This window comes from Pseudodesulfovibrio sp. 5S69, from assembly GCF_037094465.1.
Classification (GTDB): domain Bacteria; phylum Desulfobacterota; class Desulfovibrionia; order Desulfovibrionales; family Desulfovibrionaceae; genus Pseudodesulfovibrio; species Pseudodesulfovibrio methanolicus.
In genome coordinates, this window is the sequence record NZ_CP146609.1 from 2,957,145 (window position 1) to 3,013,082 (window position 55,938).

General features: G+C 64.9%; 55 protein-coding genes, 3 tRNA genes and 1 riboswitch (2 of these 59 running past the window's edge). Of the genes, 13 read left to right on the top strand and 45 right to left on the bottom strand.

All coding sequences use genetic code 11. The features are described 5' to 3' along the window. Window positions 1–280, bottom strand: the 5' end (the start) of a protein-coding gene (locus V8V93_RS14155) for a 2-phosphosulfolactate phosphatase (RefSeq protein WP_338667239.1). Its footprint begins 425 nt before the window's first position; 280 of the gene's 705 nt are visible here — the first part of the coding sequence; the start codon lies at window positions 278–280; its stop codon lies beyond the left edge, outside the window. A 322-nt stretch (window positions 281–602) separates the two neighbouring features. Further along, window positions 603–1,736 carry a glycosyltransferase family 4 protein gene (locus V8V93_RS14160; RefSeq protein WP_338667240.1) on the bottom strand — a complete coding sequence of 378 codons (1,134 nt, stop codon included), beginning with the start codon at window positions 1,734–1,736 and terminating at the stop codon, window positions 603–605. A gap of 98 nt (window positions 1,737–1,834) precedes the next feature. Between V8V93_RS14160 and V8V93_RS14165 the strand changes: the two genes are divergently transcribed. After that, window positions 1,835–2,428, top strand: a complete 594-nt coding sequence (locus V8V93_RS14165) for a phosphatase PAP2 family protein (protein WP_338667241.1) — start codon at window positions 1,835–1,837, stop codon at window positions 2,426–2,428. 40 nt (window positions 2,429–2,468) lie between these two features. Here V8V93_RS14165 and V8V93_RS14170 read toward each other — a convergent pair whose 3' ends face one another. Genes V8V93_RS14170 through V8V93_RS14180 form a run of 3 tightly spaced genes read right to left on the bottom strand, consistent with a single transcriptional unit; the run spans window position 2,469 to window position 4,154 of the window. Further along, window positions 2,469–3,182: a TVP38/TMEM64 family protein gene (locus V8V93_RS14170; protein WP_338667242.1), complete on the bottom strand. Its 714-nt coding sequence runs from the start codon at window positions 3,180–3,182 to the stop codon at window positions 2,469–2,471. Continuing rightward, complete coding sequence (locus tag V8V93_RS14175; RefSeq protein ID WP_338667243.1) at window positions 3,169–3,429, bottom strand: lipid A biosynthesis domain-containing protein; 261 nt, start codon at window positions 3,427–3,429, stop codon at window positions 3,169–3,171. Before V8V93_RS14175 ends, V8V93_RS14170 begins: the two co-directional genes overlap by 14 nt. A gap of 2 nt (window positions 3,430–3,431) precedes the next feature. Further along, window positions 3,432–4,154, bottom strand: coding sequence for a glycosyltransferase family 2 protein (locus tag V8V93_RS14180; RefSeq protein ID WP_338667244.1), 723 nt, complete (start codon window positions 4,152–4,154; stop codon window positions 3,432–3,434). A gap of 161 nt (window positions 4,155–4,315) precedes the next feature. Here V8V93_RS14180 and V8V93_RS14185 point away from each other — a divergent pair. Together V8V93_RS14185 and V8V93_RS14190 are read left to right on the top strand one after the other, a co-directional pair. Further along, a tRNA-Met gene (locus V8V93_RS14185) sits at window positions 4,316–4,392 on the top strand. A 139-nt stretch (window positions 4,393–4,531) separates the two neighbouring features. Beyond that, window positions 4,532–4,608: transfer RNA gene (locus V8V93_RS14190), tRNA-Met, on the top strand. 101 nt (window positions 4,609–4,709) lie between these two features. On the opposite strand, the gene V8V93_RS14195 is transcribed toward V8V93_RS14190, so the two are convergent. From V8V93_RS14195 to V8V93_RS14215, 5 genes are all read right to left on the bottom strand, one after another. Next, window positions 4,710–5,666 (bottom strand): aldo/keto reductase, encoded by a 957-nt coding sequence (locus V8V93_RS14195; protein ID WP_338667245.1) that lies wholly within the window; start codon window positions 5,664–5,666, stop codon window positions 4,710–4,712. A gap of 176 nt (window positions 5,667–5,842) precedes the next feature. Further along, the gene (locus tag V8V93_RS14200; protein ID WP_338667246.1) at window positions 5,843–7,033 is read right to left on the bottom strand and encodes an MFS transporter; all 1,191 of its coding nucleotides are present in this window, start codon (window positions 7,031–7,033) and stop codon (window positions 5,843–5,845) included. A 2-nt stretch (window positions 7,034–7,035) separates the two neighbouring features. After that, window positions 7,036–7,326, bottom strand: coding sequence for a cupin domain-containing protein (locus tag V8V93_RS14205; RefSeq protein WP_338667247.1), 291 nt, complete (start codon window positions 7,324–7,326; stop codon window positions 7,036–7,038). A 45-nt stretch (window positions 7,327–7,371) separates the two neighbouring features. Beyond that, window positions 7,372–7,875 (bottom strand): MarR family winged helix-turn-helix transcriptional regulator, encoded by a 504-nt coding sequence (locus V8V93_RS14210; protein ID WP_338667248.1) that lies wholly within the window; start codon window positions 7,873–7,875, stop codon window positions 7,372–7,374. Window positions 7,876–8,031: 156 nt separating this feature from the next. Then, on the bottom strand, window positions 8,032–9,021 hold the full coding sequence (locus V8V93_RS14215) for an ABC transporter substrate-binding protein (RefSeq protein ID WP_338667249.1): 990 nt from the start codon (window positions 9,019–9,021) through the stop codon (window positions 8,032–8,034). 391 nt (window positions 9,022–9,412) lie between these two features. On the opposite strand from V8V93_RS14215, the gene V8V93_RS14220 reads away from it, so the two are divergent. From V8V93_RS14220 to V8V93_RS14230, 3 genes are all read left to right on the top strand, one after another. Then, window positions 9,413–10,816 (top strand): DASS family sodium-coupled anion symporter, encoded by a 1,404-nt coding sequence (locus tag V8V93_RS14220; RefSeq protein WP_338667250.1) that lies wholly within the window; start codon window positions 9,413–9,415, stop codon window positions 10,814–10,816. Window positions 10,817–11,202: 386 nt separating this feature from the next. After that, the gene (locus tag V8V93_RS14225; RefSeq protein WP_338667251.1) at window positions 11,203–11,994 is read left to right on the top strand and encodes a DUF4079 family protein; all 792 of its coding nucleotides are present in this window, start codon (window positions 11,203–11,205) and stop codon (window positions 11,992–11,994) included. 71 nt (window positions 11,995–12,065) lie between these two features. Next, window positions 12,066–13,136 (top strand): hypothetical protein, encoded by a 1,071-nt coding sequence (locus tag V8V93_RS14230; protein ID WP_338667252.1) that lies wholly within the window; start codon window positions 12,066–12,068, stop codon window positions 13,134–13,136. Window positions 13,137–13,282: 146 nt separating this feature from the next. Here V8V93_RS14230 and V8V93_RS14235 read toward each other — a convergent pair whose 3' ends face one another. From V8V93_RS14235 to thiS, 7 genes are all read right to left on the bottom strand, one after another. Next, window positions 13,283–14,308 (bottom strand): 2,3-butanediol dehydrogenase, encoded by a 1,026-nt coding sequence (locus tag V8V93_RS14235; RefSeq protein ID WP_338667253.1) that lies wholly within the window; start codon window positions 14,306–14,308, stop codon window positions 13,283–13,285. Window positions 14,309–14,723: 415 nt separating this feature from the next. After that, on the bottom strand, window positions 14,724–16,028 hold the full coding sequence (gene thiC / locus V8V93_RS14240) for a phosphomethylpyrimidine synthase ThiC (RefSeq protein WP_338667254.1): 1,305 nt from the start codon (window positions 16,026–16,028) through the stop codon (window positions 14,724–14,726). A gap of 4 nt (window positions 16,029–16,032) precedes the next feature. Continuing rightward, a complete protein-coding gene (gene thiE / locus V8V93_RS14245) occupies window positions 16,033–16,683 on the bottom strand; it encodes a thiamine phosphate synthase (RefSeq protein ID WP_422394419.1) in 651 nt (216 codons plus the stop codon). Beyond that, the gene (thiF, locus tag V8V93_RS14250) at window positions 16,683–17,312 is read right to left on the bottom strand and encodes a sulfur carrier protein ThiS adenylyltransferase ThiF (protein WP_338667256.1); all 630 of its coding nucleotides are present in this window, start codon (window positions 17,310–17,312) and stop codon (window positions 16,683–16,685) included. Before thiF ends, thiE begins: the two co-directional genes overlap by 1 nt. Beyond that, complete coding sequence (gene thiH / locus V8V93_RS14255) at window positions 17,309–18,445, bottom strand: 2-iminoacetate synthase ThiH (protein WP_338667257.1); 1,137 nt, start codon at window positions 18,443–18,445, stop codon at window positions 17,309–17,311. Before thiH ends, thiF begins: the two co-directional genes overlap by 4 nt. Next, complete coding sequence (locus tag V8V93_RS14260; RefSeq protein ID WP_338667258.1) at window positions 18,442–19,221, bottom strand: thiazole synthase; 780 nt, start codon at window positions 19,219–19,221, stop codon at window positions 18,442–18,444. Before V8V93_RS14260 ends, thiH begins: the two co-directional genes overlap by 4 nt. An 8-nt stretch (window positions 19,222–19,229) precedes the next feature. Beyond that, window positions 19,230–19,430 carry a sulfur carrier protein ThiS gene (thiS, locus tag V8V93_RS14265; RefSeq protein ID WP_338667259.1) on the bottom strand — a complete coding sequence of 67 codons (201 nt, stop codon included), beginning with the start codon at window positions 19,428–19,430 and terminating at the stop codon, window positions 19,230–19,232. Between the two features lie 77 nt (window positions 19,431–19,507). Next, window positions 19,508–19,611: riboswitch (TPP riboswitch) on the bottom strand. 111 nt (window positions 19,612–19,722) lie between these two features. Between thiS and V8V93_RS14270 the strand changes: the two genes are divergently transcribed. Next, entirely contained in the window at window positions 19,723–20,163 is a 441-nt protein-coding gene (locus tag V8V93_RS14270) for a hypothetical protein (RefSeq protein ID WP_338667260.1), read from the top strand. Window positions 20,164–20,228: 65 nt separating this feature from the next. Here V8V93_RS14270 and V8V93_RS14275 read toward each other — a convergent pair whose 3' ends face one another. The 22 genes from V8V93_RS14275 to V8V93_RS14380 all read right to left on the bottom strand — a co-directional run bounded on the left by V8V93_RS14275 (window position 20,229) and on the right by V8V93_RS14380 (window position 46,235). Beyond that, window positions 20,229–21,653 (bottom strand): SH3 domain-containing protein, encoded by a 1,425-nt coding sequence (locus V8V93_RS14275; RefSeq protein WP_338667261.1) that lies wholly within the window; start codon window positions 21,651–21,653, stop codon window positions 20,229–20,231. A 12-nt stretch (window positions 21,654–21,665) separates the two neighbouring features. Then, window positions 21,666–22,175, bottom strand: coding sequence for an OmpH family outer membrane protein (locus V8V93_RS14280; RefSeq protein WP_338667263.1), 510 nt, complete (start codon window positions 22,173–22,175; stop codon window positions 21,666–21,668). A 70-nt stretch (window positions 22,176–22,245) separates the two neighbouring features. Then, window positions 22,246–24,612 (bottom strand): replication restart helicase PriA, encoded by a 2,367-nt coding sequence (gene priA, locus V8V93_RS14285; RefSeq protein ID WP_338667264.1) that lies wholly within the window; start codon window positions 24,610–24,612, stop codon window positions 22,246–22,248. 7 nt (window positions 24,613–24,619) lie between these two features. Continuing rightward, the gene (locus tag V8V93_RS14290; protein WP_338667265.1) at window positions 24,620–25,345 is read right to left on the bottom strand and encodes a hypothetical protein; all 726 of its coding nucleotides are present in this window, start codon (window positions 25,343–25,345) and stop codon (window positions 24,620–24,622) included. A gap of 61 nt (window positions 25,346–25,406) precedes the next feature. Beyond that, window positions 25,407–26,279, bottom strand: coding sequence for a UTP--glucose-1-phosphate uridylyltransferase GalU (galU, locus tag V8V93_RS14295; RefSeq protein WP_338667267.1), 873 nt, complete (start codon window positions 26,277–26,279; stop codon window positions 25,407–25,409). Between the two features lie 25 nt (window positions 26,280–26,304). Then, a complete protein-coding gene (gene glmM, locus V8V93_RS14300; RefSeq protein ID WP_338667268.1) occupies window positions 26,305–27,657 on the bottom strand; it encodes a phosphoglucosamine mutase in 1,353 nt (450 codons plus the stop codon). Between the two features lie 31 nt (window positions 27,658–27,688). Further along, window positions 27,689–28,594: a CdaR family protein gene (locus V8V93_RS14305; RefSeq protein WP_338667269.1), complete on the bottom strand. Its 906-nt coding sequence runs from the start codon at window positions 28,592–28,594 to the stop codon at window positions 27,689–27,691. A gap of 1 nt (window position 28,595) precedes the next feature. Continuing rightward, the gene (gene cdaA, locus V8V93_RS14310) at window positions 28,596–29,345 is read right to left on the bottom strand and encodes a diadenylate cyclase CdaA (protein WP_338667270.1); all 750 of its coding nucleotides are present in this window, start codon (window positions 29,343–29,345) and stop codon (window positions 28,596–28,598) included. Window positions 29,346–29,354: 9 nt separating this feature from the next. Beyond that, entirely contained in the window at window positions 29,355–30,194 is an 840-nt protein-coding gene (gene folP / locus V8V93_RS14315) for a dihydropteroate synthase (protein ID WP_338667271.1), read from the bottom strand. A 13-nt stretch (window positions 30,195–30,207) separates the two neighbouring features. Next, complete coding sequence (ftsH, locus tag V8V93_RS14320) at window positions 30,208–32,253, bottom strand: ATP-dependent zinc metalloprotease FtsH (protein ID WP_338667272.1); 2,046 nt, start codon at window positions 32,251–32,253, stop codon at window positions 30,208–30,210. Between the two features lie 142 nt (window positions 32,254–32,395). Continuing rightward, window positions 32,396–33,781, bottom strand: coding sequence for an argininosuccinate lyase (gene argH / locus V8V93_RS14325; protein WP_338667273.1), 1,386 nt, complete (start codon window positions 33,779–33,781; stop codon window positions 32,396–32,398). Window positions 33,782–33,784: 3 nt separating this feature from the next. Further along, window positions 33,785–35,017: an argininosuccinate synthase gene (locus tag V8V93_RS14330; protein WP_338667274.1), complete on the bottom strand. Its 1,233-nt coding sequence runs from the start codon at window positions 35,015–35,017 to the stop codon at window positions 33,785–33,787. 25 nt (window positions 35,018–35,042) lie between these two features. Further along, window positions 35,043–35,942, bottom strand: a complete 900-nt coding sequence (gene argF / locus V8V93_RS14335; protein ID WP_338667275.1) for an ornithine carbamoyltransferase — start codon at window positions 35,940–35,942, stop codon at window positions 35,043–35,045. A gap of 129 nt (window positions 35,943–36,071) precedes the next feature. Continuing rightward, window positions 36,072–37,637: a helix-turn-helix domain-containing protein gene (locus V8V93_RS14340; protein ID WP_338667276.1), complete on the bottom strand. Its 1,566-nt coding sequence runs from the start codon at window positions 37,635–37,637 to the stop codon at window positions 36,072–36,074. A 2-nt stretch (window positions 37,638–37,639) separates the two neighbouring features. Continuing rightward, window positions 37,640–38,131, bottom strand: a complete 492-nt coding sequence (ybeY, locus tag V8V93_RS14345) for an rRNA maturation RNase YbeY (protein ID WP_338667277.1) — start codon at window positions 38,129–38,131, stop codon at window positions 37,640–37,642. Next, a complete protein-coding gene (locus V8V93_RS14350; RefSeq protein ID WP_338667278.1) occupies window positions 38,128–39,147 on the bottom strand; it encodes a PhoH family protein in 1,020 nt (339 codons plus the stop codon). Before V8V93_RS14350 ends, ybeY begins: the two co-directional genes overlap by 4 nt. Next, complete coding sequence (locus V8V93_RS14355; RefSeq protein WP_338667279.1) at window positions 39,114–39,878, bottom strand: ABC transporter permease; 765 nt, start codon at window positions 39,876–39,878, stop codon at window positions 39,114–39,116. The genes V8V93_RS14350 and V8V93_RS14355 overlap by 34 nt, the downstream gene beginning before the upstream one ends. Beyond that, window positions 39,872–40,606 carry an ABC transporter ATP-binding protein gene (locus V8V93_RS14360; protein ID WP_338667280.1) on the bottom strand — a complete coding sequence of 245 codons (735 nt, stop codon included), beginning with the start codon at window positions 40,604–40,606 and terminating at the stop codon, window positions 39,872–39,874. The genes V8V93_RS14355 and V8V93_RS14360 overlap by 7 nt, the downstream gene beginning before the upstream one ends. 3 nt (window positions 40,607–40,609) lie before the next feature. After that, complete coding sequence (locus V8V93_RS14365; protein ID WP_338667281.1) at window positions 40,610–41,536, bottom strand: ABC transporter substrate-binding protein; 927 nt, start codon at window positions 41,534–41,536, stop codon at window positions 40,610–40,612. A 119-nt stretch (window positions 41,537–41,655) separates the two neighbouring features. Further along, window positions 41,656–42,741 carry an SO_0444 family Cu/Zn efflux transporter gene (locus V8V93_RS14370; protein ID WP_338667282.1) on the bottom strand — a complete coding sequence of 362 codons (1,086 nt, stop codon included), beginning with the start codon at window positions 42,739–42,741 and terminating at the stop codon, window positions 41,656–41,658. A gap of 77 nt (window positions 42,742–42,818) precedes the next feature. Further along, a complete protein-coding gene (locus V8V93_RS14375) occupies window positions 42,819–43,175 on the bottom strand; it encodes an ArsR/SmtB family transcription factor (RefSeq protein ID WP_422394372.1) in 357 nt (118 codons plus the stop codon). Window positions 43,176–43,289: 114 nt separating this feature from the next. Beyond that, entirely contained in the window at window positions 43,290–46,235 is a 2,946-nt protein-coding gene (locus V8V93_RS14380) for an NAD-glutamate dehydrogenase domain-containing protein (RefSeq protein WP_338667284.1), read from the bottom strand. A gap of 227 nt (window positions 46,236–46,462) precedes the next feature. Between V8V93_RS14380 and V8V93_RS14385 the strand changes: the two genes are divergently transcribed. Further along, entirely contained in the window at window positions 46,463–47,407 is a 945-nt protein-coding gene (locus tag V8V93_RS14385; RefSeq protein WP_338667285.1) for a chemotaxis protein, read from the top strand. Beyond that, complete coding sequence (locus V8V93_RS14390) at window positions 47,404–47,805, top strand: Hpt domain-containing protein (protein ID WP_338667286.1); 402 nt, start codon at window positions 47,404–47,406, stop codon at window positions 47,803–47,805. The genes V8V93_RS14385 and V8V93_RS14390 overlap by 4 nt, the downstream gene beginning before the upstream one ends. A 65-nt stretch (window positions 47,806–47,870) precedes the next feature. On the opposite strand, the gene V8V93_RS14395 is transcribed toward V8V93_RS14390, so the two are convergent. From V8V93_RS14395 to V8V93_RS14405, 3 genes are all read right to left on the bottom strand, one after another. After that, window positions 47,871–48,380 carry a hypothetical protein gene (locus tag V8V93_RS14395; protein ID WP_338667287.1) on the bottom strand — a complete coding sequence of 170 codons (510 nt, stop codon included), beginning with the start codon at window positions 48,378–48,380 and terminating at the stop codon, window positions 47,871–47,873. Between the two features lie 11 nt (window positions 48,381–48,391). Further along, the gene (locus tag V8V93_RS14400) at window positions 48,392–50,236 is read right to left on the bottom strand and encodes a UbiD family decarboxylase (RefSeq protein WP_338667288.1); all 1,845 of its coding nucleotides are present in this window, start codon (window positions 50,234–50,236) and stop codon (window positions 48,392–48,394) included. Window positions 50,237–50,345: 109 nt separating this feature from the next. Continuing rightward, the gene (locus tag V8V93_RS14405; protein WP_338667289.1) at window positions 50,346–50,624 is read right to left on the bottom strand and encodes a hypothetical protein; all 279 of its coding nucleotides are present in this window, start codon (window positions 50,622–50,624) and stop codon (window positions 50,346–50,348) included. 229 nt (window positions 50,625–50,853) lie between these two features. On the opposite strand from V8V93_RS14405, the gene V8V93_RS14410 reads away from it, so the two are divergent. Next, window positions 50,854–51,258, top strand: coding sequence for a bacteriohemerythrin (locus V8V93_RS14410; protein ID WP_338667290.1), 405 nt, complete (start codon window positions 50,854–50,856; stop codon window positions 51,256–51,258). A 51-nt stretch (window positions 51,259–51,309) separates the two neighbouring features. Here the strand turns inward: V8V93_RS14410 and V8V93_RS14415 are convergent. After that, window positions 51,310–51,386 (bottom strand) — tRNA-Arg (locus V8V93_RS14415). Window positions 51,387–51,550: 164 nt separating this feature from the next. On the opposite strand from V8V93_RS14415, the gene V8V93_RS14420 reads away from it, so the two are divergent. Both V8V93_RS14420 and V8V93_RS14425 read left to right on the top strand, forming a co-directional pair. Then, window positions 51,551–52,114: a UbiX family flavin prenyltransferase gene (locus V8V93_RS14420; RefSeq protein WP_338667291.1), complete on the top strand. Its 564-nt coding sequence runs from the start codon at window positions 51,551–51,553 to the stop codon at window positions 52,112–52,114. Between the two features lie 10 nt (window positions 52,115–52,124). Continuing rightward, window positions 52,125–52,802: a metal-dependent hydrolase gene (locus V8V93_RS14425; protein ID WP_338667292.1), complete on the top strand. Its 678-nt coding sequence runs from the start codon at window positions 52,125–52,127 to the stop codon at window positions 52,800–52,802. Window positions 52,803–52,806: 4 nt separating this feature from the next. Here the strand turns inward: V8V93_RS14425 and V8V93_RS14430 are convergent, their stop codons facing one another. After that, complete coding sequence (locus tag V8V93_RS14430; RefSeq protein WP_338667293.1) at window positions 52,807–53,064, bottom strand: hypothetical protein; 258 nt, start codon at window positions 53,062–53,064, stop codon at window positions 52,807–52,809. Between the two features lie 92 nt (window positions 53,065–53,156). Then, a complete protein-coding gene (gene uvrC / locus V8V93_RS14435; protein ID WP_338670196.1) occupies window positions 53,157–54,971 on the bottom strand; it encodes an excinuclease ABC subunit UvrC in 1,815 nt (604 codons plus the stop codon). A gap of 280 nt (window positions 54,972–55,251) precedes the next feature. Here uvrC and V8V93_RS14440 point away from each other — a divergent pair, with 280 nt between their 5' ends. Continuing rightward, on the top strand, window positions 55,252–55,938 hold the 5' portion of the coding sequence (locus tag V8V93_RS14440; protein WP_338667294.1) for an outer membrane homotrimeric porin. Its footprint extends 681 nt past the window's final position; 687 of the gene's 1,368 nt are visible here — the first part of the coding sequence; its start codon is at window positions 55,252–55,254; its stop codon lies beyond the right edge, outside the window.

Sequence of the window (55,938 nt, forward strand, 5' to 3'; positions counted from 1 at the left end):
TCAGCGTCTCGCCCCGGATGTCCGCCTTCTCGATGAGGGCCGGGGAGTTGAGATAGTCGAATTCCCTGGGCGGGACGTCCACCAGTTCGCCGATAACCTTGCCGCCGCGCTCGGCGGCCATGGCCCGCGCCCGGTCCAGGCTGTCGGTGACGATGTACTCGGCCACACCCCCGGCCGCCAGAAAGCAGCCCAGGGTGGTGGACCGGAACACATCCACGATGACGACCAGCCCCTTGGCACGCTGCGCGCCGGACAAACATTCCACCACATTCACGATCATCGGAAATTCCTGTCTGGTTGGCACCGGGCGGCCTGTTCCCAAACCGCCTCAACCTCTTGATTCTCATGCGGAACGCGGTCGCCCGAAAACGGTTTATCATCCCTCTTAAACCCGCAACACTGGAACAGTAAAGGTTTTTCCGGCCTGTAATTGACGGCCATTTCATTGCCATCCGGCGGCATGATGAAAAATCGAACCCCGGTTGCGGACGATCGGTGATTCTTCGGCCCGCCCCCGTGCGCACGGTTCCGGAATCCGGCGAAAAGACGCAAAACGGCCGGGGGACATCCATCCCCCGGCCGCTTCGCGTCTGCCGGAACGGCTATTTTTCGGCCAGCGCCCGCTCGACCATTTCAATGTAGGGTTCCAGCCCCGAGCGCACGTCCTTGGGCCACTCAAACGGCCCGGGCCGGGGCTCGTCGGCCACCCGGCGGACCAGGGCGGCCATGCCCTTCTCGTCGGCGGGGTCGGGGAAGACCCAGCGTTGCGGCAGGAAGCGGGCGCTCCCGTTCAATCCGCTCGACACGGACCGGCAGCCGCAGGCCAGGGCCTCGAGCACGGCGTTGGAGCAGGCGTCGTAGAAGGAGGCCAGGATGAACACGTCGGCCGCGCGGTAAAAGGCGGGCATGTCGTCCACCCGGCCCAGGAAGCGGACCCGCTCGGCCACGCCGAGTTCGCCGGCCAGGCGCTCGTACCGGGCCGGATTGCGCCCGCCGGCTACGTGCAGGACGAAATTTTCGGGCAACAGGGCCATCATGCCTACCAGGTGGCGGATGCCCTTGAGGGCGAAGTTGGTGGCCGCCGTGGCCACCACCACCTGGTCCTCGCCGATCAGGTACGCGGCCCGCAGCCGCAGCCGCTCCTGACCGCCGATGGGCGAGAACCGCTCCAGGTCCGGTCGGTTGTAAACCACGTCGATGGCGTCCTTGTTCAGGGACGGGTGCGCCTCCACCAGCCAGTCGCGGACCAGGTGGGAGACGCAGACGATGCGCGGGGTGCGCCGCATGCGGATGCGGTCGATGAGGTGAATGGCCCAGTTTCCGGGAGACAGCCGTCTGCGGAGCATCTTGAAGGAACGGGCGGGTCCCTCGGGCCAGGCCCGCTTGGACAACTCCCAGAACTTGGAGATGGGTCCGCCGCCAATGCGCAGAATGTCCTGATTCAGGGTCTTGCCCATGCCGAAGACGAGGTCGTAACCGCCCTTTCGGCACGCCTTGTCCGCGGCGTAGGCGAACCACAGGACCTTGACCATGCGGAAGGCGCCGAACCGGCCGAGCACCACGGGCTCGACCCCGTCGGGCGGGTCGGTTTCGCACCGGGCGCAGATGAAGTCGACCTTGTGGCCGCGCTCGGCCAGGGCCTCGCTCAGCCGCCAGGCAAAGGATTCCGCGCCGCCGTACCGGCTCAGCCTGGGCATGGTCACCGCCAGCCGCGCCTGTCTTTCCGCTTTTTCCATGAATCGGACTCTTGAACCTTTTTTACGGTTTGGCAACCCCGGAGTTGCCCGCCGGGCCAAAGACGGCTATGCATTCCAAAAAAATCGAAAGGAACGCCATGTTTTTCGCCACTCCCGCCCTGGATCTGCAACTCTTCCTGCTCATCAATCAGCACTGGCACAACGGTCTGCTGGACACGATCATGCCCCTGTTCTCGTCCATGGCCGTGCTCATGGTCATCCTGGCCGCGGCCGTGGCCGTGGCCGTGCTCAAGGGCGGCAAAAAACAACTCATCCTCTTCCTCGTCCTGCTGGCTGGCATGGGCGTCTCCGATTTCACCACCAAGCTGGCCAAGGATGAGATCCACCGGGTCCGCCCGCTGAACGCCGTGGCCGGCACCCGCTTCGTAGAGAGCGGCGAATGGCGCTCCCGGCCGGACAGCTTTGTCCGGACCAAGGAAAACGGCTCGTCCTACCCCTCGGCCCACTGCGCCAACACCATGACCCTGGCCCTGCTGGCCCTGCTCCTGTGGCCGGGCCTCAAGGCGTGGCCGCTGCTGGTGCCGCTCCTCTCGGGCTATTCCCGCGTTTACCTGGGCAAGCACTATCCCACGGACGTCCTGGCCGGATGGCTGTGGGGCGTGGTCGTGGCCGGAGCGGTCTGGCTCCTGTGGCGGGAGCTTGCGCGCCGCTACCCTTCTCTACGCCCCTAGGCGGATTCCCTTTGAACGGACGAATTCCCCCTGGAACAGGCTAGTCGTCCAGGTCCTCCGGGACCCCGGCCTGTCTGCGATAGCGCCGGTAAACCCGGATGCCCAACCAGCCCGAGAACGCGAAGAGCGCGACGCTCATGCCCACGGACAGAACCACGCCCGTAGTCGACTCGCGGTTCATGCCCGCGCCGAACAGGGCGAAGATGAAATTCTGGGGAATGTAGCCCAGTGTCGAGCCAAGCACGAAAGGCAGCAGCGGGATGGAGCTGACCCCGGCGGCCAGGTTGACGATCAGGTTGGAGCCCAGGGGGAACAGCCGGATGGCCAGGGCCGTGTTGAACGGCTCGTGCTGGAGGAACCGGTTGACCTTGTGCACCTTCTTGCCCAGCTTGCGCTCCACCAGGTCCCGGCCGCCCATGCGGGCGTACAGCGCGGCCATGGCGCAGCCCAACCCCGAGCCCACCGTGGACAGCACCGTGCCGCCGAACATTCCGAAGGCGAAGCCGCCCAGGAAGCCGATCAGTTGGCGGGGCAGCCCCACGGCGGTGAAGACCGTGCTCACGGCCAGGAAGATGATCACGGACAGCGGCCCGCGCCCGAGCACATGGTCGTTAAACCACTGGGTGTTGGACAGCATGTCGCCCAGGCCCATGGCCCGGGAGACGTAGACCGCCCCGCCGAGCACGGCCAGCATGATCAGCCCCTTGGCCAGGGACTTGAAATTCAGGGTGGAGTCTTGCTTATCCGAGGTCATTTCGCTCACGTTGCATACAATAATAAAGGGCCAGCAAACACGCCTGACCCAGGAAAAACAGCGGGTCGCGCTGCACGAACCCGTAAGCCAACCCGGCCAGCCCGGAGACCGCCAGGGCCGCCTGCGCCGAACGCGCCAAGGGTTGTACTCCTTTCCCGCGCATTCGTAAAACACCGATCCGCACGAAAAAAAGCCCCTGGACGACCACGACCAGGGCCAGCAGCCACCAGTGGTCGGGCAGGGTCATGCCTATTTCTTCTCTTTGACGGTGTAGCCGATGTGCCGGGTGATGAGCCACTTGACCCCGATGAGGTCCCAGATGCCCGCCAGGGCCCGGTCCAGGGTGCCGTACTTGGACACGCCCGCCCCGCGTTGCCTGTGGTTGACCTTGACCTCGTGGATGCGCGCGCCCTCCATCTTCATCAGGATGGGGAAATAGCGGTGCATGTTCTTGAACCGGGGAATGCGCCGCAGCAGGTCCGTGCGCATGACCTTGAGGGAGCAGCCGGTGTCGTGCACACCGTCGTCCACGATGGAGTCGCGGATCTTGTTGGCGATCCGCGACGAGATGCGCTTGATAAAGGTATCCCGACGCCGGGCCCGCCAGCCGATGACCATCTCGCACTCATTGCCGAAGGCGGCGAGCATGTCCGGGATGTCGGACGGATCGTTTTGCAGGTCCGCGTCCATGGTGACCACGATGTCGGATTCGACCGCGTCGAAACCGGCGCAGAATGCGGCCGACTGACCCCGGTTCTCGGCAAAGGCCACATAGCGCACCTCGGAGTGCTGCTCGGCCAGCTCGCGGATGATCGCCAGGCTCCGGTCCGTGCTGCAGTCGTCCACGAACACGGCCTCCCAGGGGCGGCCCGTGGAGTCGGCCGCAGCCCTGATCTCGGCGAACAGGCTCTGGAGGTTGTCCTGCTCGTTGTAGACCGGCAGGACCACGGAAAACTTTTCTGCGTTGCTCATAGGGGTGATTCTCTACGGAATTCGGGGACGGTTGTAAACTTTTTGCTGGTCATTTCCCCGTTTGACCAAGGATTTCGCGGTCTGGAAAATCTTTTGGGACTTTCTCTAAATTTGCTGTTGACAAAAATCCGGCATCAACCTAGAAACTCCTTCTCACGTGTCGCGGGGTGGAGCAGTACGGTAGCTCGTCGGGCTCATAACCCGAAGGTCGTAGGTTCAAATCCTGCCCCCGCTACCAAGGAAATCAAGCGGTTACATCTGAATGGATGTAACCGCTTTTTCTTTTGTTCAAGACGCGGAGTCCCCTGCCCAAAAAAAAGACAGCCCAGCGGGTTGACAAAGATCCGGTATCAACCTAGAACCTGCCTCTCACGTGTCGCGGGGTGGAGCAGTACGGTAGCTCGTCGGGCTCATAACCCGAAGGTCGTAGGTTCAAATCCTGCCCCCGCTACCAAGGAAAACAAGCGGTTACATCTGAATGGATGTAACCGCTTTTTCTTTTGTCCGGGCGGCGCGACGGCCCTGGAAACGCGGGGGCCCGGACAATCCGCTCGATCAATACCGCTCCCCCGAGGCCGCGCCCGGAGGGAGGACCGCGTCGATCCGTTGCAGTTCCTCCGGGGACAGGCGGACATCCACGGCTGCCGCATTTTCATCCAGCCGCTCGGACCGGCGGGTGCCGGGGATGGGGACCACGTCCTCGCCCTGGGCCAGGAGCCAGGCCAGAGCCAACTGAGCCGGGGTGCAGCCCTTGTCCCGGGCCATGGCCTCCACGGTCTCGACCAGCTTGAGGTTCCGGGCCAGGTTGGCTTCGGAAAAACGCGGGTTCTCCAGCCGCCAGTCGTCCGGGGCGAGGTCGGCCCGGCTCTTGATCTTTCCGGTCAGGAAGCCCCGCCCCATGGGGCTGTAGGCCACCAGGCCGATGCCCAGCTCCCGGCACGCGTCCAGGATGTCGCCCTCTACCTCGCGGGTCCACAGGGAATATTCGTATTGCAGGGCGGCGATGGGATGCACGGCGGCGGCGCGTCGCAACTCGTCCGCCGTGATCTCGCACAGCCCCAGGTGGCGGACCTTGCCCTGCTCCACCAGCCGGGCCATGGCCCCCACGGTCTCCTCGATGGGCGTGGCCGGGTCCATGCGGTGCTGGTAATAGATGTCGATGCGGTCCGTGCCGAGACGTTCGAGACTCGCCTCGCAGGACGAGCGCACATAGTCCGGGCTGCCGTCCAGGCCCAGCCACTCGCCCACCTCGCCCCGGACGACCCCGAACTTGGTGGCCAGCACGACCTCGTCGCGCCGCGTGGCCAGCGCCTTGCCGAGCAGCCGCTCGTTCTCGCCCACGCCGTACATGTCGGCCGTGTCCCAGAAGTTCACGCCCACGTCCAGGGCGTGGTTGAGGGTCTTGAGGGACTCGTTCTCATTCCTCGGCCCGTAGAAATCGGACATGCCCATGCAGCCGAGCCCGATGGCCGATACGGTGAGGCCGCCCTGCCCCAATGTTCTCGTCTTCATATGTCCCCTCTCTGTTCGTCATGGTCAGGCGAAGCCGGAACGTTCTCCCGATGCTTCCAGCCGGTTCCCTTCAGCGTACCACCCCGACGGGAAGCTGCCAAGGCGTCGCGAGAAAAAGGGCCTGCGGTACATTCTCCCGCAGGCCCTTCTCCATGTCGATCCATTGTCATGCAGAATCAAGTCCGCTGACGGGGAATCCGGGCGGACAGCGCGAACAGGACGCCTCCGGCCATGAGAACGGCGCCCACGGCACCGAAGCAGTTGCCGATGCCGAACCGCTCGACCAACGGCTCGAAGAGCATGGGCGAGACGAACTGGCCGAGCAGAAAGAAGGTGGTCAGCCCGCCCACGGCCCTGCCCCTGGACCGGGCCGAGACCAGGGAGAGCAGCCAGACGTTGACGTTGGGCATGAGCAGCCCGAAGCCCATTCCGGCCACGACCATGCCCGTCAGTACGCCGAGGTACCCTCCGGCCAGCCAGACCACGGCGTAGCCCAGCCCCATGAGCAGGGAGAACAGGGCGAATATCCCGGCATTGGAGAGGCGGCGCTTGAGCCGCCCGAATTGCATGGACGACAGCGCGCCGATCATGTTCATGGTCCCGATGGCCACGCCGATGGCGGTATTGCTGACCCCGCCCAAGGACTTCAGATAGAACGGCAGTTGGACCGGGATCATGTAGAAGATGACCATGCCCACGAAGGCCAGCAGATAGATGGGCAGGAACCGGACCAGCGAGTCCCGTTCCTCCCCTTCCGTACCGGCATGTCCATGCGGGTCCGTTTCAGGCTCATAGAGATAGGCCAGCGCGCCGGGCAGGATGCAGAAGGCGAACAGGTAAATGAGGAACGGGTAGCGCCAACTGACGTCGGCCAGCATGCCCCCGGCGGTCAGGAAGACCAGCCCGCCGAAGCCGGTGAACGCCGCCTGCATCCCCATGAGCCGGTTGCGCCGCTCACCCTGGTAGTAGTCGCCGATCAGGGTGGTGAAGCCGCTCATGATCCCGGCCACGGCCACGCCCAGCAGAGCCCGCCCGGCCATGATGGCGTACAGCGAATCCAGGTACGCTCCGGAGCTGCCGCCCAACCCGTAGAGGAACAGGGAGACCGCCAGCACCGGCCTGCGTCCGAACCGATCCATGAGCATGCCCATGAGCGGCGCGGTCAGGGCGATGAACAGGGCGTGCACCGAGAGCAGCAGCTTGACCAGCATCTGGGCCTGGGGCGCGTCCTGGAAGTGGACGGCCATGCGCGGCAGGGAGGGGGCGATGGTCGCCCCGGCCATGACCGTGAGGCTGCTGCCGAGCAGGATGACCAGATCACGCCGAAGCTCCCGGCCGTCGTCCGGCCCGGCCTGGATTCGCGGCATGATCAGACGCCTCCGTCGTTCCGGGCGGGGTGGATAACCACCAGGCGGGTCGGGGTCTGGCGCAGGTCGAAGCTGTGCATGACCCCGGTCGGGACGTGCAGGAAGGCAGGACCGGTGACCGTCTCCGGCTCGTCCTTGTCGTCGCGGGTCACGACGATCTCCCCCTCGGCCAGAAAAACGAACTCCTCGTAGGGGTGGGCCTCGTACGGCGAGGTGTCCTCAACGCCGCCGAAAACGACCTCGACTTCGAAATCGTTGAGCGGTCCTCGAAACATGCGGGTGATGTCGGGCATGATGCCTCCTTGGGTTCAAGGTTGCGGGTCAACAGACCGATTCCGTCAAGAAAGATCTTCCTCCAGGTTGCGGCGCAGCTTGAGCAGCCCCCGGCGCAGCCCGGCCACATCCTCCTCGTCCATCCCGCGAAAGGCCTCCTTGAGGTAGCGGGCGTGCACCTTTCGCAGCGGACCGCACAGGGAACGCCCGGCCTCGGTCAGGTGGCAGCGGGCCAGCCTGGCGTCGCGCTCGTCGGGCAGTCTCTCGACCAGCCCCTTGGACTCCATCCCCGCGAGGATGCGGGTCACGCTGTGCCGGTCCTTGAACGCCCGTTCGGCCAGTTCGCTCTGATACAGGCCGTCCTCCTGCCAGAGCAGGCCGAGCAGGGTGAACTGCTCCCGGCTTATCCCAAGCCCCGAATCATCCAGCGCGCGCAATAAGCGCTTTTTGAGAGACAGGGCCGTTGTATACAACAAAAAGCCGATGAACCCGTCGGACAAATAGTCCGGCAACTCGTCGTAATACTCCTTGCCGTCCGGGATACCCGTACCCAAACGATTGTTGTCCATTGCTTCTCCGGGGTGGATTTTGTTGTCATGACAACAATATTGATTTTGACCGATGTTGTCAATCCGCTCTGCGGGAATCGGCTGTCCGTTCGCGCCGACAACCTGTTATCGCGCGATATTTTTACCGGCCACGAGCCGGGCGGGATAAGTGCGGGGTTATCGGAAGACCGCCCGCTCGGCCAGGTCCGGAGGGAGGACGAGCCCGAAGCGGGCCAACTGCTTCCTGTTGAAGAACATCCGGCCCTGCTGGTCGTCCAGGGCGGAGAGGTCGGCGATGTCCTGGCCCCTGAGGATGCCGGCGGCCAGCCGCCCGGCAATGGCGCCGTGTTCCTCGCCGACCAGGACCAGCGCCCCGACCACGCCCTGATCGCCGACGGCATAGTCCTGGGTGGCGAACACGGGCGCGGTGCCGTGCTCCGAGGTCCAGGCCACGACGGTCTTGTAATCGACGTGCTCCCCGTTCCGGTCCTTGAGGGCGTGATAGATGGGCATGAGGATAAAATCGTATCCATTGGCAAGGACTGTCTCCCGCCAACGCGCCCACTCGTCGATCAGGGCGCAACGCACGGTCCGGCCGTCAAAGGCCACTGATTGTCGTCCCATGAAGTTGGTATCGAAGATCGCCTTGGCCGTGGGGCTGTCGTCCATGAGCACCAGGATGTTCCGCGCGTCCGGGACGACGCCCGTCAGCACCCTGACCCAGTGGAACAGCGGGATGCGCTCGATGACGCCGACCACGTTGGGCGGCAGGCTCCTGAAATAGCTGCGGGGATTGTTGTTGATGCCGAAGTAGACCACCGGGACCCCGGTGTCGGCTATGGCCGGCCCGAGGATGCGCAAGGCGTTGTCGTCTCCGAGCATGACCAGGTCGGGCCTGGTCCGCTGAAACCGGGCCATGGCCTCGTCCACGTTCGCACGGTACTCGGCGGGCGTTCTGCGCTTGGTATCGAGGTAGGTGATGTCCAGGGCCACGGATTCGGGCAGGGCGCTGCGGATGCCCCGCTCGCACTGGCCGGTCCACGGCAGGGACGGGTCATAGCTCTGAATGAGCAGGATCCGTTTCTGCGCGGCAAGGGACGGCACAGCCGTCAGCATCAGCAAGGCGGCCACCGAGAGATAGCTGATCCATGCGACTCTTCCGTCCACGACATCCCTCCCGATGCGCTCGAAGCCATTTCCCCCCTTGCCCCCGAAGCTGATCCCCATTTGAACACCAAGCCGCCGCGGCAACAATTATATTCCGCCTTTCCGGGCTGTTCCCCGGTGCATTCCCGACCCTATACAGCCTGGCGAAGACCGCGCGGCGCCTTCACGAATCATTTCGCGGCAACCGGAACGCGCGCCTTGCCACGTCGCCGGTCGAATATCCTGGCCGTCCGGGCGCCCCGGATCAAGCGCTTGTTTGACTGTCCAATTCGATTCTGGCATTGGGGAGAGTAGGATAGATACTATCCGGCGGTGCGAGCGTTTTCGGCCTGGCAATCGTTCACCTCTTCAAACTTCACAGCAACCACTGCATCAAGACGAGGTTTGTAGCATGAAGACTCTCCTGAAGTTCTCACCGGTCATCGTGGCCGTGCTCATGGCCATCCTGCCCACCCCCGAGGGGCTGACCCCCCAGGCGTGGTATTTTCTCTCCATCTTCGTCGGCGTCGTCGTCGGGCTCATCATCGAACCCGTACCGGCCGCCCTGGTGGGCCTGACCGGCGTCGCCCTGGTGGCGGTGCTCGGGCTCATCGACCCGAGCCCGACCGTCAACCGCAACTGGGCCCTGTCCGGGTTCTCCAACGGCGTTATCTGGCTGATCTTCTCGGCCTTCATGTTCGCCCTGGGCTACCAGAAGACCGGCCTGGGCAAGCGGATCAGCCTGCTGCTCATCCGCCTCCTGGGCAAGTCCACCCTCGGCCTGGGCTACGCCATCGCCTTTTCGGACGCCATCCTGGCCCCGTTCATGCCGTCCAACACCGCCCGCAGCGCGGGCACCATCTACCCCATCGCCAGCAACATCCCGCCCATGTTCAACTCCACCCCGGACAACGAGCCGCGCAAGATGGGCGCCTACCTGCACTGGGTGGGCATCAGCGCCACCTGCGTGACCAGCTCCATGTTCCTGACCGCCCTGGCCCCGAACCTGCTGGCCGTGGACATGATCCAGAAGAGCGTGGGCATCTCCATCGGCTGGGGCGACTGGGCCAAGATCATGATCCCGGCCATGTTGCCCCTGTTTATCCTGACCCCGTGGCTGGGCTACCTGCTCTTCCCCCCGACCCTGAAGCACTCACCCGAGGCCCCGGCCTGGGCCGCCGAGGAACTGCGCAAGATGGGCTCCGTCAGCACCAAGGAGCTGATGATGCTCGGCTATGCCATCCTGGCCCTGATCTTCTGGATATTCGGCAAGCAACTGCACGTGAACTCCACTGTGGCCGCCATCTTCGTGCTGACCCTCATGGTCCTGACCAACATCATCACCTGGGAGGACGTCATCACCAACAAGGGCGCCTGGAACGTCCTGACCTGGTTCGCCACCCTGGTGGCCATGGCCGCGGGGCTCAAGAAGACCGGCGTACTCGACTGGGTGGGCAACATGATCTCCACCAACCTGACCGGCATGGCGCCGGGCTCGGTGGTCGTCCTGCTGGTCATCCTCTTCTTCGTGCTCCACTACTTCTTCGCCAGCACCACGGCGCACACCACGGCCCTGCTGCCCCTGTTCATGGCCACGGCCGCCCCGCTGCTGCCGCCCGAGATGCTCCCCAAGGTCGCCCTCATGCTGGCCGGCTCCCTCGGCCTCATGGGCATCATCACCCCCTACGCCACCGGCCCCTCGCCCATCTGGTACGGCGCTGGCTTCATCAGCCAGGCGCGCTGGTGGGCGCTCGGCGGCATCTTCGGCCTGTTCTATCTCCTGTCCATGATCGGGGTCACGGTCTTCTACGTCTGACCGCGCCCCGCCGCGAACCGACCGACCGGCCGCACTCCGTTGCGGCCGGTTTTTTGTCGGCACGGACGAATGCGGAACAATGCTTCGCATCCGAATGCGTCGAACCGGCCGGTTCGACGAGACAAAAGAGCCCGGTCAAATAGCCGGGCTTCGGATAGTCTGCAAAAGGATGCCCCAGAGGACAAAGGGGCGGTATCTCCGAGGAGACAATCTATTCGGGATTCTTACCCCAGTTGACATGTTTTATAAAAAATTAATTTATTTCATTGAGTTAACATGGCAAAACGCATCAACCCCCGACAACCGCGAACAAAATGATTCATTTGGTGAAGAACCGGCCGAAATGGTTGACGGGCGACCCTGTTTATCGGTTATAAGATCGAATTATGAAAACCAATACCCTCTCCCTCCCGGCGGCAACATTCGGACGCCTTCCGCGCCTTCTCGCTCCACTCCTCCTGTGCTGGCTCCTGCTGGCCGTTCCAGCCCGCGCAGCCGACCCCGCGCCGCAGATCAAGCCCTGCCTCGCCTGCCACTCGGTGGAGCGCATCTGCCGAAACGTGGACAAAGACGGCGAGTTCTGGACCAAGACGGTCAAACGCATGATTGCCAACGGGGCGCACGTGGGGCCAGCTCAGGTCCCCGGCCTGGTCGCCCTGCTCGCCAACCCGGACCACGCCAAGGTCCGCGAGGCCCTGAACTGTCCTTCTCCGGACAGCCTGGAAGCCAGGGTGGCCGCCGTCCCAACCGCCGTGATCCTGGCCCATCCCGTGCTCATGATCCTGACTCTGCTCCTGTCCCTGTGGGTGGCCTGGCAGGGCGTGAACCGCGCCCGCTTCTCGCTGCTCAAGCAAAAGGTCACCTTCAACTGGAAGGGGCACACGCGGTACGGGCTGGTGGTTATGGGCCTGTGGGTCGCCGGAGCCGTGGGCGGGTCCATCGTCACCGACATGCTCCACGGCATCCCCGACGCCTACGAACTGCACGAGGGCGTGGCCTCGGTCATGCTCGCGCTCATCGCCTTCGGCGGCGCCTCGGGCCTGTACATGGACCGCAAAAAAGCCAAGCGCAAGATGCTGCCCATCCTGCACGGCGTGGCCAACATGCTGCTCATGCTCCTGGCCTTGGGCCAACTCGTCACGGGCATCGTCATTGTCGCCCGCATTCTCTCGTCCTAGGCCGGTTTGTCGCGGAATATTCAAGGCGGGGCTTGCAACCCCGCCTTTTTTATGTCCATTATTCGCGCACCATGACCGTATTCAACGACAACGCCATCGGCGCACTGGAGTTCACCGTAACCTGGCAACGGGACGGCGAGCAGCATGAGGAATGGTTCCTGGGCCGCAGAGTCAACCCGGTGAACGACATCTTTCCGCGCGGCATGCGCGAGGCCCTGGAGGGCAAAAGGGCCGGGGAATCAGTGGCCTTCACCTATGCGCCCCGCCTGTGCATCCCCCGGCGCAGGGACAGCCTGGTCCTGCGCCTGACCCGAGACCGGCTCCGGCCCAAGACCGTATCGGGCGAGCCGATCATCCCGCGCATGGGCCGGTTCTACCCCCAGGGGCACATCGACGGGCTGCTGGACGTCTACCCGGACACCCTGACCCCGTTCCGTCTGGTCGGTCTGGACGACGAGACCTTTACCGCCGACCGCAACCACCCCCTGGCCGACGTGCCGGTGACCATTGAGGCGAAGATCCAGTATCTGGAGGAGCGCGACACCGGGACCTACGGCTCCCTGACCCACTGGCGCGAGGCCACCTGCGACTGGGGGCCGGGCATGCAGGCCCTGCTCGACGGCGAGCCGCCGGACTTCTTCCACCCCGCCTTCTTCGACCGCGCGGCGGACCTCGGCGAGGACTTCCGCCCGCCCGCGCCCGACGCGGCCGCCCTGCGCAACTACCGACGCATTCTGGGCCGGTTCGTGAAGCCCGGCATGCGCGTCCTGGACCTCTCCCCGGACTCCGAGCGCCCCACCGGGCAATACGACGCGGCGGCCTGCCTCTGCTCACTCGAATACATGGACCGGCCTGTGGACATCCTGCGCTACGTCGCCTACTTCCTGCCGCCCGGCGCCCCCGTGGTCCTGGCCTTCACCGAGGCCTTCGACCCGGACCGGGCCATCCGGGGCTGGCGCGAACTCCATCCCTTCGAGCGCATGGGTCTGGCCCTGGAATACCTGCGCATGGCCGGATTCACGGAAGGATTGGGCACGGTTTCGATGCGCAACGACTGGCGCGACCGCGAAGACCCCGCATTCCTCAAGACCAAGGGTGTCAGCGACCCGGTGTTCGCAGCCTACGGGCACAAGCCGGAATAGGGAAAAGGGAAAGGGAACGACGGCGGGCCGCCACAGGGTAGCGGCCCGCTGGGTTGTGGGGTCGGGGAACCACACTGACCATCACATTCTCGACGGTAACGTCTCGCGCCGGTGCAGGGCCTCCGGGCATCCGTCGACGGGTATGGCTATTCCCCCAGTTTAACGAGGATCTTGATGTTCTCGTCCTTGTTGTTGATCAGCTCCAGGAAACCTTTCTCCACGATGTCCTCCAGGCCGATGCGGCCCGTGATCAGCGGTTCGGCCTTGAGCGCACCGTTGGCAAGCAGGGCCGACACGCCGATGAAGTCCTCCAGGGTGTAGGCCAGGGTGCCGATGACGCGCTTGTCCGTGCCGCTCAGGCTGAAGAAGTTGAACTCGCTGGGCTCCTCGAAGATGCCCACGATGATGGCCCGGCCCGCGTTGCGGATGATGTCCACGGCCAGGGGGCCGGTCATCTTGTTGCCGACGCACTCGAAGGAGACGTCGGCCCCGGAGCCGTTGGTCATGGCCTTGACCTCGGCCACGGCGTCGCATTCGCGGGGGTTGAGGACCACGTCCGCGCCGCATTCCTTGGCCTTGGCGATCCGGGCGGCGGACATCTCCAGGACGATGACCTTGCCCGCACCCGCGGCCTTGGCGGCCATCAGAGTGCCCAGACCGATGGTGCCCGCGCCGATGACCACGACCGTCTCGCCGAGGATCGTCCCGGCCTCGCGCACGGCCTTGAAGCCGGTGCCCAACGGTTCGATGACGGCGCCGGCCTCGGGGGACACGCCCTCGGGCAGCACGAAGCAGAGCTCGGCCGGGACGTTGACGTACTTGGCGAACGCCCCGTCGTTGTGCAGCCCCGTAAAGGCCAGCTTTTCGCAGACGTTGTACCGCCCGGTCCGGCAGGTGATGCATTCGCCGCAGTGCTGGCAGGCGTCCGGGGCGACCATGTCGCCGACCTTGACGTTGCTCACGCCGTCGCCGACCTCGACCACCCTGCCGGTGAATTCATGGCCCAGGATCAGGCTGCCCTGCTTCCCGGTCAGGGGATGGGGGGCGTCCACCGGGATGAAGATGGGACCGGCCACGTACTCGTGCAGGTCGGATCCACAGATGCCGCACCAGTCCACGGCGATCTTGACCCAACCCGCCGGCGGGGACGGGGGAACGGGGACGGTCTCCACACGCACATCCTCTCTGCCATGCCAAACTGCGGCTCGCATTGTCTCACTCATAGGTAACTTCCTTTAATTTCAGGTTAAGGAGTCCACGGTTGCTACCAGCGCGATTGTGACGGTGCCTGCCCGGTTGCACCCCCCATGCCGAGACGGAAGGACACGACCCAGCTCCCGCGCCGTTCCGGCCAGGAACTCCAATGATACCACGACGCGAAAAAAACCGAATCCAATTCCGGATAGAAAGGGTCAACAAACCGGGGTTGTGCCGAATTCGAACACGGGGGAGGAAACTGTCAGCTTTCCGAACAGAAAACGGAGGCGGGAAAGGTGCCCGAAGCTGCCGGGCGTTGCGGGCAACAACGAAAAAGGCCCCGGAGGCGGAATGCCTCCGGGGCCGATTTCGGCGGACGGCCGGACGCGGCTAGTCGTCCAGTTGGATATCCTTGCCCTCAAGCACGCGGTTCATGTTGCGCACGGCGCACATCTTGCCGCACATGGTGCAGGAGTCCTTGTGCTCGGGCTCGGAGGACTTGCGGTATTCCACGGGCTTGACCGGATCCATGGCCAGGGCGAACTGGGCGTCCCAGTCCAGGGCCGCGCGGGCCTTGGCCATGTTGTTGTCCCAGTCCGCCGCGCCGGGGTATCCCTTGGCGATGTCGGCGGCGTGGGCCGCGATGCGGGTGGCCACGATGCCCTCCTTCATGTCTTCCAGGGTGGGCAGACGCAGGTGCTCGGCCGGGGTGACGTAGCACAGGAAGTCCGCGCCGGACGCGCCCGCGATGGCTCCGCCGATGGCGGCCGTGATGTGGTCGTAGCCCGGAGCCACGTCCGTGACCAGCGGGCCGAGGACGTAGAACGGGGCGTTGTGGCACAACCGCTTTTCGATCATCATGTTGCCGGGGATCTCGTTCATGGCCATGTGGCCGGGGCCCTCGATCATGACCTGGACGTTGCGCTCCCAGGCGCGCTTGGTCAGCTCGCCCAGGGTGATCAGCTCCTCCACCTGGCAGGCGTCGGTGGCGTCATACAGGCAGCCGGGGCGGCAGCCGTCGCCCAGACTCAGGGTCACATCGTATTCCTCGCAGATGTCCAGCAGCCGGTCGAAGTGCTCGTAGAACGGGTTCTCGGCGTTGTTGATCTCCATCCAGGTGAACAACAGCGAGCCGCCGCGAGAAACGATGTTGGTCAGCCTTTTCGCGGACTTGACCTTCTCGGCGGTGTGCTTGTTCAGGCCCGCGTGGATGGTCAGGAAGTCCACGCCGTCCATGACGTGGCGCTCGACCACCTGGAAGAACTCATCCACGGTGATGTCCTGGAGGTTCTTGTCGTAGAAACCCACCGCGTCGTAGATGGGCACGGTGCCGATCATGGCCGGGGACATTTCGACCAGTTTCTGCCGGAATTCCTGGGTCTTGCCGTAGCAGGACAGGTCCATGATGGCCTCGGCCTTCATGCCCAGGGCGGCCCGGACCTTGTCCAGTTCGGGTTCCACGTCGCAGCAGTCCTTGGAGATGCCCAGGTTGACGTTGATCTTGATGCGCATGCCTTCGCCCACGGCCTCGGCATCCAGGTTCTTGTGGTTCTTGTTGGCCGGGATAATCACGGAACCCCTGGCCATCCGCTCCATGAGATCCTCGATGCGGATGTTTTCCTTGCGGGCTACGGTCTCCATCTGGGGGGTAACGATACCCTTGCGGGCCGCGTCCATTTGAGTGGTATATGACATTGATTTACTCCTTCGCCGCTTCCATTTGATTGCGGAGGGCGGTTATTTTAGCTGCAATATTCGCTCCCCCGACGATTTCGGTGACCAGGGCCGCGCAGCGCGCGCCGTGCCGGACCACCTCGCCGAGGTTATGTTCCTTGATGCCGCCGATGGCAACAAAGGGGATGTCGTGGTTGGCGACCACGTAATCAAGGTATTCGAGACCCACGGGGTCGACCACGTCGTCCTTGGTGTAGGTGCGGAAGATCGGGCCCACGCCGATGTAGTCGGCGCCGCGCCTGATGGCGTCGCGGGCCTGCTCCGGGCTGTGCGTGGACAGGCCGATGGCCATGTCCGGGCCGACCAGCTCGCGCACGCACTCCACGGGCAGGTCCTCCTGGCCCACATGCACCCCGTCCGCGCCCACCAGGATGGCGATGTCGATGTCGTCGTTGACGATGAAGGCGGCCCCGGCTGCTCGGGTCATCTCGCGGATGGCGCGGCACTCCTTGAGCTTTGCGCCCGCCTTCTTGTCCTTTTCCCGGTACTGGACGAGCTTCACGCCCGCGTCGAGCATCTCGCGGACCACCTCGATATTGGACCGCCCGTTGGAGAATTTCTCGGCGGTCAGGCAGTACAGGTCGGTATCCAGGATGTTACGCCGATTGAAGGCCATCATTCGCCCTCCCCGTTTCCCAGCCGTCCCAGAAAATGGGCCAGGATGACGTCCGCCTGCTTGGCGGCGGCGATGCCCACCCTGGGCGACAGGGGCGGCGTGTCCAGAGAGCATTCGGTCACGCCGTCGCCGACGAGATAGAAGTTGTCGCGGACCTTGCGCGTGGTCAGGGCGTCGCCGTCGCCGCACCCGCCGATGCCCGAGGCCGCGACCACCAGCTTGCCCAGGGGCAGCAGGGCCTCCACCAGCCGCTTCTTGGCCACCGGGGCGTCGAAGGCTTCGACCACGGCGTCGCAGTCCACGAAGAGCCGCTTCACCCGGGTCACGTCCACCTTCTCCACGTAGATTTCGAGTTCCAGTTCGGGGTTCACGGCGCGCATGTTGGCGGCCAGGGCCTCGGCCTTGAACTGCCCCACCTGGAGGCTGAAGAACGCCTGGCGGTTGAGGTTGGAAAACTCCACGCGGTCAAAGTCAACCAAGACGAACCGGGTGAACCCGCTACGCACCAGGTGCATGGCGCAGTTGGAGCCCAGCCCACCGCACCCGGCGATGCCGATCTTCACCCGTTGCAGCCGGGCCAGGTTCTCCTCGCCGATATGGACGGCGATCCCTTCTTCCACCTTGTTCATATGCCTTCTCCCCTGGTTTCGAATAGGGGCTCCCAGTCCTTGAAGACCGGCTGGTAGCCCCTGCTGCGCAGGGCGGCGCAGACCTCGTCCACGCTGCGCGCGTCGCTGATGTCGAACTGGCCCGTGTTCTCCTCGCCGCTGGTCTCGTCCGCGTGTCCGCCCACGGCCGTGGACACGCCCGCGGACATGCGGGTTACGCCCAGCGGCAGGATGTTCTCGCGGAACTCGGCGTTCTCGCGGGTGGAGATGGTGATGCCCACCCTGGGCAGAAACAGCCGCAGGGCCATGAGGAACTGGACCATGTCCCGGTCCGAGACGATGGTGGCGGGCTCCCAGTCGCCCACGTGCGGGCGCATGCGCGGCAGGGACACGGCGATGTCCGTCTCCGGATAGTTGTGCATCAGATAGGCCGCGTGCAGGCCGGTCAGCAGCGCGTCGCGCCGCCAGTCGCCCAGGCCGAGCAGCGCGCCGATGTTGACCACGCGCATGCCCGCCCGGCAGGCCCGCTCCGGGGCGTCCAGGCGGAACCGGTAGTCCCGCTTGGGGCCTTTGGGGTGAAGCACGGCATAGAGTTTCTCGTCGTAGGTCTCCTGGAACATGGTCATGCCGTCCACGCCCGCCCGGACCAGCCGGGCGTACTCCTCCTCGGTCATGGCAAAGACCTCGATGGACACGGACGGGAAGTGCCTGTTCAGGACCCTGGTGCAGGCCTCCAGGTAGTCCACCCCGGTCTTGGCCGGGGCATCGCCGGTGAGGATGAGCAGGTTCCTGAGTCCAGTGGCCGCGATGGCCGCGCCCTCCGCGTCCACCTCCTCCAGGCTGAGCATGGAGCGGTGAATCCTGTTGGTGCAGTTGAAACCGCAATAGACGCAGTGGTTGGTGCAGATGTTGGCCAGGTAGAGCGGCGTGAACAGGCTGACGGTCCGCCCGAAGTGCTGGACGGTCAGTCGGCTGGCCTTCCGCGCCATCTCCTCCAGCAGGGAGGAGGCGGCCGGGCTCATCAGGGCCATGAAGTCCTCCACCGTGGCCGTGGTCCGGTTGATGGCCCGGCGCACGTCCTGTTCGGTGAAGTCGTCGAAACGCGCGTCGGGCAGTCCCTCGGCGTACGTCTCCATGAGCGGGTAAAAACTCATGCCGCGCCTCCCAGGAAGCCGGTCAGGGGCGAAGAGGCGTCGGCCAGGACGCGCTTGGCACCGGGGCCGGAGAGGTAGGCCTCGCGTCCGGCGCGGACCGCGCGGCCGAAGGCCCGGGCCATCATGACCGGGTCGCTGGCCGTGGCGATGGCCGTGTTGACCAGGACCGCGTCAGCGCCCATCTCCATGGCCTCGCAGGCCTCGGACGGGCGGCCGATGCCCGCGTCGACCACGATGGGCAGATCGATCTCCTCAATGAGGATACGGACCATCTCGCGGGTCTTGAGCCCCCGGTTGGTGCCGATGGGCGCGCCCAGCGGCATGACCGCGGCCGCGCCCGCGTCGACCAGCGCCTTGGCCACGTACAGGTCGGCGTTGACGTACGGCAGGACCGTGAAGCCCTCGTTGGCCAGAATCTCCGTGGCCCTGACCGTCTCATAACCGTCGGGAAGCAGGTAGCGGTTGTCCGAGATGACCTCGATCTTGATCCAGTCGCCGCAGCCCATTGCCCGGGCCAGGCGAGCGATGCGTACGGCCTCGTCCGCGTCGCGGGCGCCCGAGGTGTTGGGCAGCAGTTGCATGTGTTCGGGGATGAAATCCATGACGTTGCCGGTGGCGGACTCCAGGTCCACCCGGCGCAGGGCCACGGTGATGACCTCGGAACCCGAGGCCTCGCAGACCTCCGGGATGACGCCGTCGTCGCCGTATTTTCCGGTACCGGTGAACAGACGGCTGGTCAGGGTCCGGCCGCCGATCTCGAAAGTATCCTTGCTCATGATTGCTCCTAACCCCCGCCTACGAAGCGGAGAACTTCCAGATGGTCGCCGTCGTCCAGACTCACTTCGCCGAACCGCTCGCCGGGAACGATTTCCCCGTTGCGTTCGACGACCACGGCCTGGGGCGCGATCGCTCTTGATTCAAGCAAAGCGAGAATAGTCAGGGGCTCGTCAAGCTCCGCCGCCTTGCCGTTGATGGTGACGTACATGGTGGTCTCCTTGCAGGCACGGCGCCAAAAAAAACGCCTGCCTCCGATGTGGGGCAAGCGCGGCATGATGACAAAGGCTCATCCTGTGGCAGCTTCCCTCCGTCGGTATTGTCCGAATCAGGTTCAAAGGGTCGGATCGGCTCGATCCATCTCAGCCACAAGGGCCCCCCTAGCTATGAAGAACCGTATGCGGTTTTTCCAGCCCTGTAAAGTTATTCATCCGGACTAAAGTCCCCTGTGCAACCGGCCGATAAGGCACCCGTGGCATATAACGCAACGGGGGATGTTCTTCATGTTTTCCACTCTGTACCAGGCAACCGGTTTCAAGCGGGCCCTCGACCTGTTCGAGGCGGGTCGGTTCGACGAAGGCAGGGCGTTGCTCAAGAGCCTGCAGGATGAGTTCCTGGCGGTCTGCGACGAAAACCAGGCCCTGAAACAACAGTTGGCCGAGGTCGCGGAAGTCCTTGACCTGGCTGAAAAAGTTCAGTTCGACGGACAAAAGTACTGGCTTGAAGAGGACGGCGAGCGCAAGGGACCGTTCTGTCAGGTCTGCTACGACCGCGACGGCCTGTTGGTTCACCTGCACCGGCACGAAAATCACTGGGAATGCCAGAGCTGCCACGGCCTGTACATGCTCCCTCACGAATCGGAAAAATCCCCGCAGAAAAAGCCGCGCATGCGCTCTACCCTGGAAAAGACCGTCCCCCTGTTTCTCGAACAGGAAATGGGCTGATCCGGCCCGACGGAACGGAAAAGCCCCCGCACGGATGATCGTGCGGGGGCTTTTTGCGTATCCTGCTACATGAACTTGGTGCCGAACAGGGTCGCCCGCCGGGTCCAGAGCTCGGTCATGCCGTCGTAATCGAACTTGACCACGCCCCAGGCCAGGTCGTCCAGATCCATGCCCGGCAGATAGACCTCCACCAGCACGTTCTTGGTCACCCGCCGGTGCTCCTTCCACAGGCTGGAGGCAAAGTCCTTCAGCGCCGCGCGGTCGGGCAGCTTGGTGGTGGCCAGGAAGACCTTGAGGGTGATCCAGACATGGCCGTACTCGCGGGTCTCGGACTTTTCCAGAAACTTGAAGCGATAGCCGTGGGCGTTCTGGTCCGGCGCGGGATCGGGCCGCTTGGCGTCCTTGAAGGCGGACCGGTCGATGACCAGGGTCTGCTGCTTCCCCGCCCGGGGTGCGGCCTTGGGCGAGAAGGTCGGTTCGGACGCGGCCCTGGCGGCCGGACGCAGGGGCCGGTCGTCCTTGAGCGCCTCGGCCTTGAGGGCTTCGGCGGAGATCACGGGCTCGGCGGGCTCGACGTCCCTTGCGGGCGTGGCGGGCCGGGCGGGTGCGGAAGGCGCGGCGGGCGCGACCACCATGCCTGCCTCGCGGGAGTTGGCGTCCATGGCGGATTGCAAGGCATAGCCGATGGAGCTGCTCTCCGAGCGGATCATGTCGCTGGCCTTGAAGACCGCGTACCACCCGTTGCGCAGCAGCCCGAGCTGGACCACGTCGCCGGGTGCAAGGGTCCGGACCAGCGGGGAGTTGGTGGTTCGACTCTGGTGCACGTTGACCCTGTTGGTCAGGGCCACCCGGCGGATGGCCGTGGACGCCGTGGGCGCCGCCTTGGCCGGGGCCGGCGGTTCCACCGCCTGGCGGACGACGGGCGCCGCCGGGGCCGGTTTGGGCTCAGGGGCCGGGGCCGGAGGCGTCGCCGCCGTAACGGGCTCCAGGAACTTGGCGCTGGCGTAGCCGATGCCGTTCAGCCTGGAGCGGATGGTGGCGCTCGGCGAAAAGACCACGGTCCAGTCGTCCTCGGGAAAGTCGATGATCACGCGCTCGCCGGGTTGCAGGGTGCGGATCTTCTCGCCCCGGACGTTCGGCCGGGAGCGGATGTTCAGCTTGGTGGACGAAACGGCCGGTTCGCCCCACTCCTTGGGCTCGTACCGGCCCCGCGTGGGCTTGAGGAACTTGGCGTTGGAAAAACCCGCGGCCCTGGACTCGCTCGGGTCGGTGGCCGAAGGCTCGTACACGGCCACCCAGCCGTCCTTTTCATGGGCCACCCGGACCTTCTGCCCGGCGTAGAGGCTGCCGACCCACTCGGCTTTGGGCGAACGTCCGTCACGCAGGTTGAGCGGGCGGTCCGAGTACATGATCTTGCCGAAGGCGAAGGCCGGAGCCGCGGCCAGGACCAGGCAGGCGGCGGCAAGGACGAGGAAAGAGATTCTGCGCATGGATGTCACCGCCTAAAGCATGGAGTTGAGTTCCGAGATGACCCGGTCGGTGATGTCCAGGGAATTGTCCACATACCCGATGATCTCGGGGTCGGTCAGGATCATGGTGAACCCCTGCTCCCTGGCGATGCCCTTGAGGATGGGATCGGCCCGGCGCATGACGAACCGGATGAGCTGCCGCTCCTCGTTCTGGATCTCCTGGTTGCTGTTCCGGACCAACTGCTCGTAATCGCGCGCGGCCTGGCGCAGTCCGGTCTCGCGGCTCTGCTGCTCGCTCACGGACAGGGCATCCTCCTTGAGGCTCGACTGGAGTCTGTTGACCTTGTCCATTGCCTTGCGGACCCGGCGGTCCTTTTCCTTGCCGAGCCGGGCCAGGTCCTCCTGGGCGATCTTGCCTATCTTGGACTCGTTGATGATCCGCTGCGGGTTGACGAACCCAACCTTGGAGGCCTGGGCCAGGGCCGGAACCGCCAGCAGGAGCAAGGCTGCGGACAGCCACAGGGAAAGGGAAAAACGCTTCATAGGGGGTGACTACCTCATTGTCGTTGAAGAATTGTGACAGCCTAGCCGACAACCCGGCCCCTGTCGATACCTACAGGGTGGACAGGGGATCGAGGTCGAGGCCCGTGCGCACCGTGCGCGGGTCGGGATTGGCCCGGACCATGGCCGCATACAGCCCCCTCACCTTGCCCCAGTCATCGGACTTGAGCAGGCAGTTGAACCGCTTGCGCCCGCGCAGCATGGACAGGGGAGCCGGGGCCGGGCCGAGCACGTCGATGCCTAGCGCCCTGCCCTGCTCGCGCAAAACCTGGCCCATGAGGGTGACGGCCGCCGGGCCGCCCTGGAAGTCGACCGGAAAACTGATGCGCACCAGGGCCATGTGTGAGAACGGCGGGTAGCGGAACAGGGTCCGCCGAGAGACCTCGCGGTCAAAGAACCCCTGGTAGTCCCCGCCCAGAATCTCTTTCCAGATGGGATGGTTCGGGTTGCGCGTCTGGATGAGCACCCGGCCCGGGTGCTCGCCGCGCCCGGCCCGGCCCGCCACCTGGACGAGCAGTTGGAAGGTCCGCTCCGAGGAGCGGTAGTCGGGCAGGTTCAGGCCGAGATCGCCGTCGGCCACGACCACCAGGGTCACGCCCGGAAAATGGTGCCCCTTGGAGATCATCTGGGTACCCACCAGGACCTGGGCCTCGCCCCGGCCGAAGGCCCCGAGGATCTCCTCCATCCGCTCCTGCCGCCTGGTCGCGTCGCGGTCCAGGCGCAGGACCTTGACGTCCTCGGGCAAAAGCTCGGCCAGGGCCTCTTCGAGCTGCTCCGTGCCCTCGCCCATGGGGATGAAATTCACGCCGCCGCACTTACGGCAGGTCAGCGGGTAGGCGTACGTCCGGCCGCAGTAGTGGCAGACCAGCCGCTCGCGGCCCTTGTGGTAGGTCATGCCCACCTCGCAGTCCGGACAGCGCACGGTCTCGCCGCAGTCAAGGCAGTACATGAGCGGGGCGTAGCCGCGCCGGTTGAGCATGACGATGACCTGCTCCCCGGCCGCAACGGTCTCGCGGACCGCCTCGCGCACCCGGTCCGAGAGGAGCTGCCTGGATCTGCCGAGCTCCGCGATGTCGACCAACTCCACGTCGGGCAGCCTGGCGTCGCCCACCCGCTCCTTGAGGGTGGACACCCGGATGCGCCCCGCGCTGGCCGCCTGAAAAGTCTTGACGTCGGGCGTGGCCGAGCCGAGCAGAAGCAGCCCTTTGCTCCGGCCCGTGCGGAACCAGGCCACCTCCTTGGCGTGGTAGGCCAGCCGGTCCTCCTGCTTGAAGGATTCGTCGTGTTCCTCGTCCATGACCACCATGCCCAGGTCGGGCAGGGGCAGGAACACGGCGGACCGGGTGCCGACCACCAGGACCGGCCCCCGCCCCCCGGCCAGCTCGCGGAACGAGGCCTCGCGCTTCTTGGGGCTCTGGTAGCCGTGGTAAAAAATGGTCCGGACATGCGGAAACCGGCGGGCCACGTTGCGATAGAGCTGGCAGGCCAGGGCCACCTCGGGCGCGAGAAAGAGCACGGACCGTCCCTGCTCCAGCAGCCGCCGGGCCATCTCCATGTAGAGCACGGTCTTGCCGCTGCCGGTCACGCCGTGGACCAGATGCGCGCCGCCGCCGCCATCCAGCGTCCCGGTCATCTCGTCCAGGGCGGTCCGCTGCTCGGCGCTCAGGGTGAATTCGCAGCCGGGATCGTCCGCGCCGTTCACGCCTCCCTGGTCGACCTCGGCCAGGTGGTCGGCGGTCAGCTCGCCCAGCCGGACCACGCCCGCGCCTTCGAGCTTGGCGGCTACGTCCGGGGCCCAGTCGCCCAGGGTGTGGCGCAGGGAATACAGTGACTGCGGCCCGTTCTCCATGAGGTATTCCAGGAGCCGGAGCTGCCGCTTGGCGTTGGGCCGCACGGCCCACGGCGGGTCGGATTCCAGGGAGACGTAGCGCTCCTCGGCCTCCTTCCTGGCGTTGATGCGCACGCGCATGCGCCCGTCGAGCCACAGCCGCAGGAGCGCGGCCCGGTCTTCGTCCCCGACCCTGACGATGTCGGACGGCCGCAGGGACGCGGGCAGGTTCCGTTCGGCCATGTGCCGGTCCACCTTGAAGGTCACGGCCGCGGTGCGCAGCCCGCGCGGCAGGGCGATTTCCAGGATACGGCCCACGTGGACCATCTGCCGGGAGGCCAGGTTCACGGCCATGTCCACGAAATCCTTGTCCAGCAAGGGCGCAAGCTCCAGCGGCCAGATCATGTTCTTGATCTCGACGCCTTCGGGCACGCGCTCGGCCGGGCCGACCACCACGCCCGCGCGGTGGGATTTGCCGAAGGGGATGATCACCCGCTGCCCCGGTGAAAGGGGCGGGAAATGCGAAGGGAGCCCGTAGGTCCACGTCTCATAGGGCGGACTGACGAGCGTTACCTGCCAGAGGTCGGCCATGACGGAATTACTTAGCCTGCGGATAGCGGAAGGTCCGGCGCAGGAGGTCGAACGGCATGGGCGGTTCGGCGCACGGCGTGGGGTCGAGGGCGTCGCGGGCATAGAGCTCCTCGCCGTCCCCCCCGTTGATCCGGACCCACTCCACGTGGGCCGTGAGTTCGCCCTGGCCGGAGCGGACCACGACCTGCTGCGGCACGCGGTAGCCCGCATAGGTCCGGTAATCGGAAAATTCCACGCTGATCATGCCCAAGGCCGAGGGATAGCGGATGGCGAGCGGGGCCAGGTCCTCGTTGTTGAGAGAAATGGCCGGCTTGTCCTCGTCGGCCGGGTCCGCGCCGAGCATGAGGCACGGGTCCTCGCCGCAGAAGCCGTAGCTGCCCGAGGCCACGTCCACGCCCCAGGACTGCCAGGTGTGCACCGGATTGGGAACCATCCAGACGAACAGAGGCGACAGGGGGAAGTCCCCTGCGGTGCACGCCCCGGCCACGTTGCCGAGCGAGCCCACGGCCACGGCCTTGTCGCCCGCCTGCCACTGCTGACGCCACTTCCCGCGCGCGTACCACAGGTCCACGGACACGCCCGGATAGTCCGGGAAGGTCATTTTGACCTGCCAGGAACGCATGGGGCCGTAGTTCTTCTGCAACCGCGCGGCCAGCTCCTCGCCGTCGGGCACGAAGGCGAAGGAGGGAAGCGCGGTCAGACACACCAAAAGTATCGTCAACAGGGTCTTCATGTTCTCTCTGGATTCCGGATCGAAAAGGCGGGCGCTCGCGCGCCCGCCGGTTCATGGCGCGTTAGGAAGAGCAGGAAAGCAGTTCCTGCAACCGCTTGACGAGGTCGTCGCGCAGTTCTTCGTCCTGCAGGGCGAAGTAGATGTTGGCCGTGAGATATTCCACCCAGTCGCCCGCGTCAAATCGCTGCCCGGCCAAACGGACGGCGATGAGCTTGTCCTGGTCGGCCAGCCCCTGCAGCGCGTCGGTCAACTGGATCTCGCCGCCCACGCCCGCGCGCTGACCCTCGAGGATGTCGAAAATCTCGGGCAGCAGGACGTAGCGGCCGATGATGGCCAGGTTGGACGGGGCCTCCTCGGGCTTGGGCTTCTCCACCAGGTTGGTCACGCGGTAGGTGTGCGAGTCGATCGCCTCGCCCTTGATCACGCCGTAGCGGCTGACCTTGGCCTTGGGCACCTCGATGACGCCGACCACGGCCTTGCCGGTCTCTTTGGCGGCCTTGAGCAACTCGCCGATGCCTGCCTGTACGCCGAACATCAGGTCGTCGCCGAGCATGACGGCGAAGGGCTCGTTCTGGCAGACCTCGCGGGCGGTGAGCACCGCGTGGCCCAGGCCGAGCTGCTCCTTCTGACGCACGCCGATGACGTTGACCAGACTGGCCACGCGCCGGACCTCTTCGAGCATGCTCGTCTTGCCGGCCCGCTCCAGAAGCTGCTCCAGCAGGAAGTTGCGGTCGAAGTGGTCCTCGATGATGGTCTTGTTCTGGTTGGTGATGAAGACAACATCCTTCAGGCCCGCGGCAATCCCCTCCTCCACGATGTACTGCACAATGGGCTTGCGGAAGATGGGCAGCATCTCCTTGGGGACGTTCTTGGTGGCCGGGAGTGAACGGGTGCCCCAGCCTGCGACCGGGATGACGGCTTTGGTGATATCCATATGATCCTCCGCTGTGTAATGTTTACTACTTCAGATACTTCTCGCATACCTGGACGATATCGCCGGTAAACTGCTCCACCAAGGCCGGGTCCGCCCCCTCGACCATGACGCGGCAGACCGCCTCGGTGCCGGAATAGCGCAGGAGCACGCGCCCCTTGCCCGCGAGGGCGGTCTCCACCTTGCGCACGGCCTCCTGGACCTCCGGGGCCTGGTCAAAGGGAATCTTGCGCTTGACGTGGACGTTGCGGAGCACCTGGGGGAACGGCTCGAGCAGCCCGGCCAGTTCGGACAGGGGGCGCTCCCGCTCGCGCATGATGCGCAGCAGTTGCAGGGCGGCCAGCAGCCCGTCGCCGGTGGTGGCGTGGTCCATGAAAATGAGGTGTCCGGACTGTTCGCCGCCGAGCACCGCGCCTTCGCGGCGCATGGCCTCGACCACGTAGCGGTCGCCCACGTCCGTGCGCAGCAGCCGCCCGCCGTGCTCCTTCATGAACAGCTCGAGCGCCATGTTCGACATGACCGTGGCCACGAGCATGTTGCCCGGCAGCCCGCCCTTTTCCATCAACTCCAAGGCGCACAGGGCCATGATCTGGTCGCCGTCCAGGATGCGGCCGTTCTCGTCGCAGACGATGAGCCGGTCCGCGTCGCCATCCAGGGCGATGCCTATGTCCGCGCCCTCTTCCACGACCATCCGGGCGATGACCTCGGGATAGAGGGAGCCGCACTTCTGGTTGATGTTCAGGCCGTCCGGGGCCACGCCCACGGTGACTACCTCGGCGCCGAGTTCCTCCAGCACGTACGGGGCCACGCCGTAGGCCGCGCCGTGGGCGCAGTCGAGCACGATCTTGACCCCGTCCAGGGTCAGGTGCTGGGAAAAGCTGTTCTTCAGGTAGACGATGTACCGGCCGGGCGCGTCACTGATGCGGTGGGCGCGTCCCACCTCCTCGGCCGGGGGGTAATCCCACTGGGTGCCTTCGCCCAGGACCAGTTCGCTGATCTCATCCTCCACTTCGTCGGGCAGCTTGAAGCCGTTGCGGTCGAAGAACTTGATGCCGTTGTCCATGAACGGGTTGTGCGAGGCGGAGATGACCACGCCGAGATCGGCGCGCATGTTCCGGGTCAGAAAGGAGATCGCCGGGGTGGGCATGGGCCCGACCAGGAAGACGTCCATGCCGTTGGCGCACAGCCCGCTGGTCAGCGCGGTCTCGAACACGTAGCCGGAAAGCCGGGTGTCCTTGCCGATGACCACCCGGTGATGCTTGTTGCCGTTGCGGAAATACTGGCCCGCGGCCAGGCCGAGCCTGAGCGCTATCTCGGGGGTCATGGGGAAGATGTTCCCCTGCCCCCGCAGGCCGTCGGTTCCGAAGAGCCTCTGTTTCATGGGATACTCCAACTTGCCGTCTGCGTGGCGGCTAATTCTTCTTGAGGACGGTCGTGACCGTCTCCGGATTCTTCTTTTCAAGCCTGCACCCTTCGGGGAGGGTCACGTCGTAATTCAACTCGAACTTACCCTCGGCCACCTTGCCGCCGAAGACCACCGAAGCCAGGATGGACTTGCGGTACTCGTCGTCGTGGAACAGGAAGACCGGGCCCTCGATGAGCAGGCGGACATAGCGCTGGTGGACCGAGACCTTGAACCCTTCGGGGTCCTGGTACTCGATGGGCACCTTGACCCATATCTCGCGGGTCTTGGGTGCGAAAAACGCCTCCACGTTGACCTGGCCGGGCGAGGCCTCGATCTCGTCGGGAACCTCCAGGGCCACATCCTCGGCCCAGGACCGGGGCACGTCTTCGGGGAAGTCGCCCTTCAGGACCACGCGGGTCTTGGAAATCTTTCTGAGCAGGGTCTCGGGCCCGCGGATGGTGACCACGTCGGGCGAGGCCGTGACCTCCTGCAGCTTGTAGTCGGGATTGAGGTTGCCCGCCCAGGCGGCCTCCACCGTGATCTTCTTGGAGATACGCCGGTCCACCGTGAGCCGGAGCCGGTTGGGCCGGACCTCGATGATCTCGTAGGTGGAGGACAGCGGAATCTTGGCCGGATCGATGTCCACCACCTGCTCGCCGATCTTGAGGTTGCTGACGTTGATCGGGTAGACCAGGTTCTGGGAAGCAAGGTTGCCGACCAGCCCCTTGGGGCCGCGCAGCCGCACCTGGATCTTGTCCACCAGCCCGTCCTCGATGATCAGCCCCTCGGGCGGATTGGTCATGACCACGGGCATGTCCACCCAGGTCTCCACCACTTCCCGGCCGGTAACCAGGAACCAGGTGAACACGGCCAGGGCTATGGACAGCAGTACGGTTTGCCAGTTTCGCAACATATCAGCGCCCCAAAGCGTTCTTGAGCACGCGCCGCAGGCGCGTCTCGTCCAGGCTGGTGGTCAGGCGGCCGTTCATGGCCACGGAAACTTCGCCCCGCTCCTCGGAGACCACGACGGTGATGGCGTCCGACCCCTCGGAGATGCCGAGCGCCGCGCGGTGCCGGGTACCGTACATGGGCTGGCCCCGGAGCTTGTTGGACAGGGGCAGGATGCAGGCTGCGGCCACGATGCGGTCGCGGCGGACGATGATCGCCCCGTCGTGCAGGGGGGTGTCCGCGAAGAAGATGGTCTCGATGAGTTCCTTGTTGACCTTGGCGTCCAGTTCGATGCCGCGCTCGATGATGTCGCCCAGCGGCATGTTCTTCTCGATGACGATGAGCGCCCCTGTGGAGGTGTGCGACATGGTCATGACCGCCTGGGTCAGTTGGTCCAGGGTGTCGTCGCGCACGTCGGACTTGGTCCAGAACCGCCGGGTGCCCACCGAGGCGAGCGCCTTGCGGATGTCGGTCTTGAACAGGATGACCACCACCAGAAACAGGGAGGTCAGGAACTCGCCGAGCAGTGCGTTCAGGGTGTAGAGGTTGAACTTCTCGGCCACGTAGTAGACGACCAGCACGACCACCAGGCCGTAGAGCACGGCGGCGGCCCGGGTCCCCCGGACGAGCACGATGATGTTGTAGTAGATGAAGGCCACCAGCCCGATGTCGAGCAGGACCCTCCAGGTGACTTGAATACCGAAAAGCTCAAACATGCGCTTTAACTACGCCAATTCACGAGCTATGGTCAATGTCTGTCGCGTTAATTGCACTTCGTGGACGCGATGGATGGGCACGCCCTTGGCCGCGAGCACGGCCGTGGCCGCCTGTGTGGCGTTCTGACGCTGCCCCGGCTCGGCCCCGACCAGCCCCTGCCAGACGGATTTGTTGGACAGTCCCATGTAGACCGGCAGGCCGAATTCGCTGAACCGCCCGATCTCCCGCAGGATGGCCAGGTTGTGCTCCAGCTTCTTGCCGAACCCGATGCCGGGGTCCAGAACGACCCGGTCCAGGGGCAGCCCGGCCCGTTCCAGGACCCCCAGCCGCTCCTCGAAAAAAGCCATGATCTCGCCGACCACGTCGTCGTATGCCGGCTCGTCCTGCATGTCCTCGGGCCGGCCCAGGGAGTGCATGAGCACGTAGCCGGGCTTGTACTCGACGAGCACATCCAGCAATTCCGGCTCGAAACGGAACCCGGAGACGTCGTTGATGATGGCGGCCCCGGCCTCCAGGCAGCGGGCGGCCACCTTGGCCTTGTAGGTGTCCACGGAGATGACCGCGCAGGTCCGGGCCGCAACGAGCCCCTCGACCACGGGCAGGACGCGGGCCAGCTCCTCGGCCTCGCCCACCGGGTCGCTGTACGGCCGGGTGGACTCGCCGCCGATGTCCAGGATGTGCGCGCCTTGCCGGGCGAGTTCCAGAGCGTGCGCCAGGCCCGACGCCGTGTCGGGATGAGCCCCGCCGTCGTAAAAGGAGTCCGGGGTCACGTTGACGATCCCGGCAATGAAGAAGGGGGCAGGTCCCAAGACCTTGCCCCCCTTAACTGTCCATGTGGTATCGTTCATGATTGTCTGCCGATTATTGCAGCTTGTTCTCACCGTCGTCCTCGTCGGTCCCGCCCCCCTCGCCGTCGTCGAGGATGAAGTCGTCGCCGGAACCGCCGGACGCCTTCTCGGAATCGCCGGATTTCTCGCTCACGGGTTCATAGCCGGGGCCCGAATCCTTGGCGGCCCGGCCGTCGGCGGTGTAGCCGGACGGGGTGCCGGAGCCGCCTGCGCCGGACGAGCCGGAACCGGAGTTGTGGTTCGGCTCCACGGGGGGCAGTTCCTTGCCCTCCATGAGCAGGTCGATATCGTGGCCGGTGATGGTCTCGCGCTCCAGCAGGGCCATGGCGATGGCGTCCAGAAGTTCGCGGTTCTCCTTGATCAGGTTGGTGGCCCGCTCGTGGGCCTCCTCCACGAACCGGCGGACCTCGGAGTCGATCAGCTTGGCCGTCTCCTCACCGTAGTTCTTGTTGTGGATGAGCTCGCGGCCCAGGAAGACCTGCTCTTGGTTGTCGCCGAAGCTCATGGGCCCGAGCTTGTCGGACATGCCCCACATGCAGACCATGTTGTGGGCGGTCTTGGTGGCCCGTTCGATATCGTTGCTGGCGCCGGTGGTCAACTGGCCCAGGACGACCTCCTCGGCCACGCGGCCGCCCATGAGCACGGCCATGTTGTTGCGCAGGAATTCCTTGGAATAGTTGTGGCGGTCCTCGCCGGGCAGTTGCATGGTCACGCCGAGCGCCTGCCCGCGGGGGATGATGGAGACCTTGTGCACCGGGTCGGTGCCGGGCAGGAACTTGGCCACCAGGGCGTGTCCGCCCTCGTGATAGGCCGTGGTCTTCTTGTCCTCTTCGGAGAGGATCATGGACCGCCGTTCGCGGCCGCCCATCATGACCTTGTCCTTGGCCTCTTCGAAATCGTTCATGTCCACCCAGTCCTTGCCGAGCTTGGCCGCGCCCAGCGCCGCCTCGTTGACAAGATTTTCCAGGTCCGCGCCCGAGAAGCCGGGGGTGCCCTTGGCGATGATTTCCAGGTTCACTTCCGGGGACAACGGGGTCTTGCGGCTGTGCACCTTGAGGATGCGCTCGCGGCCGCGCAGGTCCGGATTGGGCACGACCACCTGGCGGTCGAAGCGGCCGGGACGGAGCAGGGCCGGGTCGAGCACGTCCGGACGGTTGGTGGCGGCCACCAGGATGACGCCCTCATTGGACTCGAAGCCGTCCATCTCCACGAGCAGTTGGTTCAGGGTCTGCTCGCGCTCGTCGTGGCCGCCGCCCAGGCCCGCGCCACGCTGGCGGCCCACGGCGTCGATCTCATCGATGAAGATCAGGCACGGGGCGTTCTTCTTGCCTTGGGCAAAGAGGTCGCGCACGCGGGACGCGCCCACGCCCACGAACATCTCCACGAAGTCCGAACCGGAGATGGAGAAAAACGGGACATTGGCCTCGCCGGCCACGGCACGGGCCAGCAGGGTCTTACCGGTACCGGGGCTGCCCACCAGGAGCACACCCTTGGGGATGCGGCCGCCCAACCGGGTGAACTTGCGCGGCTCGCGCAGGAAGTCGACCACCTCGGAAAGCTCTTCCTTGGCCTCGTCCACACCGGCCACGTCGTCAAAGGTGACCTTGGCGGTCTCCTCGTTGATCAGCCGGGCCTTGGACCGGCCGAAGCTCATGGCCCCGCGTCCGCCGCTGCCGCCGCCCTGCATTTGGCGCATGAAGAATATCCAGACGCCGATGAGCAGGATCATGGGGAACCAGGACAGGAGCAGGGTCAGGTACCACGGCGACTCGTCCGGCGGTTCGGCCTTGACCTCGACGCCCTTGGAAATGAGGGTCTCGATCATCTTCGGATCGTCCGGGGCGTAGGTCTGAAACGACTCGCCGGAGCTCTTCACGCCGGTGATCTTCGGGCCCTGGATCTTGACCGAAGCCACGGCGCCGCTGTCCACCATGGACAGGAACTCGCTGTAGGACGGCGTATCCTTGGGTACCGGAGGCTGGTTGAAAAGGTTGAAGAGGACAACCATCAGGATGAAGATGATCGCCCAGATGACAAGATTTTTCATATGATTGTTCAAAGGAGAGTCCTCCGTAAGGGTCAATTGAACGGCCCGGGGGGCCCGCTTGACGTCGCGTTGCCGCGATTTCAGGAATCTAGAGTAATGCCGTTGTTTGAAAAATCAAGTGAATCGGCAAAAAAACTCGGATTACAGACACTCCCTACAGGGTGCCGAGCCACTCCCTCAACGCCCTGATCTGCGTCGCCACCGACTCCGGGCCAGTGCCACCGGGGGTGATTCGCCGCCGGATGGCCGCCGAGTAGTCGAGCACGGCGTAAACGTCCTCCCCGATCTCGCCGGAAAAACGCTTCAACTCGTCCAGCCCGAGATCCTCCAGGCCGACGCCCCTGCCCTCGGCATAGGCCACGGCCGCGCCGGTGATGTGGTGCGCCTCGCGGAAGGGCACCCCCTTGGCAGCCAGGTAATCGGCCAGCTCCGTGGCGTTCAGGAAGCCGCGCTTGACGGTCTCGGCCATCTTTTCGGGCACGAACTCCATGAGCCGGAGCATGTCGGCCATGATGCCCAGCGAGGCGGTGACCGTGCGGTCCGCGTCGAAAAACGGCTCCTTGTCCTCCTGCATGTCCCGGTTGTAGGTCATGGGCAGCCCCTTGATCAGGACGAGCAGCCCCATGAGCGAGCCAACCACGCGGCCGGTCTTGCCGCGCATGATCTCGCAGGCGTCGGGGTTCTTCTTCTGGGGCATGATCGAGGAGCCCGTGGAGTACTGGTCGGGCAGCTTGACGTAACCGAAATTCGGGTTGGCCCAGATGATCAGCTCCTCGCACATGCGCGACAGGTGGGCCATGATCAGGGAGCTCGCGAACACCGCTTCGAGCACGAAGTCGCGGTCGGACACGGCGTCCATGGAGTTGGCGAACGTCGCGGGCAGCCCGAGGTCGTCGGCCACGGCCTGCGGGTCCACCGGATGGGTGGTCCCGGCCAGGGCCGCCGCGCCGAGCGGCATGACCCGGACCCGTTTCAGGGCGTCGGCCACGCGCTCAAAGTCGCGCTTGAACATCTGGCAGTAGGCCAGCAGGTGCTGGCCCAGGGTCACGGGCTGGGCGGGCTGGAAATGAGTACAGCCGGGCAGCATGGTGTCCTTGTGCTCCTCGGCGCGGTCCACAAAGACCGTGACGACCGAGGCGAGGTGCTCCTGCCAGACGGTCAACCGCGCGGCCACGTGCAGGCGGAAGTCCAGGGCCACCTGGTCGTTGCGGCTGCGCGCGGTGTGCAGCTTGCCGCCGAGCGGCCCGATGATCTCGGTCAGCCGGGACTCGACGTTCATATGCACGTCTTCCATCTCGGTCTTCCAGACGAACTCGCCGGACTCTATCTCGGACTTGACCTTGTCCAGGCCGTCGCAGATCGCCCGGGCCTCGTCGGCGGTCAGAAAACCCTGCCTGGCCAACATCCGGGCATGGGCCTGGGAGCCGCGTATATCCTCGGCGTAAAGAAGCCGGTCAAAGGACACGGATTCGGAAAACGCCTCCATGGACGCGGCGGTTCCCTGTGCGAACCGCCCGCCCCACATCTTCTTGTCTGCCATGGCTTACTCGCAGGAGTCTTCGGTCTCTTTCCCGCCCCATTTGGACTGCTGCATGCGGCCCTTCAGGCGCAGGCCCACCAGCTTGATGAATCCGGCGGCGTCGGCCTGATCGTACACGTAGTCTTCCTCGAAGGTGGCCAGCTCGGAATTGTAAAGCGAGAACGGGGACTTGCGGCCCAGCGGCACGCAGTTGCCCTTGTACAGCTTGACCCGCACGGTGCCGGTGACCTTTTCCTGGGACTTGTCGATCATGGCCTGCAGGGCCTCGCGCTCGGGCGAGAACCAGTACCCATAGTACACCATCTCGGCGTATTTGGGAATGAGAGAGTCGCGCAGGTGCATCATCTCGCGGTCCATGCACAGCCCTTCCAGGTCGCGGTGGGCGGCGGCCAGGATGGTCCCGCCGGGGGTCTCGTACACGCCGCGGGACTTCATGCCCACGAAGCGGTTCTCCACCATGTCCACCCGGCCGATGCCGTGCTTGCCGCCCAACTCGTTGAGCTTGGCCAGCAGGGCCGCCGGGGAGTACTTCACGGAGTTGATGGCGATGGGGTCGCCGGCCTCGAAGTCGATGGTGATCTCCTCGGGCTCGTCCGGGCACTTCTCGGGCGGGGTGATGTTCCGGTAGCAGTCCGGCCCGGGCGCGTTCCACGGGTCTTCCAGCTCGCCGCCCTCGAACGAGGTATGCAGCAGGTTCGCGTCTATGGACCACGGTTTCTTGCGGCTGACCGGGATGGGGATCTCGTTGTCCTTGGCGAAATTGATCAGGTCAGTGCGGGACTTGAGCTCCCACTCACGCCACGGGGCGATGGTCGTCAGCCTCGGGTTCAGGGCCATGGTGGCCAGCTCGAACCGAACCTGGTCGTTGCCCTTGCCGGTGGCGCCGTGGGCCACGGCCTGGGCGCCCTCCATCTCGGCGATCTCGACCATGCGCTTGGAGATCAACGGCCGGGCGATGGCCGTACCCAGCAGGTAGCGGCCCTCGTACAGGGCGTTGGCCCGGAACATGGGGAAGACGTAGTCGCGTACGAACTCTTCGCGGAGATCCTCCACGTAGGCCTTGACCGCGCCGGTCTTGAGCGCCTTGGCCTCGATGCCGTCCATCTCCTCGCCCTGGCCGAGATCGGCGGTCATGCAGATCACGTCGCAATCGTAGTTGTTCTTCAGCCACTTGAGAATAATGGAGGTGTCCAGCCCGCCCGAATAAGCGAGCACGACCTTATCTATTTTCTGCATTGTATATTCCTCGTACTTGATCGAATTATTTAAAGATCCACTCAAGGATCGCCTTTTGCGCGTGGAGCCGGTTCTCGGCCTGGTCCCAGACGATGGAGGCCGGGGACTCGAAGACGGACTCGGAGACCTCCTCGCCGCGGTGGGCGGGCAGGCAGTGCATGAAGCTCGCGTTCGGGGCGGCCAAGCCCATGAGGGACTCATCCACCATGTACCCGGCAAAGGCGGCCTCGCGCTTTTTCTGCTCCTCTTCCTGGCCCATGGACGCCCACACGTCGGTGTTGACGTAGTCCGCCCCGGCCACGGCGGCCTTGGGGTCTTCGGTCAGGGTGATCTTGGCGCCGAGGCTGACGGCCTTGTCCAGGATGGCCTGGTCGGGCTTGTACCCCTCGGGGCATGCCAGACGCAGCTCGTAGCCGAAAACGGCCGAGCCGTTGATGAAGGAGTGGGCCATGTTGTTGCCGTCGCCGACCCAGGCCACCTTGACCTTGTCCAGGTCCGGGGTGCGTTCAAACATGGTCAGCACGTCGGCCATGACCTGGCACGGGTGGTATTCGTCGGTCAGGGCGTTGACCACCGGGATGTCGCCGTAATCGACCAGGGTTTCCAGCTTCTCCTGGCCGAAGGTTCGCACGACGAGCCCATCGGCGTATCGGGAGAGGACACGGGCGGTATCCTTGAGCGGTTCGCTGCGCCCCAACTGGGAGTCGCGGGCGGCGATGAACACCGGGTCCCCGCCCAACTGGCGCACGCCCACCTCGAAGGACACGCGGGTCCGGGTGGACGCTTTTTCGAAAATCAGCAGCACGGTCTTGCCGTCCAGGAGATCGGTGCGGACCTTGGCGTCCTTCATCTCCTTGGCGCGCAGGATAACCTGCTTCACTTCATCCCTGGGGATGTCCAGAATGGTCAGAAAATGTTTGGGCATCGTACGTTTACTCCATCATCGATTGCCATGATATCAGGAAAGAGATGGAGTTTGGCCCATATTAATTTGAATGTAAAGGAATTTGGCCGCCGGAAATCCGGGAACCCAAGGCGGGCCAAGGGTGCGCGGCTACTGGTGCCTGCCGAGCCAGTCGTGGAACTGCTTGAGCGTCAGGCACCGGCTGGCCGGCCCGCTGCGCACGTAGAACTCCTCGCCCTTGGCCGCGTCCAGGATGGCCGGGACCGGGGCCGGAATGCAGTGCACGCGTAGGACCCGCTTTTCGCCCACCTCGATGACCCGGCTGTCGATGTAGCGCGAAAACTCGGTGCCGATGTGTCGGTCGACCAGGTTGTTGAAGTGCAGGAGCGCCTTGTCATCGCTGTCGAAGTTGTCTTCGTCGAAACCGGTCACGGTGCCGTCGTCGGCCACGCCGACGAGCAGGGTCCCGCCCTCGGAATTGAGAAACGCGGACACGGTCTTCAGGCAGGCGTGCTCGATCTCCTTGCCGTTCTTGCCGGACTTGATATTGAAGCGCAGGGTCTGCTTGAACTCCAGCCTGCCGCCCTCCCCGGTCTGGATGAGGTCGATGACCTCGCCCGCGGTGGTCGCGGCCTCGCGGCGCATGCCCAGGGATTCGATGCGACCCCGGCTGCGGTGCAGGATGAAGAGCACGCCGAAGGCCATGAGGATGAGGACCACGGCGCCGGCCTGGAGGAAGGAGTCGCTGGTCAGGGTGGACAGGACGTTCTGGCGCGGCACGGCCACGCCCAGGGAAAGCGTGTCGCCGAAGATGGACAGGGGCATGGCCCAGGTCCACCAAGTCTCGCCGCCCGAGGTGAAGGAAAACGGCTTGTCCGGGGTTCCGTCCTCCAGGGCGGCCAGCCCGGACACGGCCTTGCGGACCACCGGGTCGGGCAACTTGTCCGGGGTCAGGGCCTGTCCGGCCAGGTCCGGGGACACGTCGGTGCCCAGCCCGCTCACGGGCATGGCCCGGCCGTCGCCCCAGTAGAGGAAAATCCGCTCCGCCCCGCCACGTTCCGCCCCGCTGAGCTGGGACAGGATGGCCTCGGCCGGAAAGGCGAAGGAGAGCATCAGCCGCTGGCCCGAGCCCGACTCCACCAGGGAGGAGGCCGTGATCCAGGCCACGTTGACGTGGTGGAAGCGGTTGGCGCTGCGCCAGTTGACCTGGCCCGGTTCCAGGTGGCTGAACTCGTCGGACAGGACGGTGTCCACCTGGGCCAGGTCCATCTTCCAGCCGAGGAAGGGCTTGTCGCCCGCCTTGCCGTCCTTGAGCAGGGTCCAGGACAGAACGGTGTGCAGGTCGTCGGGCACGGCCTCGACCATGCCGCCGAAGCGCCGGGTGAGCAGGTAGCGCAGCCCCTGCCCGTCGCTGAGCATGATCGCTTCCAGGTTCTGGTGGTCCTTGAGCACCGCGCCGAACTCCTTGCGCAGGGCGGCGGGCTTGAGACTCTTGAGCAGCCCCTGGCCCATCTCCTGGTTGGAGTTGCGCACCGCGTTGAGGAGCACGGTCACCGCGCCGGACAAGCCGCGCGCCGAGTTCTCCACGGCCACCATGGCCGCGTCGTGACGGATCTCGCGCACCCCCATGTAGGCCAGCGAGCCCACCGCCGCCACCGCGAAGATGACGCCGTAAAAAAGCAAATTGTACAGCTGCTTGCCTCGGATGCCGCGCATATCTACCCCGCCGCCTCCGCGTATTCGTCCAGGACCCGGTCCACGGCCGCGTCCGTCATGTCGAACATGACTTCGCCGTGGTCGAACCCGGCCAGGTGCAGCAGCCCGTGGGCCAACAGCCGGGCCAGGTGCTCCAGCGGGGCCTGGCCGTACAGGTCGGTCTCCCGCGCCAGGGCGTCCACGGACAGGGCCAGCTCGCCGAGAAAGGTTTGGTCGCCGGGTTCGCCGACCTCTCCGCTCCCGTCCTTGCCGGGGTCCTCCGAGTCATGGGCCGGGAAGCTGAGGATGTTGGTCGGGCCGGTGCAGCCCAGAAATTCGCGGTTGAGCCGGGCGATCTCGCGGTCATCCACCAACTGGAGCTCGAAGGTGCGGCCGGTGAGCCCCAAGGCGTCCAGCAGGATCGCGGCCAACGCCCCGAGTTCGGACCGGGACAAGGGGAACCTCGGGTCGAGCCGGGTCTCCCTGACGATCTCCACCGGGCCGCTCACGCTCATTGTTCGTTGCCCTCATGGGCGTCGTAGGCCCGGACGATACGCCCCACCAGCGGGTGGCGGATAACGTCCTTCTCGTCGAAGGTGATGAACTTCACGCCCTTGACCCCTTCGAGGATGCGCCTCGCGTGGAGCAGGCCGGACTTGGCGTGGACCGGCAGGTCGATCTGGGTGACGTCGCCGGTGACCACGGCTTTGGATCCGAAGCCGAGCCGGGTCAGGAACATCTTCATCTGCTCGGGCGTGGTGTTCTGGGCCTCGTCCAGGATGATGAAGGCGTCGTTCAGGGTGCGCCCGCGCATGAAGGCCAGCGGGGCCACCTCGATGACCCCGGACTCCTGGTAATCCTGGACCTTGGCGAAATCGAGCATGTCGTGCAGGGCGTCGTAGAGCGGCCGCAGGTACGGGTTGATCTTCTCGGCCAGGTCGCCGGGCAGGAAGCCGAGCTTCTCGCCCGCCTCCACCGCCGGACGGGTCAGGACGATGCGCTTGACCTCGCGGCGGGTCAGCGCGCCCACGGCCATGGCCACGGCCAGGTAGGTCTTGCCCGTGCCCGCCGGGCCGATGCCGAAGGTCATGTCCGACTCGCGGATGGCGTCGAGATATTCCCGCTGGTTCAGGGACTTGGGCGACACGGTCCGCTTGGCCGAGGTGGCGTAGACGTCGCCCTTGAAGACCTCGCACACGTCGGCCGAGGGCTGGCGCTCGAGGATACGGCAGGCGAAGTCCACGTCCTGCGGGTACACGGACTTGCCGCGCCGGATCATGGCGTAGAGCTGGGTCAGGACCTGGGCCGCCAGATCGCCCTTCTGCTCCTCCCCCTCCGGGGAGTGGATGACCAGGGTGTTGCCCCGGCTCTCGATACGCACGCCGATGCGTTCGCCCAGGAGTTTCAGATGCTGGCCGTGGGGACCGAAAAGTTGGCTGGCCATATGGCCGTCGTCGAATTCAAGCTTGGTGACGGGCAGAACGATTTCCTCCGGAATTACTCCTTGGCGCGCAAGAACATCCACTTGCATGTCTTGCGTTCCAGGACGTTGGCGACCTCGTACAGGGCCGCGCCCATGATCGACATGCCGAGGATGCCGGAGAACATAGTCAGATAGTCCATGGCCCCCCAGGCGTCCATGATCATATATCCCAGCCCCCTGGTGGTGGCAAAGGATTCAACGAAAAAAAGAACGGCCACGGACACGCCGGTGCCCAGGCGCAGGGCCGTGAACCCGTGCGGGAGCGCCGCCGGGAGCAGGACCTCGCGCAGGACGTCCATGTTCGAGCCCCCCAGGGAGCGGACCGAATCGAAGTACTTGGGATGGATGGAGCGCACCCCGTCGCGGGTGGTGACCAGGATCTGGTAGCCGAGGATGAGCGCGATCATGGCGATCTTGGAGGTGTCGCCCAGGCCGAGCAGAAGCAGGAACACGGGCAGGAGCACGATCTTTGGGACCGGATAGGTCAGGAAGACGAACGGGGCCAGGAGGTCGTCCACACGCTTGACGCTGCCCATGACCAGGCCGAGAGGAAAAGCCGTGACCCAGGCCAGGGCCATGGCGGTCACCGAGCGGTACAGGCTGACCCCGAAGTGCTCCCAGAAGATTTGCGTGGTCATGGCCTGGCCCAGAGCCGCCAGGGCGTCCTCGGGGTTGGGCAGGATGACCCCGCCCAGGGCCACGGCGGTCAGCTTCCAGAGCACGCCCACGACCAGGATGACCAGGCCGTAGCGCAGGATGGCGCCCACAGGCCTCACCACTGGGCCTCCACGGTGTGGCGCAGCTCCCTCAGAAGCGCGAAGCACGCCTCGGTGTCGCGGATGTGCGCATCGCCGAAGCCGGGGTTGTCGAACACGGCCACGGGACGGGCCGGACGCGCGGACATGACCATGATCTTTTGGCCGAGCATGACCGCCTCTTCAAGCGAATGGGTGACCAGGACATAGGGCACCCTGCGCGCCTGCCACGCCTCGAGCAGGGCCAGTTGCAGCCGCTCGCGGGTCAGGGCGTCCAGGGAGGAAAAGGGCTCGTCCAGCAGGGTCAGCCGGGGCCGGGTGACGAAGGCGCGGGCGATGGCCACCCGCTGCTGCTCCCCGCCCGAAAGGTTGGCCGGATAATCGTTTTCGCGTCCGGTGATGCCGACCTCGGCCAGTTGGGCGCGCGCCCGCTCGATGCGCTCCCTGCGGCCAACGCCCTGGACCTTGAGGCCGAGCGCCACGTTGTCGATGACCGTGCGCCAGGGCAGCAGGCCGTAATCCTGGAGAATGATGGAGATGTCCGAGGTCGGGCCGGTGATGGGCTCGCCGCCGAGCAGCGCGCGCCCGGTGTCCGGTGCGGCCAGCCCGCTCAACAGATAGAGCAGGGTCGTCTTGCCGCAGCCGGACGGGCCGACCACGGCCAGGGTCTCGCCCTGCTCAAGGCTGAAGGAGACGTCCGTGATGACGGTCCTGCCGTCATAGGATTTACCCAGGTTCTCGGCGGTCAACATGAGCTAATTATGCGCGGGCGGCAGGGCTGCGGCGTCGGGCACCCGTTCTTTGAGCAACCCCTTGGCGATCATCCAGTCCTGGACCTCATTCAGCTCCGCGGCGGCGGGCAGCGCGGGGGCCGGGAAGGGATAGACCGGGAACTGGGAGACGAGCGGCTTGGGGATGCGGCAGGTCTCGGCCATGAGCGCGCGGTACTTCTCCGGGTTCTCGGCGAGCCGCCGGACCGCCTCGCCGTAGGCTGCCAGGAACTCGCCGTAGGCCGAGCCCCCGTTCTCGAAATAGCGCTTGTGCAGGCAGAGCACGGTCAGCGGCAGGTCCAGTTCCTCGGCCGTGGCCAGGACGTTGCCGCCCTTGAGCCGGGCGAGGGAGAGCAGCGGCTCGGGCAGCAGGGCCGAGTCCACCTGGTCGGTCAGGAGCATCTGCAACCGGATGGGCATCTTCTTGACCTCCAGCCGCTCGAAATAATCGTGCTTCACCCCGAGGTGGTCCTCCAGCTTGTCGGCCAGGAACTCCATGACCGTGGACTTGGACAGGGCCAGGGTGCGGCCCCCCATCCCGGCCAGGTCCCTGTCCCGGTTGGCGGGCGACAGGGCGATGCCGAACATGGGATAACCCGGCGTGGTCCGCCAGGAGGTCAGGGCGATGTGCATGGGCACGCCCCGGTCCAGGAGCAGGTAGGTGGCCACCAGGTCGCCGAAGTAGCCGTCGATCTGGCCGGTCTGCATGGCCATGTCGCGCTCCAGCGCGGACATGAACCGCACCAGGGTCACGTCCAGGCCGTGCTCGGCAAACAGCCCTTCCTTCTCGGCCACCTGCAACGGCAGGGTGTCGATAACCGGCAGGATGCCGAAGCGGATCTTGATGTTCTCGGCCTGGGCCGTGGTGGCCAGGGCCAGGATTACGGCCAGGGCGAGCAGGATTTTCTTCATTCCGATTCCCCTTGGATTTGCTGGCGGGCTTTTAGCATGATGCGCCGAGAAAAGAAAGACGCGACAGCCCGTTGCCGCCGCGTCCGAAATGCGGGAACCGACCGGCCCCGATGCTAGCCTCAGCCGCCGTGGGAGTGCGAATCACCGGACAGGAAGGAGCCCAGGAAGCTCTTGGCCACCAGGGCCAGCGTGAGCACGGCGGCGGCCACGCCCACCCAGTGGGGCAGCAACTCGCCCACGTCCGAGACCGTGGCCCGGATGTCCAGGCCAAGCGCTGCGTACAGGTGGTCCGTGGCCCAGGCCAGGACCAGGGAGCAGACCATGATGGAGGCCACGTAGAGCCCGGCGGCCCGCTTGCCCAGAGTCTTGAGCATGACCGTGATGGTCGCGCCGTTGGTGGCCGGCCCGGCCAGGAGGAAGACCAGGGCCGCGCCCGGAGAGAGCCCCTTGAGCAGGAGCGAAGCCGCGATGGGCGTGGAGGCCGTGGCGCAGACGTACAGCGGCAGGGCCACCACGAGCATGGCCAGGTAGGAGAACAGGCCGGTGCCCACCCAGCGGTCCACGGCGTCCGCCGGGATAGCTGCCGAGATGACCCCGGCGATGAGCACGCCCACCAGGAGCCAGCGGCCGATGTCCTCGATCATCTCGCCGAAGGCGTAGCGCATGCCCGCCGAGAACCGGCCCTTGAAGGTGGGCGGCGGGGGCACGGCGCAGGAGCCGCCGCAGCCGCAGCCGGTGCAGGCCGCCGCGCCGTCGGACAGTCCGGCCAGGGACCGGGGTTCGTCCTTGTCGTCCGGGAAGGCGTTGATCAGCACCCCGGCGAAGATGGCGGTAATGGATGCGGCCACGGGCCGGATGACGGTCATGAGCGGATCGATGAGGGCGTAGGTCACGGCCATGGAGTCCACCCCGGTCTCGGGCGTGGAGATCATGAAGGCCGTGGTCGCCCCCTTGCTGGCGCCCTGCCCTCGCAGGCCGAGGGCCGCGGGCAGCACGCCGCAGGAGCAAAGCGGCAGCGGCACGCCGATGACGGCGGCCTTGAGCACCGCGCCCACAGACTTGCCTCCCAGATGGCGGGCCATAAACGAATCGGGGACGAACCCCTTGAGCAGACCGGCCACGAAAAACCCGAAGAGGACGTACGGTGCGGCCTCAACCAGCACGTTCCAGGACTCGACCAGGACATTGACGACGATATCGACCATACAAAACCTACAAAGACATTTTATTCACAAGTGAATACCTATTCATAGAAAAGGACAAAAAAAAAGGAGGAGGCGGGCTACGCCTCTTCCTTGATGTGGTCCAATCCCTGGGAGACCAGGTTGCGCACGTGGTCGTCGTCCAGGGAATAAAAAACGTTCTTGCCCTCCTTGCGGTAGCGCACCAGCTTGGCGGCTCGAAGCAGCCTGAGCTGATGGGAGATGGCCGACTGGGACATGTCCAGGACCTCGGCCAGGGCGCAGACGCAGAGTTCGCCGATGGACAGGGCGAACAGAATGCGCACGCGGGTGTAATCCCCCAAGGCCTTGAACAGTTCGGCCAGGAACAGGAATTCCCGTTCGGAGAGCATGGACTCTCGGGCGGCAGCGACATTCTCTGCGTGCTGCTCGGTATCACTGCAAGCAATATTCGACATTTCTTCCCTCACATGAATAATCACTCATTTGTTATAACAATACGTACAGACACCTCGCTTGTCAAGTCCGGCACCCCCGTGACGGGGATGCCGGGCATTGTCGCACCTTCCGCCCTACCCCAGCCCGAGACGGTCCAGGGTCAGGAGCTTGCGGCCCGAGAAGTCCAGGATGCGGTCTATGAGTTCGGCGTGGGGCAGGCCCGCGCCGCGCACCTCGGCCATGAGCCCGGCCACGACCTTCTCCTGTGCGAGGTAGCCGAAGACCACCTCGCGCACGTCGCGCAGGGAGACCAGCCGGTCGGCCCAGCCCAAGCCTTCCTGGTAGAGCATCCTGGCCGAGATGAACGAGGCCAGCAGGGCCAGTTGGTGAGGCCTCGGCAGGTCGTTCACGATCCGGTCGCGGTATTTTTCGACCAGTACGTCCGGGCAGTAGGACAGCAGGACTTCGACCAGTTCCGGGTCGTCGGCCACCCTGTCCACGGATTCCGTGAGCACGGCGTCCACGTGGTCGGCCAGGGTGTTGATGGACTCGGACAGGGCATAGGAGAGTTGCGTGATGGTCCGCCGCCCGCCGGACAGCTTGTACTCGTGCATGAGCAGGCGCGCCTCGGACCGGGCCCGCAGCCGGAGGATGTCCAGGAGCTGGGCGATGTAGTCCTGCTTGATGCCCAAAAACTCCTCCTCGCTCAGGATGAGCCCGGCCAGGATCTCGTAGGACGAGCAGATCACGCCGGTCTTGTTGGCCGACGGGCCGGGAACCACCGGGACCCCGGCCTTTTCGAGCATGACGCGGGCATCGGTCGAGATGAAGATGTTGGCCCCTTCGACGATGCCCCTGGCCGAGGGCGTGCCGTCCTTTTGCAGGAACTCCTTCCAGTTGGTCATGTTCACCGTGTCCGGCCTGCCCCCGGACGGTATGAAGATGTCGGCCACCACCGTGTTGTGCAAGGCGTTGCGGATGCGGATGCCCTGGGGCTCGGCCGCAGTGACCGCGAAAGCCCCCTCGCCCTTGAGCCGGTCCCTGTTGAAATCCGAAGTCCGCAGATCGTTGTCCATGAGCCGGAGCAGTTCGGCGTGGTCCATGCCGTCCGGGTCGTAGACCGCGCCGTGGCCGTCGGACATGGCCAGTATCCGGGCGTTGTCGCCGTACTCGCGCATGAGGATGCGCATGACGTTGGAGGCCACGTCCCCGGCCGGGCCGCCGGTCAGCTTGACCGTGAACGGCTGGTTCCTGGGGTCGATGCCCAGCGTGTGCAGCAACTCCTCGGCGAAGACGATGACCCCTTCCGAGGTCACGCCGTACTGCTTGTGGGCGATGCCCGCACCGGGCTTGGAACTCATGAAGGCGCTGGGCCACTTGTAGCCGCGCCGGGCGGCCCGGTCCGCCATCCACTGGATGTGCGCCGGGGTGATGTTCTCGTCCGGGCCCAGGAAGATGATCTCCTCGCGGTTCAGATAGTCCACGATGCCGGGCTGGACGAAGCCCTCCGCCCCTTCCGGGACGACCAGCAGGTCCAGGAAGGAATCGACCATGGACTTGAGCGCCAGGTCGATGTCCCCCTCGGGACCGAGCAGGATGACGGCCTTGGAGCCGCCCTCGGGGATGTCCTTGTTCTTGAACTGCTGGGCGCGGGCCAGCTTGGTGACCTCGTCGAGCAGCCGGTTGGACTCGACCTCGAACTGTTCCTGGCTCCAGGTCCGGACCACGCGCACGCCGCCGCGCGCCATGTCGCGGTAGCGCACCTGGAAGGCCCAGCTATACGGGCCGTGGAAGCAGTACAGCCCGAAGGGCCGCTCCCTGCGCGGCAGCGGGGCCAGGATGAGCGGGTCGAGGCGGAAGCTCAATCCGAGCTTGTGCTCCAGGTAGTAGTTGGTCCGCAGGGTGTAGCGGAAGAACTTGTAGATGTAGGTCAGGATGTCGCGGTGGATGGCGTTGTCCACGTCCCGTATGGCCGCGCGGACGCGGTCGCGCTGGTCGCGAACGGCCCTGGCCCGGTCGCCCGCGAACGCCGGATTGAAGCGGATGTCGAAGTACTCCATGAGCATCCCGGCCACGTCCCTGTGCTTGAGGATGGCGTAGACGATGCGCGAGGAGGTGTAGGCGTGCAGATCCTTGCGGATGAGGAACTGGTGGGCGAATTCGCCCGCGGCCTGCATGAGCATGACCTGGCCGAGCTCCCAGCCGTCCTCGTAGGCCAGGGCGTCCAGGCCGTGCGGCGCGAACCACTTGCACATCTCGAGCTGGCGCTTGAGCTTCCGCCACGGTTCACCGCCCTCGTCCAGGTTCACGCGCTTTTGGTCGAGGTAGAAGCTCATGATGGAAATGGCGGGCAGTCCGGGCCGCTCGAACTCGTCGGCATAGGCCCGGTCCACGGGAATGCCCGCCCGGGCGATGACGTTGACCACCGTGTGCAGCACCCCCTTTTTCGGCGGCTGGGCCATGGCGATGCCGATACGGTCGAAGCCGGGATGGACGTCCTTTTCGAGCTGCACCTGGACCCGCTCCACGTTCTCCACACAGCCGCAGGTCTTGAAGTGGCGTATGGCCCGGGCGGGCTCGAACTTCTCCATGTAATCTTCGCTGATCCAGCCGAGGAACTGCTCGAACCCGTTCAGGTCGCCGGGGTCGAGGTGCATCTCTCCGGCACGGGCCTTTTCCAGGACCTCCTTCACGCCCGCGTTGTCCGCCGCGCACAGCGGCTGCGGGCCGATGACGAAGGTGTCCAGGCGGATGGTGTCGTCCCGGCTGGAATAGATGCGCGCGTGCTGGATGTCCTTGTCGCGGTACTGCTTGAGCACCCAGCCCAGGGTGTCCATATCCCCGCTCGGGGAGATGTGCGTCACCCTGGCCCCGCACGGGCTGTGCAGGGCGATGGACTGTTTCTCCTCGCGGACCATGCCGGAGATGAGGGCCATCAGGTGCTTGATCTGCTCGTCTTCGCCGTGGGTCTGGAAATAGTATTCGGGCATGTCGCCGTAAAACCACGGAACCAGTTTGGCCGCCGATTCATCCAGGGTCTCGAGAAGCTTTTTCCGAATCTTTGCCGGGTCAACAGACATATTTCCGTCCATCATGCATCTCCCTTCCGTTTGGGTAACTTTTCCACGTGTCTCTCTTGTGCATGGGCGAAGCCATCGCGTCAACCCCATAACCCGGCCGTCCGATGGTGCCAACACATTATAAATGTCTTACTTATCAATCTAATGGCGTGGACATAAAATGTGCGACAGCGTATGCAGACGGGTATGGGTACCCAGGAAAGAACATCCGATAAGGGAGTAGGGATATGAGTAAGAGCGCCATCGATACCGGAATCCTTCTGGAGACGGGAACCAACGAGCTCGAAATACTCGAGTTCTATATCAACGAGATCCGCGAGGAAGGAAAGGACCCGGTTCCCAATTTCTTCGGCATCAACGTGGCCAAGGTCATGCAGGTCATCGAGACCCCCAACCTCGAACCGCCCGAATCGGCCCCCCACCCCTCGTTCATGGGGACCATCCCCCTGCGCGACCTCATCCTCCCGGTCCTCGACCTGTCCGTCTGGCTGGAGCTGAACATGCCCAAGACCGAGCGGGACATCGTCATCGTCACCGAATTCAGCAAGTCCGTGACCGGATTCCTGGTCTCGGGCGTGACCGAGATCCACCGCGTGGGCTGGGAGAAAGTCATCCCGCCGTCGAGCATCATCTCCACCAACACCGACGCCATCATCGGCCTCATCGACAAGGGCGAATACTTCGTCCAGCTCCTGGACCTGGAGACGATCCTGTCCCAGTTCGAGCCCGACGACGGCGTGGAGATGGCCGTGTCCGAAAACGAGTACAAGGTCCTCGTGGCCGACGACTCGGCCACCATCCGGGCCATGATCAAGGCCAATCTGACCGAGGCCAACTTCCAGCCGATCATCACCAACAACGGCGACGAGGCCCTGCGTACCATCCTGGATCTCAAGGCCAGGGCCGAGGCCGAGGGCAAGGACATCACCGAATACGTGGACCTGGTCATTTCCGACATCGAGATGCCGCTCATGGACGGATTCAGCCTGACCAAGAACATCAAGCAGGATCCGGTCTTGCGCAACCTCCCCGTTATACTGTACTCTTCCATCATCACGAACGAACTGCGGCACAAGGGCGAGTCGGTGGGCGCGGACATGCAGATATCCAAGCCCGACCTGCACACCATACCGCAAGTGGCGCTCGAACTCATCGAAGGTGGTGCGGATTGATACAGCGAGGCGACCAAGTCCTCGAAATCTTTCTCGAAGAGACAGCGGATCGGCTCGATGCCATCGAGTCGGGTCTGTTGCATTTGGAGAGTTGCGGCGAAGACTGCGACCCCGAGATCATCAATTCCATCTTCCGCGACGCCCATTCGGTCAAGGCGGGCTCCAACCTGCTCAAGCTGAAAACCATCGAGGATCTGGCCCACAAGCTCGAAAACGTCCTCGAAATGATCCGCAAGAAGCAGATCGCCCCCTCGGAGATTATCGTCACCGCCTGCCTCGAATCCGTGGACAAGCTCCGCGAGCTGATCGAAAACATCGAGCGCAGCGACACCATCTCCACCCGGCTGCACACGCACATGCTCGAAGTGGCCGTCCAGAAGACCCTGCAAGGGGAATAACGACACCGAACGAAAAGCGGCCGCGCCCCAAGGGGCGCGGCCGCTTTATTTCATGGTGCCGGCGACTAGTTTTCCAGGGTCGCAAGGAGCTCCTGGGCCTCGCTCATGCGCGAGAAGGAGGTATTCTTGAAGACCTCGCTCTCCACGGCCTTGACGAACTCGTCGTAGGTCAGGATCCGGAAGTCCAGCATCATCCCCTTGATCTTGAAATACATCTCCAGAAAGGAGAAGACCGGCTCGTCGATCAGCGTCCTGGCCAGGTCCCGCCCGTTATTCAGGGTGGTGTACGGCTTGTTCATCCCGCCCAGGTAGAACATGTCCAGGCCAGACTTTCCGTCCGTAACCACCCCGAGCAGGTTGAAGGTCTGGAGGCGGGCCGCGAATTCCTCCGTCATGTTCGGCATCTCCATGAGGTCCTTTTTGGGGAACATGCCCACGAAGACCATCTGCCCGCCCTCCTCGGCCATGGTGTGCCGAAAGACGTGCTCATCCCGGTTCTTCCGGGCGGCCTTGACGGTTTCGTAGAGGTCGAGGGCAAAGGCGAGTTTCAATTCCTGTGCGACTTTTTCGTCCATGTGGTTCTCCGTTAGATGATTCCGTGCAACGGGCCGCCCTTGGCGCCCAGTTCGTCCACCCGCTTTTCCACCTCGGGGTCGTCCTCAAGCGGCGGCGCGTGGTAGGTCTTCAGTCTGGCGTCCACGACCAGGGCCTTGTCCGCGCCCCAGTGCTTGGCGTGGGTGAACGCGCCCGCGCCGTAGATGTCCGTGGCCGGATCGGAGCGGGTGAAGGTCACCCACAGAAAGTTGTCCCAGTCTTGGGCCGTGAAACGCGCGTCGTCGGCCACCACGATCAGGGGAAAGCCCTCGATGCCCGGAACCTTGGCCAACATCGCGCCCAGCCGCTCCAGGGCCGGGTCCTGCTGGTCCCGCTTGCGGCGGTGCTTGGGGCCCTTGACGACCAGAATTCCCGGCGCGAAGACCCTCGGATCGCGGAAGCCGCGCGGCAGGTCGAGCCCGGCCGGGACCTCGGCGGCCAGTTCGCGCTTGCGGTTCCCGGCCACGGCCAGGACCAGCTTGGAGCCCTGGTTCAGGCTGATGCCCGAGTAATCCAGGGTGTCGATGGTGGTCCGGGTGATGAAATGCAGGTCGCGGGTCAGGTCCGCCCGCTCCAGCAGATGGCGGAAAAACGCGGGCACATCGTGGCAGCCCACCCCCTGCGGCAGGTCCTCGCGGGCCGCGATGAGCACGTATTTGGACAGCGAGGTCTGGGTGTTGCCGAGCAGGGCCATGGCATTGGTCAACAGTTCCTGGGGCTGGCGCTCGGCCGCGTACGGCACGTAGCGCTCGCTGCCCACGGCCAGGAGCAGCGGGTGCACCCCGGCCGCGTCCACGGCGTGAACCTCGTGCACACCCGCGAAGACCGACGGCACCAGTTCGGCGGTCAGTTCGTGGACGAACTGGCCGAAGAGCGTGTCCTCCTGCGGCGGACGCCCCACCGTGGTGAACGGCCAGACCGCGTCGTCGCGGTGATAGACCTTGTCCACCCTGAGAACCGGAAAATCGTGGGCCAGGCTGTAATAGCCCAGGTGGTCGCCGAAGGGCCCCTCGGGCTTCTCCCCGCCCCGGACCACGGTGCCGCAGATGCAGAAGTCCGCCTCGGCCGAGATGGGCAGCCCGCCGGGCCGCACGACCATGGGGATGCGGTGCCCGCCCAGCGCGCCGGCGAAAAAGATTTCGGCCAGCCCCTCGGGCAGGGGCATCATGGCGGCCAGGGTCATGGACGGCGCGCCGCCCACCGCGATGTTGACCTTGAGCGGCTCGCCCCGGCGCAGGGCCTCGGCATGATGGTGGCCGATGCCCCGGTGGATCTGGTAGTGCAGCCCCACCTCCCGGTCGCGGACGTAGTCGTTGCCCGACAACTGGACGCGGTACATGCCCAGGTTGGACCCGGCGAAGCCCGGCGCGGCCGGGTCCTCGGTGTAGACCTGGGGCAGGGTCACGTAGGGGCCGCCGTCCATGGGCCAGGACTGGAGCTGCGGCAGGCTGGACACCACGGTCTCGTTGGCCATGACCGGCCCGTCCGAGACCTTTTTGGGCAGGGTGTGCCAGGCCGTCCTGGGCGCGCCGAGATACTGCCACGGACGGCGCAGGAACTCCATGGGGTCGAGCTTCAGCTTCATCAGCCGCTCCACCGTCTCCACGGTGTCGCGAAAGAGGAAGCGCATGCGCTCCCGCGTGCCGTAGAGGTTGGCGGCCATGGGGAACCGGCAGCCCCGGACGTTGCCAAAGAGCAGGGCCGGCCCCTTGGCCCGGAAGACCCTGCGCTGGATGGCGCCGATCTCGAGCTTCGCGTCCACGCACTTGTCGATGCGGACGAGGTCTCCCCGTGCCTCGAGGGCCTCGAGGCATTCACGCGTATTCCTGTATCCCATTGCGGTTCCCGTTTGTTGACTTGTGGCGAGCCAATCTAGACGGAAAAGACGGAAAAGTTAAGCGGAGAATCGAGCAGCGCGGGAACCTCGGAGCGGGAGCCGCCGTGGGCTAGTTCGTGGCCGAGGGCGGTTCCCAGACGCAGGCGTACCGCTCGGGCGACGCTTGGCTGTAGCCCGACAGCAAATCCTCGTCCAACGGCTTCATCCAGCGCGAAGCGAGGTTGCGGCAGGTGTTGCAGAACTCCTCGGGGTAGTTGCACACCAGGCAATAGGGTTGATAGTCGTCGCAGCTCGCGGCGTTCCAGGGGCGTTGGTGCCCGAGAATGCACTTCTTGTGGTGGAAGACGCATTCCTGGCAGTTGTTTGACATCGTTAACATTTTACGCATTGTTCAGTCCTCCGAACCGGGTATGATCTCAGTATTGCCTGTAAGCACGGCGGGCGCTTTTTTTGTATTATAATCTGGCTGCCCCTTCCCGATTCTTCACGCGCCGGACACGTGCCCGCTTCCAAGCCGCCGGAATCGTGAAACTCTGTCGCAACCCGATTCCCGGTCTTGTCATTTACCGCGCATCTGCTAATCTCCGCGAGACCAAAACCGTGTTCGGAGGATACCGATGCCGCTCATTCAATGGGACGAGACCATGTCCGTGGGCATGGACGAGCTGGACGACCAGCACAGGGAACTCATCGACCTGATCAACGAGACCTATGCGGCCATCCAGCGCCACGACGAACCGCTCATGACCTCGCTCATCGACAAGATGCGGGACTACTCAGTGGTCCACTTTCGGGCCGAGGAAGCGATCCTGCGCAGTTGCGACTATCCCGGCAGCGACGTCCACGCGGGCCAGCACCGCGCGTTCGAGGACAAGGTGGCCGACTTCCGGCGCGACATGTTCGTCAAGACCAACCTTTCCCAGGTCTTCATCTTCCTCAGCCGCTGGCTGACCAACCACATCATGCACGAGGACCGCAAGTTCATCCTCTGGCTCCCGGAAACGGACGACAAGGGGGCCTAGCGCAAAAAAGAAAAAGCCCCCGCACATGTGCGGGGGCTTTTTCTTTTTTCATGGTGGGCTATGCAGGATTCGAACCTGCGACCTCTTGCTCCGGAGGCAAGCACTCTATCCAACTGAGCTAATAGCCCACGGGAAGGAAGTAGCTATACTTCCCCTACTCCTTTGTCAAGGCTATACTATCCACCACAAAAATGAAACAACGAACAGGGAGGGACCGCGCCTGGCGGTTTCCCCTTGCAAAAAAGTCTAAAAAAAGTCTATAAGCTCAGGTAGCAGCCGGGCGGGAGAACACATGGAATCTAAACGCATCATCCTGGCAATCAGCGGCGCGAGCGGCAGCCTGTACGCCGCCTCCCTGATCCAGGGACTCGTCGATCGCGACGACGTGGAACTGCACGTCATAGTCTCCGACGCCGCCAGAGAAGTGCTGGCACTCGAAACCGGCCTCCAACCCGACGCCCTCACGCGCGGCGCCACGGTCCACGCCCCCGACGACATCGCCGCCCCCCCCGCCAGCGGCTCCTGGCGGCACGACGGCATGATCATCTGCCCCTGCTCCATGGCCACCCTGTCCGCCGTGGCCACCGGCTTCGGCCACACCCTTATCCACCGGGCCGCGGACGTGACCCTCAAGGAACGGAGGAAACTGATCCTCGTACCTCGCGAGACCCCGCTCTCCGCCATCCACCTGCAAAACATGCTCACGGCGACCCAAGCCGGGGCTGTCATTCTACCGGCATGTCCGGGCTTCTATCATCGCCCGGCAACCATTGCGGACCTGACCGACCAGGTGGCCGGCAAGGTCCTCGACCAACTGGACATCCCCCATTCCCTGTTCAGGCGGTGGGGGGAGTAGGAGAAACGCCATGGAAATTACCTGGTTCGGCCACGCGAATTTCAGAATCAAGGCCGCAGACGCCACCCTGTTCATCGACCCGTTCTTCGTGGGCAACCCCAGCGCCCCCACATCCTATAAGGACGTGGACGAATGCAACCTCATCCTGGTGACCCACGATCACCACGACCACATCGGCCAGACCCTGGAGATGGCCGTCAAGCACGACGCCGAAGTGGTGGCCATGTTCGATGTCATCCAGTCCCTGATGAAGCAGGGGCTGCCCGAACACCTGGGCGTGGGCATGAACATCGGCGGCACGGTCAGCCGCAAGGGGCTGGACATCCAGATGGTCCAGGCCGTCCACTCCTCGACATCGGGGTTCCCCGCGGGCTTCGTCATCACCGAACCGGGCGGCCTGTGCGTCTACGACTCGGGCGACACCGGCCTGTTCGGCGACATGGAACTGATCGGAAAATTCCACGACATCGACGTGGCCATGCTGCCCATCGGCGGCCGGTTCACCATGGACGCCCGGCAGGCGGCCTACGCCTGCAAGCTGCTCAAATGCAAAAAGCTCATCCCCCAGCACTGGGGGACGTGGGGCATCCTGGCCCAGAACACCCGCTCCATGGCCGAGCAGCTCGCTCTGGTGGCCCCGGACACCGAGATGCTCGAACTCGCCATCGGCGAGCCCATGACCATCTAGCGGCCTAGAATTCCTCGTAGACCGCCGGGTCCTGGCCCTTGAGGCGGCCGTCCGGACGCGCCAGCGCGTCGATGGCCGCCATGTCCGCGTCGCACAGCCCGAAGTTGAACACCTTCATGTTCTCGGCCTGGCGCTCGGGCGATGCGGACTTGGGCAGAGCGTCCACTCCGACCGAGCCGTTGAGTTGGTAGGTTCCGAGGCCGAGAGCGGGCATGGCCCGGCCACCGTTCAACATGGTCTCGGGGACGCGCATATCGTGCACGGCCTCTCTCCGGATGAACGGAGGGGCAACGGGAACGGCTTCGGCCGCTTTGCCCTACAGACCATATCCCCCTCGGGGTTCAACCCGAAAAATCAAGATTCCCGTGACGATCTGAGGGCCTGCAGGGCGGCGTGGATCTTGTCCGCCCGCTTGGGGCCGATGCCGGACAGCGCGCCGATGGCCTGCGGCCCGGCCTCAAGCATGGCGTCCAGGGACTCGAAGCGGTCCCAGAGGATGCGGGCCGTCTTGGGGCCGATGCCGGGCAGGGAGGTCAGCTCGCTGCTCAGGACCGCCTTCTTGCGCGCCCGCCGCTGCCTGCCCAGGACAAAGCGGTGGGCCGCGTCGCGGATCTTCTGCAAAAAGAGCAGCTCCGGGCTGCCGGGCTTGAGCGGCATGGGGTTCTTGCGGCCGGGCCGGAAAATCACGTCGCCCAACTCGCCCGCGCGCCGGGATTCGCCCTTGGCGATGGAGGCCAACTCCCAGCCGCACTCCTCGGTGCATTCGGCCAGTCCCCGTTCCACGGCCGAGATCTGGCCCCGGCCGCCGTCGATGAGCACCAGGTCGGGCCATGGCGGACCGGACTCCATGCGCCGCCGCGCCCATCCGGCCAGGGCTGCGTAGTCGTCCCCGGCCCCTTCCAGGTCGGGGAAGGCGTAGACCCGCGAGGCCTCGGGGTTGCGCCGCCCGTCCTCGAAGACCACCTGGCCCACGCGCATGTCCCGGCCGCCCAGGTGCGAGGCGTCCACGCACTCGATGCGCACGGGCTCCTCGGGCAGGTGCAGGGCCTTTTGCAGCCGGGAGGTGATGGTCTCGCGGACCTCCATGGACCGCGCGGCCACATTGCGGGCGATGCCGAGCAACTGCTTCTCCTGGGTGTTGCGGGGCGCGACGATGTGCACGTTGCGGCCCCCGCGCTCGGCCAGGACTTCGGGAAGCGGGGACTCTTCCAGGTCCATGGGCACGACCAGGGTGGACGGAATGAACCGACCCGGCCCGTAGAACTGCCCGATGAAGCTCTCGACCACCTCCGGCCCCTCCTCCAGGGTCAGGCCGGGCCAGAAAAACTGCTTCTGGTCGAGCAGCCGCCCCTGGCGCACGAAGAGCAGACCGAGGCCGAGCCCCTGGCCGTTCTCGGCCAAGCCGACGATGTCGCGGTCGCGGTTGTCGTGGATCACGGCGGCCTGCCCTTCCACGGTCTTCTTCACGGCCCGGATCTGGTCGCGGTACTCGGCGGCCCGCTCGAACTCCATGTCGCGGGAAGCGGCCTTCATCTGGCGGGTCAGGTCGTCCACCAGCTCCAAGCTGCGGCCGGACAGGAGCATCTCCACCCGGTGGACCATCTCGGCGTAGGCCTCGCGGTCCACGTCCTTGACGCACGGGGCCCAGCACTGGCCGATGTCGTGGTACAGGCACGGGCGCACCCGGTTGCGGAAGGCGGTGTCCTTGCACTTGCGCAGGGGAAAGACCTTGCCGAGCAGCTTCCAGACCGTGCGCGCGGCCGAGGCAGAGGTGAACGGCCCGAAGTAGACCGACCCGTCGCGGACCACCTTGCGGGTCATGGACAGGCGCGGGAACTCGTTCTGGCGGTCCAGGCGGAAGAGGACGTACTGCTTGTCGTCCTTGAGGACCACGTTGTAGCGCGGCCGGTGCTTCTTGATCAGCCCGGACTCCAGGAGCAGAGCCTCCTTCTCCGTGGCCGTGAGCAGGGTGTCGATGTGCCGGATGCGGGTGACCAGGGCGCGGGTCTTGGGGGTCTGCCCGGCCGGCTTGCGAAAGTAGGAGGCCAGCCTGCGGCGCAGCTTCTTGGCCTTGCCCACATAGAGGATTCGGCCGCGCCCATCTTTCATTAAATAGACGCCCGGCGTGTCCGGAAAATGGTCGGCAAAAAATTTGTACTCGGTGTCCATGTCGGTGCGGTTTTTTTTCAACACAATTCGTACGAAGAAGGACTATACGGGAATTTCAGCCACAAATCATCTTTACATTTATCATGCATAACCATTTGAATTAAAATTATTTTATACTAAACCACCACTCCCTGAAGTTCAATTTTTTGGCCGGTAAAAAAATTTTTACTTCGATGCTTTTTTTGGCCCAAAATCCTTGCAAAAGCCCTTTACCTGGGATAAACGGGATGCAGTTTAGGCGTTAACTTGGTCTTTAACTGCAAAAAAAGGAAGATCACAAATGAAACGTTTGTCCCTTCTCGCCATCGCCCTGGTCATGGTCCTGGGTATGGCTGTGTCCGCTTCCGCGGCGCCCGAGGTTTCCATCTCCGGTAACCTCCTCGTGAACGCCGTCTGGATGGACAACTGGAACTTCGACAAAGACGCTGGTTCCAAGAACATGCGCATCCTCGAGCGCGCCGACCTGTACTTCACCGTCACCGCCAACGAGAACCTGAAAGGTGTCCTCGGCCTGCGTTCCGACAAGGGGAACTGGGGTCAGGGCGGTTTCGCCCTGGGTCAGTCCGGCGGCGGCAGCTCTATGGGCAACGCCGTGCTGAACATCCGTGACGCGTACATCGACTTCAACTGGCCCGGCACTGACGTCAACGTCAAGGGTGGTATCTTCACCGTCGCCCTGCCGCAGTCCGTTGGTTCCGCTTCCATGGTCCTGGCCGAGCGCGCCGGCGCCGTCATGGTTACCGCTCCGGTGACCGACAACGTCTCCGTCCTGGCCGGTTACACCCGCCTGTTCGACAACGACCCCAACGGTTCCGGTAACGACGATCCTACCAAGGGTACCGTCACCTCCGGTGGCGTCTATGACAACAACTACCTGGACGGCTACCTGGTCGCCCTGCCCCTGTCCTTCGAAGGCGTCTCCGCCACCCCGTTCTTCCTGTACGGCAACGGCGGCCTGAACTACGTC

Coding starts and splice junctions, on each gene's coding strand:
- V8V93_RS14160 (WP_338667240.1), bottom strand. CDS start 1,736: ATGGAAAAAGCGGAAAGACAGGCGCGGCTGGCGGTGACCATGCCCAGG.
- V8V93_RS14165 (WP_338667241.1), top strand. CDS start 1,835: ATGTTTTTCGCCACTCCCGCCCTGGATCTGCAACTCTTCCTGCTCATC.
- V8V93_RS14170 (WP_338667242.1), bottom strand. CDS start 3,182: ATGACCTCGGATAAGCAAGACTCCACCCTGAATTTCAAGTCCCTGGCC.
- V8V93_RS14175 (WP_338667243.1), bottom strand. CDS start 3,429: ATGACCCTGCCCGACCACTGGTGGCTGCTGGCCCTGGTCGTGGTCGTC.
- V8V93_RS14180 (WP_338667244.1), bottom strand. CDS start 4,154: ATGAGCAACGCAGAAAAGTTTTCCGTGGTCCTGCCGGTCTACAACGAG.
- V8V93_RS14195 (WP_338667245.1), bottom strand. CDS start 5,666: ATGAAGACGAGAACATTGGGGCAGGGCGGCCTCACCGTATCGGCCATC.
- V8V93_RS14200 (WP_338667246.1), bottom strand. CDS start 7,033: ATGCCGCGAATCCAGGCCGGGCCGGACGACGGCCGGGAGCTTCGGCGT.
- V8V93_RS14205 (WP_338667247.1), bottom strand. CDS start 7,326: ATGCCCGACATCACCCGCATGTTTCGAGGACCGCTCAACGATTTCGAA.
- V8V93_RS14210 (WP_338667248.1), bottom strand. CDS start 7,875: ATGGACAACAATCGTTTGGGTACGGGTATCCCGGACGGCAAGGAGTAT.
- V8V93_RS14220 (WP_338667250.1), top strand. CDS start 9,413: ATGAAGACTCTCCTGAAGTTCTCACCGGTCATCGTGGCCGTGCTCATG.
- V8V93_RS14225 (WP_338667251.1), top strand. CDS start 11,203: ATGAAAACCAATACCCTCTCCCTCCCGGCGGCAACATTCGGACGCCTT.
- V8V93_RS14230 (WP_338667252.1), top strand. CDS start 12,066: ATGACCGTATTCAACGACAACGCCATCGGCGCACTGGAGTTCACCGTA.
- thiC (WP_338667254.1), bottom strand. CDS start 16,028: ATGTCATATACCACTCAAATGGACGCGGCCCGCAAGGGTATCGTTACC.
- thiE (WP_422394419.1), bottom strand. CDS start 16,683: ATGGCCTTCAATCGGCGTAACATCCTGGATACCGACCTGTACTGCCTG.
- thiF (WP_338667256.1), bottom strand. CDS start 17,312: ATGAACAAGGTGGAAGAAGGGATCGCCGTCCATATCGGCGAGGAGAAC.
- thiH (WP_338667257.1), bottom strand. CDS start 18,445: ATGAGTTTTTACCCGCTCATGGAGACGTACGCCGAGGGACTGCCCGAC.
- V8V93_RS14260 (WP_338667258.1), bottom strand. CDS start 19,221: ATGAGCAAGGATACTTTCGAGATCGGCGGCCGGACCCTGACCAGCCGT.
- thiS (WP_338667259.1), bottom strand. CDS start 19,430: ATGTACGTCACCATCAACGGCAAGGCGGCGGAGCTTGACGAGCCCCTG.
- V8V93_RS14270 (WP_338667260.1), top strand. CDS start 19,723: ATGTTTTCCACTCTGTACCAGGCAACCGGTTTCAAGCGGGCCCTCGAC.
- V8V93_RS14275 (WP_338667261.1), bottom strand. CDS start 21,653: ATGCGCAGAATCTCTTTCCTCGTCCTTGCCGCCGCCTGCCTGGTCCTG.
- V8V93_RS14280 (WP_338667263.1), bottom strand. CDS start 22,175: ATGAAGCGTTTTTCCCTTTCCCTGTGGCTGTCCGCAGCCTTGCTCCTG.
- priA (WP_338667264.1), bottom strand. CDS start 24,612: ATGGCCGACCTCTGGCAGGTAACGCTCGTCAGTCCGCCCTATGAGACG.
- V8V93_RS14290 (WP_338667265.1), bottom strand. CDS start 25,345: ATGAAGACCCTGTTGACGATACTTTTGGTGTGTCTGACCGCGCTTCCC.
- galU (WP_338667267.1), bottom strand. CDS start 26,279: ATGGATATCACCAAAGCCGTCATCCCGGTCGCAGGCTGGGGCACCCGT.
- glmM (WP_338667268.1), bottom strand. CDS start 27,657: ATGAAACAGAGGCTCTTCGGAACCGACGGCCTGCGGGGGCAGGGGAAC.
- V8V93_RS14305 (WP_338667269.1), bottom strand. CDS start 28,594: ATGTTGCGAAACTGGCAAACCGTACTGCTGTCCATAGCCCTGGCCGTG.
- cdaA (WP_338667270.1), bottom strand. CDS start 29,345: ATGTTTGAGCTTTTCGGTATTCAAGTCACCTGGAGGGTCCTGCTCGAC.
- folP (WP_338667271.1), bottom strand. CDS start 30,194: ATGAACGATACCACATGGACAGTTAAGGGGGGCAAGGTCTTGGGACCT.
- argH (WP_338667273.1), bottom strand. CDS start 33,781: ATGGCAGACAAGAAGATGTGGGGCGGGCGGTTCGCACAGGGAACCGCC.
- V8V93_RS14330 (WP_338667274.1), bottom strand. CDS start 35,017: ATGCAGAAAATAGATAAGGTCGTGCTCGCTTATTCGGGCGGGCTGGAC.
- argF (WP_338667275.1), bottom strand. CDS start 35,942: ATGCCCAAACATTTTCTGACCATTCTGGACATCCCCAGGGATGAAGTG.
- V8V93_RS14340 (WP_338667276.1), bottom strand. CDS start 37,637: ATGCGCGGCATCCGAGGCAAGCAGCTGTACAATTTGCTTTTTTACGGC.
- ybeY (WP_338667277.1), bottom strand. CDS start 38,131: ATGAGCGTGAGCGGCCCGGTGGAGATCGTCAGGGAGACCCGGCTCGAC.
- V8V93_RS14350 (WP_338667278.1), bottom strand. CDS start 39,147: ATGCAAGTGGATGTTCTTGCGCGCCAAGGAGTAATTCCGGAGGAAATC.
- V8V93_RS14360 (WP_338667280.1), bottom strand. CDS start 40,606: ATGTTGACCGCCGAGAACCTGGGTAAATCCTATGACGGCAGGACCGTC.
- V8V93_RS14365 (WP_338667281.1), bottom strand. CDS start 41,536: ATGAAGAAAATCCTGCTCGCCCTGGCCGTAATCCTGGCCCTGGCCACC.
- V8V93_RS14370 (WP_338667282.1), bottom strand. CDS start 42,741: ATGGTCGATATCGTCGTCAATGTCCTGGTCGAGTCCTGGAACGTGCTG.
- V8V93_RS14375 (WP_422394372.1), bottom strand. CDS start 43,175: ATGTCGAATATTGCTTGCAGTGATACCGAGCAGCACGCAGAGAATGTC.
- V8V93_RS14380 (WP_338667284.1), bottom strand. CDS start 46,235: ATGTCTGTTGACCCGGCAAAGATTCGGAAAAAGCTTCTCGAGACCCTG.
- V8V93_RS14385 (WP_338667285.1), top strand. CDS start 46,463: ATGAGTAAGAGCGCCATCGATACCGGAATCCTTCTGGAGACGGGAACC.
- V8V93_RS14395 (WP_338667287.1), bottom strand. CDS start 48,380: ATGGACGAAAAAGTCGCACAGGAATTGAAACTCGCCTTTGCCCTCGAC.
- V8V93_RS14400 (WP_338667288.1), bottom strand. CDS start 50,236: ATGGGATACAGGAATACGCGTGAATGCCTCGAGGCCCTCGAGGCACGG.
- V8V93_RS14405 (WP_338667289.1), bottom strand. CDS start 50,624: ATGCGTAAAATGTTAACGATGTCAAACAACTGCCAGGAATGCGTCTTC.
- V8V93_RS14410 (WP_338667290.1), top strand. CDS start 50,854: ATGCCGCTCATTCAATGGGACGAGACCATGTCCGTGGGCATGGACGAG.
- V8V93_RS14420 (WP_338667291.1), top strand. CDS start 51,551: ATGGAATCTAAACGCATCATCCTGGCAATCAGCGGCGCGAGCGGCAGC.
- V8V93_RS14425 (WP_338667292.1), top strand. CDS start 52,125: ATGGAAATTACCTGGTTCGGCCACGCGAATTTCAGAATCAAGGCCGCA.
- uvrC (WP_338670196.1), bottom strand. CDS start 54,971: ATGGACACCGAGTACAAATTTTTTGCCGACCATTTTCCGGACACGCCG.